The following is a 44,503-nucleotide window of genomic DNA, read 5'->3' as shown; positions in this document are numbered from 1 at the left end:
CCAACCAGCCCGTCCAGCGCCCCAACACCGCGTCCCCGCCGTGTCGGTGAAGGCGGGTTTACGGATACTCGCAAAGAGTCGCAAGTGGTTTTTTCGCCCTTCGTCATGTTTTTTACACAAATCCCGATTTTATCGAGAAATGAACGGGTTAAGGGATGGATCGACAAGTTTTATGCCCGCTATACGCAACTTTATTTCCCGCACCGACACACGGGCGCGAGCGGCGCGAGACTTATCCACAGGCGAGGTCTGGGAACGCGGTTTTCTCTCCGTCGTGACCTGTCGCCACGGCCGTCAATCACCCTCCTCCGCGAGTCGCCTGGCCAGGAACACGAGCAGCTTGCGGTTCGAGCAATAGGCGGGCGGCAGGTCTTGCGCCTCTGGCCGTCCCAGCCTCTTGCGGCAATCCTCGGCTTCCGAACAGGCGGCACAGCGCTGCATCAGCCGCGTTATATCCTGCTGCGACAATCCAATGGCCGCCCGGTCGGGGATGATCTCGAGCCCAAGCTCGCGCGCCATCCGCTCCATCAGCCCGTCATAGCCCGGTGGCCTCTTCATCTCGGCCCTCCTCTCGAGGATGAGCCTAGCGCGCGCGCCTTGCCAAACCTTTAATATCCGGCAGGCGCAGCGCCAGCAGCACCACAATCACCGCCAGATAGGCCAGCGGTTCGATCTGAAACCCCTTGGAGAGCCAGATGAAATGCACCGCCCCCAGCACCGCCACCGCATAGGCCAGCCGGTGCAGCCGCCGCCAGCGCGCCCCAAGCCACCGCACCGCACGATCATTCGAGGTCAGCGCCAGCGGGATCATCAGCGCGAACGCCGTCATGCCGACCGTCACATAGGGCCGCTTGACGATATCGGCCCAGATGCGCCCCGCGTCCTGCACATCGAGAAACAGCCATACCGCCAGATGCAGGCTGACATAGCAAAACGCCAGCAGCCCGATCGCGCGGCGAAACCGCAGCAGGTTCACGCCAAGATATCGGCGCAGCGGCGTCAGGCACAGCCCGATGATCAGCAGTTGCAGCGCAATCTCGCCCAACTCCCGCTCCAGCGTCTTGATCGGCTCTGCACCCAACCCGCCGGTCGCGCCCAGATACACCAGCCAGGGCGCGGCCCAGCCATAGCCAAGCCAGACGGCCCAAACCGGCACCCGCCGCGCCAGCGCGTTGATCCGGTCGCGCATCCTCAGAAATACGTCTTGAGGTCCATGCCCGCGTAAAGCCCCGCCACCTCATCGGCATAGCCGTTGAACATCAGCGTCGGCTCGCGGCCCGCGAAGAGGCCGCCGCCGATGCGCCGCTCGGTGGCCTGTGACCAGCGGGGATGATCCACCTCGGGATTGACGTTGCTGTAAAAGCCGTATTCGCGCGGGTTGGCCTTGTTCCAGCTTGTCGCCGGCTCGGCCTCGGTCAGCGTGATCCGCACCACCGATTTGATCGACTTGAAGCCGTATTTCCACGGAACCACCAGCCGCAGCGGCGCGCCATTCTGGTTGGGAATGTCACGGCCATAAATACCCGTGGCCATGATCGTCAGCGGGTGCCGCGCCTCATCAAGCCGTAGCCCCTCGACATAGGGCCAATCCAGCACCGGGTAGCGCACACCGGGCATCTCCTCAGGCCGTAGCACGGTCTCGAACGCCACGTATTTCGCCCCCGCCTGCACCCCCGCCATATCGAGCAGGTCGGCAAGCTCGAACCCGTTCCACGGCACCACCATCGACCAGGCCTCGACACAGCGGAAGCGGTAAATCCGCTCTTCGATGGTCATGCGCGCCATGATGTCGGCGAAATCATACGCGCCGGGCCGGTCCACCAGCCCGTCGATACGCACAGTCCAAGGCTGCACGGTCAGCCGATGGGCATGGCGCGCCGGATCGCCCTTGTCGGTGCCGAACTCGTAGTAGTTGTTATAGGAGGTTATATCCTCCCAGGCATTCGGCTCGGGCACCTCGGCCCGCGCCGCGCGCCCTGCCCCGACAAGGCCCAGCCCCGCCGCGCCCGCCATCCACTGACGGCGAGTCATGTAGACCGCCTCGGGGGTCACATCGCGGTCGCCGAGATCATTCTTCCAGCGGTTGGCCATAGCGTCCTCCTGATCCGTTGCTCGATATATAGCGGTCGAAGCACTCCAGACCAGCCGCCAGCGTCCAGCGCCCCGCTTACACGCCTGCGTCGGCGTTGTAACTCGGGCGAATCTCGTTGAAGCGGATCGAGGTGCCATCGGCCTGCACCAGCCGCACGTGCCGCCGCCGCATCTGGCGCGGCTCAGCCACGCCAACGGAATGGGCGATGGTCTCCACCTCCTTGATGATGGATTTGGCGTAATTGGCGACCTTCATGTATTTGTCTTCCACCACCAGCCCGCGTTGCAGATAGGCATCATGGGTGGTGATGCCCGTCGGGCAGGTATTCTTGTTGCATTTCAGCGCCTGGATACAGCCCAAAGAGAACATGAAGCCGCGCGCCGAGGTGACGAAATCGGCACCGGCACAGATCGCCCAGGCGACATCGCCGGGATTGACCAGCTTGCCGCTTGCGATCATGCGGATACGATCTTTCAGGCCGTAGCGGTCGCGCAGGTCGACGATGCGCGGCAGCGCGTCGCGCAGCGGCATGCCCACCAGATCCATCAGCGGCATGGGCGCGGCCCCCGTGCCGCCCTCGCCGCCGTCAATGGTGATGAAATCGGGCGCACAGTCTGGGCCGCGCGCGACGATCCGCTCGAAAAGCGGCTCCCACGCCTCGGACGAGCCAATCACCGTCTTGAAACCCACGGGCCGCCCCGTCACCTCGCGGATATGACAGATCATGTCGAGCAGGTCATCGAACCCGTCCACCTCGGCGTGACGGTTGGGCGAGATGCTGTCCTCGCCCACGGCAATGCCGCGAATCCGAGCCACCTCGGCATCGACCTTGGCACCGGGCAGGATCCCGCCCTTGCCGGGCTTGGCCCCCTGCGCCAGCTTGATCTCGAACATCCTGACGCACGGGTTATCCGACATCTTGCGCAGCTTCTCGTCGCTCAGATGCCCCTCGGCATCACGCACGCCATATTTTGCCGTGCCGATCTGATAGACGATGTCGCAATTGCCGGTGAGGTGATAGGGGCTCAAGCCCCCCTCGCCGGTATTGAGCCAGATCCCCGCCGTCGCCGCCCCCCGGCTCAGCGCCTCGACCGCCGGGCGCGAGATCGCGCCATAGCTCATGCCGGAGACGTTGAAGATGGATTTCGCCTTGTAGGGGATCGCCGCCCCCGGCCCGATCTCCATCGGCGCGGTCGCCGCAAATTGACCGTCGAGCGGCGGAAACACCGCCGGCACGAAAATAGGCGTGCCCGGCACATTCAGGTTGCGGGTGGAGCCAAAGGCGATGGTATTGCCCTTGCCGCTGGTCGCGTGCGCCACCCAGTCGCGCTGCGCGCGGTTGAACGGCATTTCCTCGCGGTCCATCGCAAAGAAATACTGGCGAAAGAATTCGCCCAGCTTGGTGAACAGCCCGCGAAAGCGCCCGATCACCGGATAGTTGCGGCGAATCGCGTCGCCCGGCTGCACCCTGTCGATGACATAGAACAGCAGCACCCCAAGCATCGCTGTGCCCAGAAAGACCACGAACAAAAGCGCCAGAATTTCGAGAATCTGCGTCACATACCCCATAATGGTCCCTTCCGATCCACCTTGCCCGGCGTGCCCGGCCCCGGCTGCGGGCAGCACCGCCTTGATGTAGGCCGGGGCGGGCGGGTTTGTCCACGCTGCTGCGCGCGGGACGGCGACACAAACCCGGCATTCGCCAAGCCCCCGCCGCCCCTGCGCATCCGGCCAACACTATCCGCTCTGGACCAGCACGGTATGTCGTGCCAAACCGGATCGTGTATTCGAGAGAAGGCAGGTTCATGCCGAAAATCTACGTTGCAGGCCATCGCGGCATGGTTGGGGGCGCGATCTTGCGTCAACTTGAGGCGCGGCGCGCGCAGGGCGAAGAAATTGATCTTGTCACCGCCACCCATGCCGAGCTGGACCTGACGGATCAGGCGGCGGTCGCAGGGTTCATGCACGATCACCGCCCCGATATGGTGATCCTCGCGGCGGCCAAGGTGGGTGGCATCCATGCCAACAACACCTACCCGGCGGATTTCATCTATGAAAACCTGATGATCGAATGCAACGTGATCCATCAGGCCTACCGCGCGGGCGTGCGGCGGTTGTTGCAGCTTGGCTCAAGCTGCATCTATCCTCGCGAGGCCCCGCAGCCGATGCGCGAGGATGCGCTGCTGACCGGCACGCTGGAACCCACCAACGAGCCCTACGCCATCGCCAAGATCGCAGGCATCAAGCTTTGCGAGAGCTATAACCGCCAGCATGGCACCGATTACCGCTCGGTCATGCCGACCAACCTCTATGGCCCCGGCGACAATTTCCACCCCGAGAATTCCCACGTCCTGCCCGCGCTCATCCGCCGCTTTCACGAGGCGGTGCAAGAGGGCCGCGATGAGGTGATGATCTGGGGATCGGGGACGCCACGACGCGAGTTCCTGCATGTCGATGACATGGCCCGCGCGTCGCTTTTCGTGCTCGACCTTGACCGCGCCACATATGACGCCAACACGCAGCCGATGCTGAGCCATATCAACTTGGGCACCGGTGAGGATATCACCATTCGCGACCTCGCACAGATGGTGGCGCAGGTGACGGGCTATCAAGGCCGGATCGCCACCGACCCCACCAAGCCCGACGGCACCATGCGCAAGCTGATGGATGTGGGCCGCCTCGCGGATATGGGCTGGCGGGCGCGGATCGGGCTGGAAGACGGGATCGCCGAGACCTATCGCTGGTTTCTCGACAATCAGGACAGGTTTCGCGGCTGAGCCGGACCGAGGGAGGGCGTAACGATGGCACAGGATATTCACCCGCTTCTGCTCTGCGGTGGCTCGGGCACGCGGCTCTGGCCCTTGTCGCGCAAAAGCTACCCCAAGCAGTTCACCCGGCTCACCGGCACTGAGAGCCTGTTTCAGGCCTCGGCCCGGCGGCTATCGGGGCCGGGCTTTGCCGCGCCCACGATCATCACCGCATCGGATTACCGCTTTGTCGTGACCGAACAACTGGCCGCCATCGAGATCGCCGCCGCCGCCACGCTGATCGAGCCGGAGGGGCGCAACACCGCCCCCGCGATCCTCGCCGCCGCGCTGGAATTGCACGCCCGCGCGCCCGGCGCGCTGATGCTGGTGGCACCCTCCGATCACGTCATCCCAGATGGGGCCGCATTCCGCGCGGCGGTCATGGCGGCGGTGCCCGCAGCAGAGGCGGGGCGGATCGTCACCTTCGGCATCCGCCCCGACCGGCCCGAGACGGGCTATGGCTGGCTCGCCCTGAGTGCCGCCCCGCAAGACGGGTTCGCCCCGGTGCCGCAACCGCTCGATGGCTTTGTCGAAAAGCCCGATACCGCGACGGCGGAGGCGCTGCTCGCGGGCGGGATGCACCTGTGGAACGCGGGCATTTTCCTCTTTTCCACCGAGGCGATCATCGCCGCGTTCGAGACCCATCAGCCCGCGATGCTGGCCGCTATGCGCCGCGCCGTCGAGGGGGCCGCGCGCGATCTGCATTTCCTGCGCCTCGCGCCGGGGCCGTGGGCCGAATGCGACGAGATTTCCGTGGATTACGCGGTGATGGAGAAGGCCGACAACCTCACCGTGGTCCCCTATGGCGGCGCGTGGTCGGACCTTGGCGGCTGGGATGCCGTGTGGCGCGAGAGCGGCCCCGATGCGGGCGGCACCGTCACCTCCGGCCCCGCCACCGCGATTGATTGCGCGGGCACGCTCCTGCGCGCCGAGGACAGCCAACAGGTGCTGGTGGGGATCGGCCTTGAGGATGTGATCGCCGTGGCCATGCCCGACGCGGTGCTGGTCGCGCACAAGGACCGCGCGCAGGATGTGAAACAGGCGGTCGCGGCGCTCAAGACCCAGGGCGCGAAACAGGCCGAGACGCTGCCGCGCGATTACCGCCCCTGGGGCTGGTTCGAGAGCCTCGCCACGGGCGGGCGCTTTCAGGTCAAGCGCATCCATGTCAATCCCGGCGCGGCGCTGTCATTGCAAAGCCACCACCACCGCTCCGAGCACTGGATCGTCGTCGAGGGCACCGCCAAGGTAACCATCGACGACACGGTGACATTGGTGACCGAGAACCAGTCGGTCTATATCCCGCTGGGCGCGGTGCACCGGATGGAAAACCCCGGCAAGGTGGCGATGGTCCTCATCGAGGTGCAGACCGGAACCTATCTGGGCGAGGATGACATCATCCGCTACGAGGATATCTATGCCCGAGGCGAGGGTGCCAAGGGCTGATCACGCCCAGCGCCCGATCGCCGTTACCGTGACATCGGGCGCGGTTGCCCCGCTCACCGCCGCCATCGCGCGCAGGTGCCCCGTGAGCGCATCGCCCGCCCGCGTGGCGATCCACAGACCGGTGGCCGTGGTCGCACTCGCCATCAGCGTCGGGCGCGTGCCGGGGGCAAAGGCGGCGGGATAGCTCCAGGCGGTCTCGGTCGCCCCGGCAAAAAGCGCGCCAAGCGCGGTGCCGGGGGCGTCAAGGGTGAGCGTGTGGCGGCAGACCTGCGTGCCGTCGGGGCTGCGCAGCACCTCGCCATCGGGTGTGCTCACGCGGGTGGTGTTGTGGCTGCCCTGCACCGCCTGCCACGCGCCCCACACCCCGCCCGAGCGCGCGCGAAAGGCAAGCACCGCGCCATCCGCGCCGATGAAAATCTGCGCCAGATCACCGGCCCCGAGCCGCATCGACAGGCACAGCCCGGTGTCGGCCCCGGCGGGGCGGGGGCCGAGCGTTGCGGCCTCAACCGCATAACTGCCCGCAGCCTGCGCCGGATCGTCGAGATCGGCCAGCACCACCCCGGCCCCGCTTTGCCCCCAGCCAAAGGCCCCGGCGGTCAAAAGCCGCCCCGGCGTAGCATCCGTGGCGCTTTGCTGGATCGCCGCACCGCTGGCCTGCCCAGTGGCAGCGTCAAGGCTCAGCGCCGTCACCCAACCGGCCCCATCGGCGCTCACCTTGACGGTGAAATCGTCGCTGCCGCCGGTGCCCATCTCGGCGCGCCCGCCAAAGCCGGTCTGGAACAGCAGGCTTGCGGTATCGCCCGCCGTGGCCTTGTTGATCTTGAGCTGGTGGCCCGCGCCCTCGTGGTTCAGGAGCGTGGCAGGGGCCGAGAGCGCGAGGCGGTTGGTGGCATCATGGCTTGCGTTGATCCCCACCCCGTCGAGATTATCGAGCAATGGCGGCGCAAGCGGCACCCAGCCCGTGCCCGCGCGGCGATAGAGCCGCCCATCGCTCTTGTCGAGCGCAAGCCAGCCCTCGCCGGGAGCGATGAACAGCCAGCTTTCGTTGACAAAGGCAGCAAGCATGTCGGCCTGCCCGGCCCAGGCCCCGATGGGGGCCGCGCCCAGCGCCCAGACCTGCCCCGCCTCGGGCAGGGCCGGGGGGCTGCTGGCCGCGATCCCCTCGACGGCCAGTTGCACGGCGATATCAAGCCGGGTCAGCGCCTCGTTATGGGTGACGTGTTTCTGGGCCTGCGAGGGCAGGATGAACGGCAGCGACAGGCGCGGAGAGTGGTCTTGCATCGCGTGAACTCCGGGGATTGAGGGCATCAAGAGGGACGCGCCCAATCTTGGAGCGGGGTGTTGTCAAAGGGTAAAGGCGGCGGGCGGTGCCTAGCCGGGGCCGGGAGCAGCCGTTTCCCCGCCGCACCGGGCACGCCTTTGGCGCGGGTCTTGGATGGCTTGGAGGAAGACTTGGCTCAACGGCCGATGAGCCGCGCGAGTGCCCGACCGCCGGGTGGGCGCTGCAACGGTTGTTGAAAGCGCTTTATGGCGCAAAATACTTGAACGGTTGTGAGGGTTGCGCCGTTGCAAAAGCGCCCGCCCGAGGGGGCGGTCGGGCGCTCGCGCGGCGGCGCGCCAAGGCGCGCCTTGACTCCGCGCGGGGGACAGGAGGCTAATGGCGGCTCAATACCGTCCACAGCCCCGCCGCACCGCCCCCCTGTTCACCCCGCTCAGCCGGTAAGCCGCGCCACCATCGCGCTACCGGGGTCCGCGAGCGCCTCGATCACGTCGAAATGGTGCTTGCCGCGCGCCACGTCCAACGGCGCGGCCCAGGCCGCAGACAACCACCGCGCCTGATCGAGAAAGGCGGGCAATTCGCTGCCGCCCACCCAGACCGAGACCGGCACCGGCAGCGGGCGCATGAGCACCGGGCTCTCGGCCTCTGCCGAGGCCATGTCGAGACCGAAGTCGTCGTTCATCGAGGTCTGCAACAGCGGCCGCAGGTCCGACACCGGCGAGATCGGCAGCACATGGCACAACCGCGCCGCCACCTCGCCGGGCAGCACCCCCGGCACCGCCATGCGCGCCACCAGATGCCCACCCGCCGAATGGCCCGCCAAGGCCACCGGCCCCTCAACCCGCTCCGCCGCCACCGTCACCGCCTGCGCGATCTGCCGGGTGATGTCCCTGATGTGCACATCGGGGCACAGATCATAGGAGGGCATCGCCACCGCCCAGCCCCGCGCCAGCGGCCCGGCGGCAAGATGCGACCAGAACGAGCGGTCGAACCGCAGCCAATAGCCGCCATGCACAAAGACACACACCCCCCGCGCCGTGCCCTCGGGGTGAAACAGGTCCATCGCCTGCCGGGGGCTGTCGCCATAGGGCAAGGCAAGCTCCGCGCGGGCGCGCGCGCGGAACGCCTGCGCCGCCACGGTCCAGCGTGCGGGATATTGCGCACCGCCGGGGATATTGGGGACATTGGCATAGGCCGCGTCCAGATCGGTCATCGGGTCTCCCTCCTCTGGGCCTAGACATTCCTAGCCCAAGCTGCTTTGCCTTTGCGAGAGCAATCGACATCGCGAGAGGACCGCATCATGACCACGACCAATCTGAAATCCATGCTGAAGGATCCAGGCCTGCTGGCGGAAAAGGCCTATATCGGCGGTCAATGGGTGGATGGCGATAACGGCACGTTCGAGGTAACGAACCCCGCCCGTGGCGACGTGATCGCCAACGTGGCCGACCTCTCCCGCGCGCAGGTGGCCCATGCCATCGCCGTGGCTGAGGCCGCGCAAAAAGAATGGGCCAAATGGACCGGCAAGGAACGCGCAAACGTGCTGCGCCGGTTCTTTGACCTGATGATGGAGCATCAGCACGATCTCGGCGTGATCCTGACCGCCGAACAGGGCAAGCCGCTAGCCGAGGCCAAGGGCGAGATCGCCTATGGCGCATCCTTCATCGAATTCTTCGGCGAAGAGGCCAAGCGCATCTATGGCGAGACCATCCCCGGCCACCAGCGCGACAAGCGCATCACCGTCATCAGGCAGCCCATCGGCGTCGCCGCCTCGATCACGCCGTGGAATTTCCCCAACGCCATGATCACCCGCAAGGCCGCGCCCGCGCTGGCCGCAGGCTGCGCCTTTGTCGGACGGCCCGCCACGGAAACGCCGCTCTCGGCCACGGCGATGGGCGTGCTGGCAGAGCGGGCAGGTATCCCGGCGGGGGTGTTCAACATCCTGCCATCGTCCAGCGCGTCCGAGGTGGGCAAGGAGTTCTGCGAAAACCCCGGCGTGCGCAAGCTCACCTTCACCGGCTCCACCGAGGTGGGTCGCATCCTGTTGCGCCAGGCCGCCGACAGCGTGATGAAATGCTCGATGGAGTTGGGCGGCAACGCGCCGTTCATCGTGTTCGACGATGCCGATCTCGATGCCGCCGTCGAGGGCGCGATCCTGTGCAAGTTCCGCAACAACGGCCAGACCTGCGTCTGCGCCAACCGCATCTACGTGCAGGCGGGCGTTTATGACGCCTTCGCCGCCAAGCTCAAGACAGCGGTGGAAAAGCTCAAGATGGGCGACGGTTTCGACGACGGCACCACGCTTGGGCCGCTCATCAACGCGGACGCCATCACCAAAGTGCAGGAGCACGTCGCCGACGCCACCGCCAAGGGGGCCAAGGTGGTGATGGGCGGCGGCGAGCCGGTGCAGGGGCCGGGTTATTTCCTGCCCCCCACGATCCTGTCGGATGTCACGCAGGACATGCTGATTGCCACCGACGAGACTTTCGGCCCGCTGGCCCCTCTGTTCCGGTTCAACGACGAGGATGACGTGATCGCGATGGCCAATGACACGATTTTCGGGCTGGCCAGCTATTTCTACGCCCGCGACCTGAGCCGCGTGACCAAGGTGGCCGAAGCGCTGGAATACGGGATCGTCGGCGTCAATACCGGCATCATCTCGACCGAGGTCGCGCCCTTCGGCGGGGTCAAGCAATCCGGCCTCGGCCGCGAGGGCAGCCATCACGGCATCGAGGAATTCATGGAGATGAAGTATATCTGCATGAGTGTTTAGGAAATCGTCGCTTTGGTCTGGCCCGCGCGGGCGCTACGCTATGGCCATGGCATCGGGATGAAGGACACGGTCATGATTCGATTTCCTGCACTTGCCCTCGGGCTCGTGGTCGCATCGGGCGTGCCGTCATCCGGTCAGGCGGGCGAGACGCGGGCCGTGACCGGCGCCCTCACCTACACGCAAAAGATTGCTCTGCCGCCCGATGCGCGGGCGATCGTGCAGGCACAGGGCCGGTTCGGCGTGACGCTTGGCGAGGTCGGGACCGAGGCCGACAGGCACCAGATGCCGCGCGGTTTTGCGCTCGATGTGCCGTCCGGCCTGTCCGGGACGGTGCGCGCGCTGATCGAGGTAAACGGTGCCCCGCGATGGATCGTCGAGGGGGTCGGCTTTGACGCCGGGGCCGCGCCGGTTGACCTGGGTGAACTGGACCTTGCGCCGGTGACGCCGCTTGCCTTTGCCACAGACTTCCTTTGCGGCGACACGGCTGTTTCGGTCGGGATGCTGGGCGACGAGGTCATGCTGCGCGCCGAAGGGCGCGATATTGCGATGACGCAGGTTCGGGCCGCCTCGGGCGCGCGTTACGAGGCGATGGACACTCCGGACACGAGCGTATGGAACAAGGGCGATGCTGCCATGATCCGCCTGAACGGGCAGGATCTGCCCGAATGTCGCGAAATCCCGCCCCCCGCCGAACGCCCCTATCGCGCGCGCGGCAACGAGCCGGGCTGGCAGGTCTCGCTTGCAGCCGGGATCGCCATGATCGAGGCCGATTACGGTGTCCTCTCGCACGAGGTGCCACGCCCCGACGCGCAGGCGGTGCCGGGGGCCTATGAATTTGCCATGCCCGAGGCCAGGGCGCGGCTGCGGATCGAGGAACGCCTGTGCCACGACGACATGACCGGGATGCCCTATCCCGACACCGCGCAGCTTGCGCTTGACGGACGCGTGTTGCGCGGCTGTGGCGGCGATCCGGCCGATCTGCTGACCGGGGCCACATGGCAGGTGACGGCGCTTGGCGGTGCCACGCTGATCGAGCCGGAACGCCTGTCGCTCAATTTCCTCGATGCCGGTCGGGTGGCGGGCAGCAGCGGCTGCAACCGCATCATCGGCGGCTTCACCCTGACCGGCGAGGGCCTGCAATTCGGGCCGATGGCCAGCACCATGATGGCCTGCCCCGACCCGCTGATGGAGCAGGAACGGCGCATGCTCGATGCGCTGGAACAGGTCGCGGCCTTTGACGTGGACGAAGGCGGCACGCTGCGCCTTCTGGGCGATGATCACCGCACCGCCCTGATCGAGGCCACGCGGCCCTGAGCACGAAAACGCCCGGCAAGCGCGCACCTGCCGGGCCGAACGGCCAGAGGGCCGTGCCTCAGTTCACCTTTTCGGCGTCGATCACATCCTGTTCACGCACGGTGTCGGCGCTCTGGATCGCGATGCGCCGCGGCTTCAGCGCCTCGGGCACCTCGCGCACGAGATCGACATGCAGCATCCCGTCGGCATGGCTCGCGCCAGTCACGCGCACATGATCGGCAAGCTGGAAGCGCCGCTCGAAGGCGCGGGTGGCGATGCCGCGATGCAGATAACTGCGCGTGTTCTCACCCTCTTCGCTTTTGCGCGCCGAGATCACCAGCGCCCCGTCCTTGACCTCGACCGACAGATCATCGGCAGCAAAGCCGGCAACGGCGATCGAGATGCGGTAGGCATCGTCATCGGTCTTTTCGATATTGTAGGGCGGATAGGTGGGCTGGCTCATGTCGCTGGCCATCACCCGATCCAGAAGATCGGCGATCTGGTCATAACCGACAGTGGCCCGGTAGAGCGGTGCAAGATCGAAATTACGCATGGGTCATCCTCCTGTGAGCGATAACAGTGTCAATGGCCCTCCCCGGAGAGACAGGCCGCTTGCGCCCCGGTCCGCCTACCGGCACCGGGACAGCGCTGATTTGGGAAGCCACCACGCGCCTGTCAAGAGGCGCACACCCGGCTCAGGGCCGGGCAAAGCGGGCACCGATGCCGCGCCGCTCCTCGCCCACGCGCGCGCGCCTCAAGCCCGGATTGGCGGTAGCCTGCCCGGCGGTGGCGCTGCGCAAATCGCGCTTGAGCCGGGCCACGATCTCGGGCAGGTCCATGCCATAGGCGCGCCGCTCGCCGCCCTCGCGGCTGCCGCCGCTGATCAGCGACAGGATGCGCGCGCGGCGTCCCTCAAGGGTAAAGACCGGTGCCCCCGAAGAGCCAAAGATCACGTCGCAATCAAACGCCATGATCCCCTCGGTGCGCCACAGCATGTTGCAACGGCGTTGCCATGACGGCGCGCGGTCGCGATCGCGCCCGTAAGAGACGACGCTCACCGCCGTGCCATCGCGGGGGCGGTCGTGGATCGCGAACGGGGCGGCCACCGCGCTGTTGATCGGGCTTGCCAGACGCAGGAGCGCGGCATCGTGGCGAATATTCTCCGCCCGCATCCCGCCGCGCGGATCATAGCCCGGCGCGGTGACATAGCCCGCCACCCCCGATTCGGCGATCACCACCCCGTCGCGCAGCCCCGCGCGAAACCGGATCGTGTCCGCCGCCACCGCCTGCCCGGCGCGGTCGAACACGCAATGCGCCGCCGTCAGCACCTGATCGGGCGCGATAAGCACCCCGGTGCAATAGCCGGAAGTGCCGATATCGACCCGGCCCACGGCCTCCCAGCCCAACAGGTCGTCGCGGTCGGTGAGCCGCGAAAGCCCGCTCGACTGCGCCAGCGCCCCGCCGGATGCGAGGCACAAGGCGGCGACGAGGCCGAGGAGGTGGCGCGCCCGGCTCATGGCTTGGCGAATTTCGCGCCGGTGTCGCGGCGCTCGCCAAAGGTAAACACCTTGGGCGCGGCATCCTGGAACACCCCCTGCCCGGCATCGAGCGCCGCGCGCAGATCGTCGAGCGGCGCGATGAGCTGCGTGCCCAGCGCCACCTTGCGCCCCTCCACCTCGGCCATCGCCGAGACCACCGACACGATCCGCGCGCGCGCGCCCTCAAAGCTGAAGACCGGCGCGCCCGAAGAGCCAAAATCCACGTCGCAGGACATCACCAGAACGCCGTCCTGTCGCGCCAGCACGTTGCATTCCTGCTGAAGCGACGGGGCCTCGGCGCGGCCCTTGGCATAGCTCACCACGCCAATGCGCTGCCCCTTGCGCGGGCGGCGGTCGGTCTCGAACGGGGTGATGCGGGTGTTGCGGATCGGGTGGTGCAATTCGAGCAGCGCCACATCGTTGCGCACCCGCTCCGCCGTCACCTCGCCATCGAACCGGTAATCGGGATGCGATACCGCCCGGCGCACCGTGCGATAGGCCGCCGCGCGCCCGTTGCGCCACCCGGCCATGAACTCGATCCGCGCGGGATCAATCCGCGCGCCGGTCGTGCGGTCATGCAGGCAATGCGCCGCCGTCAGCACCAGATCGGGGGCCACCAGCGCGCCGGTGCAAAACCCGCGCCCGCCCAACTCCAGCCTTCCCACCGCCTCCCAGGCGCGGGCGGCGTCGCCCGCATCCAGCCGCTCAAGCGGGCTATCCTGCGCAGATACGGGCGCGGCAAATGGCGTGACAAGGCAGGCAACAAGGGCAAGCGCGCGCAGCATGGTTTCTCCGGTCCCGAAATACACCTACCGCCTAGCAAGCGTTTCGGGCCAGAATATGGCCGCGATCAGCGCAGAATGGGAACCGCGCCACGCCCCTCGGTGGCGCGCGTCAGGGCGGGCGGTTGCGGCCCGCCGGTGGCCCAGTCGAGCAACTCGACCGTGTGAACCACCGGCACCGGGGTGCCCGAGCCGATCTGCATCATGCAGCCGATATTGCCGGCGGCGATCACGTCCGGTTTGACCGCCTCCAGCGTGCGCAGCTTGCGATCCTTCAACTGTTTTGAGATCGCGGGCTGCATCAGGTTATACGTCCCCGCCGAGCCGCAGCACAGATGGCTGTCGGCGGGCTCGGCCACGGTGAAACCAACGCGTTTGAGCAGGTCCTTGGGATAGGTCTTGATCTGCTGGCCATGTTGCAGCGAACAGGCGGCGTGATAGGCGACCGTCAGCCCCTTGTCGCCGCCCTCGGGCAGGTCGAGCCGCATCAGCACCTCGCTTATATCCATCGCAATGCCGCTCACCCGCGCGGCCTCCGTAGCCAGTGGATCGAGGCGGAACATGTGGCCGTAATCCTTCACGGTCGTGCCGCATCCGCTCGTGTTGATTACGATGGCATCGAGACCTTCGCCGTCCATCTCGCGCACCCACGCGTGGATGTTCTTCGCCGCCGTGGCATGGCTTTCAGCGGTCTTGCCCATGTGATGCGTCAGCGCCCCGCAGCAGCCCGCGCCCTCTGCCACCACCACCTCGCAGCCGAGCCGGGTGAGCAGCCGGATCGTCGCGTCGTTGATATCGGTGTTGAGCGCACGCTGCGCGCAGCCGGTCATCAGCGCCACGCGCATCTTGCGCGCGCCCTTGGGGGCGAATGTCTGCGGGTCGTCGTTGCGGCTGACGGGGGGGATGTGTTTCGGGGCCATTTCCAGCATGGCGCGCAGGCGGGCATCCGGCATCAGCCGCGCAAAAGGCCGTCCGATCTTGGCCCCGAGCAGAGCGACACGAAACCGCATCGGATAGGGCAGGATGCGCGCGAGGATCCAGCGCAGGACACGCTCGCCCAAGGGCCGCTTGTAGCGGTCCTCGATATATTCGCGCGCCTGATCCACCAGATGCATGTAATGCACCCCCGAGGGGCAGGTGGTCATGCAGGCCAGGCACGACAGGCAGCGGTCGATATGTTTGACGGTCTTCTCGTCCGGCACACGGTCGTTTTCCAGCATGTCCTTGATGAGGTAGATGCGGCCCCTCGGGCTGTCCAGCTCATCGCCCAGAACCTGATAGGTCGGGCAGGTCGCGGTGCAAAAGCCGCAATGCACGCAAGATCGCAGGATCTGGTTGGCGCGGGCGATCTTGGGATCGGCGAGTTGTGCTTGGGTAAACTCGGTTTTCATGGTCTTGCCCTCATGCCCCGGCCATCAAGCCGGGATTGAGAAGGCCGCGCGGGTCAAACCGCTGCCGCAGCCTGGCCTGAAGCGCCGCGACCGGCGCGGGCAGCGGATGAAAGGCGTCGCCGCCCTCGCCGCGCAGGCGCGTGGCATGGCCACCCTTGGCCGCTACCGCTTTACGGATCGCCTGCCCGCGTCCCGGCGGGGCCAGCAGCCAGACAAGCCCGCCGCCCCAGTCATAGATCGCCTCGACATCATTCAGCGCGGCCACGATGCCGGGCGCGTCCGAGGGCTTGACCGAGAGCCGCCAGACATCGCCCTCGCGCCCGTGAAAGGCGGCCACGTCGCGGATGCCCTGCCAAGTGGCGGCGACCACGCCTTCGTCCTGCTCTACCTCTGCCGCGCCGAAACCCGCCAGCAGATCGCGCAGCCGTCCGGCGCGATAGGCGACCGAATCGGCAAAGCCCTCGATACGCAGAAGCGTCACCTTGCCCGGCAGATGCGCCGCGCCCGAAATCTCGAAGGGCGAGCCGAGCGCCTGCGACAGCGCCCGCACCGCCTGCGCATCGTCAAGCCCGCGCAAGGCAATCGTCGCAGCGCTTGGCGGCGCAGGCAGCACCTTGAGCGCCACCTCGGTCAGCACGCCCAGGGTGCCGTAGCTGCCCGCCATCAGCTTCACGAGATCATAGCCGGTGACGTTCTTCATCACCCGTCCGCCATTCTTGACGATCCGCCCCGCGCCATCGACGAACCGCACGCCCAGCAGGAAATCGCGACAGGCCCCCACCTGAACGCGGCGCGGGCCGCTGACATTGGCAGCCACCACGCCGCCGATGGTGGGCGTGCCTTCGGTGCCCAGCAATCCGCGATGGTCCATCGGCTCAAACGCCAGCCGCTGTCCTTCGCGGGCCAGCGCGTCCTCGACCTCTTCCAGCGGCGTGCCCGCGCGCACGACCAGCGTCAGCGCGCCCGGCTCGTAAAGCTCGATCCCGCGCAGCGTCGAGGTGGACAGTATCGCACCATTCGAGGCCCCGCCGATCGGGCGGGTGCCGCCGCCGATGACGCGCAGGGGCGCATCCGCCCCTCGAATGGTCTCGGCCAGCTCGGCCTCTGTCTTGGGTGTCATTTCACTGTTCCAAAAATACTCGAATAATCCAGCTCAGGCCGCGCGCCGCGCCTGCGAGGCGTCGAGCGGAAAGACCTTGGCGGGGTTGAGAAGCCAACTGGGGTCGAACACGTCCTTGACATCCATCTGCGCGGCCAGATCGTCGGGGGCGTATTGATGCGCCATCAGGTCGCGCTTCTCGATCCCCACGCCATGCTCGCCGGTGAGGCACCCGCCCACCTCGACGCAGAGCTTGAGGATTTCGGCGCCGAACGCCTCGCAGGTCTCCAGATCACCCGGCTTGTTGGCGTCAAAGAGGATGAGCGGGTGCATGTTGCCGTCGCCCGCGTGGAACACATTAGCGACATCAAGGCCGAATTCCTTCGACATTTCGCCGATGCGGCGCAGCACCAGCGGCAGCGCGCTCACCGGGATGGTGCCGTCAAGGCACATGTAATCGTTGATCTGCCCCATCGCGCCAAAGGCCGATTTGCGCCCCAGCCAGATTTTCGCGCTCTCCTCGGCGGATTTGCTCTGGCGCAGTTCCACCGGCTTGTGGCGGCGGGCGATCTCTTCGATCAGCGCGAGTTGCGCGTCGATCTCCGTATCTGATCCCTCGACCTCGACGATCAGCAGCGCCTCGCAATCGGGGTATCCGGCATGGGCGAAATCCTCGGTGGCGCGGATGCAGGGGCGGTCCATGAACTCGATCGCCACCGGCAGCACGCCCGCCTTGATGATATCCGAGACACAGGCCCCCGCCACCTCGTTATTGTCGAACCCGATCAGCACGGGGCGCGCGCCCTCGGGCTTGCGCAGGATGCGCAAGGTGGCCTCGGTCACCACGCCCAATTGGCCCTCCGAGCCGCATATGAGGCCCAGAAGGTCATAGCCCGCCGCGTCGAGATGCGCGCCGCCAAGCTCCATCACCGTGCCGTCCATCAGCACCATGGTCACACCCATCAGGTTGTTGGTGGTGACGCCGTATTTGAGGCAATGCGCGCCGCCCGAGTTCATCGCGATATTGCCCGCAATGGCGCAGGCAAGCTGGCTTGACGGATCGGGCGCGTAGAAAAAGCCGTGCTCTTCCACCGCACCCGTGACCGACAGGTTGGTGCGCCCGGTCTGCACGCGGATGAAGCGGTTGTCGTAGTCCGTCTCCAGCACCGCGTTCATGCGCGCGACGCCAAGGATCACGCTGTCCGCCGTGGGCAGCGCGCCGCCCGCAAGCGAGGTGCCAGAGCCGCGCGGCACCACCGGCACGCCCATCTCATGACAGATCGCCAGCGCGTCCGAGACCTCTTGCGTCGAGCCGGGCAGGATGGCAGCCAGCGGCGGGCATTTATAGGCGGTGAGCGCGTCGCATTCATAGGCGCGCGTTTCTGCCGGGTCCGAGATCACCGCGTCAGCGGGCAGGACCTTGCGCAGGCGCGCGACAAGCTCGGCCTTGCGGGCGAGGACCTCGGGGTTTGGCTCGGGCATTTGCATAGGCAACCTCCTCCAATTGGTAAATTAATATAACCAATTCCGCCTTTAGGCTAGTCTTTTTTCCCGCCGTGCACGCCAAGCCTTGCATGGCGTCGCGCGCTCGGGCAGTCATCGCATATGGACTGGGTCAAGATCATCCATATTCTTTGCGTCATGGGGTGGATGACCTCCATTTTCGCCGTGCCGCGCGCGTTGATCTACTGGCATCGCGAATGGGACCGGCTGGGCGAGTTTGGCCCCTTGGGCGATCTCACGATCCGGCTTTACCGCTTTTCGCTGGGCCTTGGCGTGATCGCCATCGGCACCGGGCTTTATCTCGCGCATTGGCTGGGCTGGCCGGGCTGGACCCATCTCAAGATCGCGCTCGTTCTGGCACTGGCGCTGCATTACGCTTGGACCGGGCGGCTGGTGCTGCGCGCGCGCAAAGGCACCTTTACCGAAAGCGATCGCTTTCTGCGCATCTTCAACGAAATCAGCGTCCTGGGCGCGATTGCGGTGCTTTGGGCCGTGGTCGCACGCCCCTTCTAAGGGACGCACCCGACATGCCCAACGACGGGCTGGGGCATTTCACACCGCTCGACATGGCGGCGGTGCTGGTGCTGATCCTTGCATGGTCGGGGGTGACCGTGCTGATCGAGCACGCGCCACGCCGCTTTCCATCGACCTCGAACCTCATGGCGCAGTATCGCCGCGAATGGATGGTGCAATTCGTCAGCCGCGATCCGCGCATCTTCGATTCGCAGGTCATCGGACAGTTGCGGCAGGGCACCTCGTTCTTTGCCTCGGCCACGCTCATCGCCATCGGCGGCGCGCTGGCGCTTCTGGGCGATGTCGAGCGTCTCATCGGGATCGCGGACGATCTGACCACCGGCACCGACCCGGTGGTCGTCTGGGAGGCAAAGATCCTCCTGATCGTGGCTTTCCTCACCAATGCCTTCCTGAAATTCGTCTGGGCAAACCGGCTTTTCGGCTATTGCGCCGTGGTCATGGCCGCAGTGCCCAACGACCCCGGCGACCCGGCAGCAACGCCGCGCGCTCAAAAGGCGGGCGAAATCAACATCACCGCCGCGCGCGGCTTCAACCGGGGGCTGCGGTCGCTCTATTTCGCGCTTGCGGCGGCGGCGTGGCTCCTTGGCGCGTCGGCTCTTTTGGTGGCGGTAGCAATCACGCTCGCCGTGCTGCTACGGCGCGAATTTGCCTCGACCTCGCGCACCGTTCTGATGCGCCCCGAGGATGACAGGCCGGACACGCGGTCGTGAGTGCACGCGCGGCGAAAAAAGGATATGATACGCGCATGAGACAGATTGCCCTTGCCCTCGCCGCCGCGCTCATCTCATCTGTTGCCGCGCCCGCGCGCGCGACAGAGCCCACGATCCTCGATGTGATCGCGACAAAATCCGGCATATCCTGGCGGATTGATGTCACGATGGAACATCCCGATATCGGCTGGGATCACTACGCCGACGGGTGGGAAATTCTGAATGAGGACGGCGAGAGGATCGGCTACCGCCTGCTGCATCATCCGCATGTCAACGAGCAGCCCTTCACCCGCTCGCTTACCAATCTCGACCTGCCCGACGGCACGCGCACGATCTATATCCGCGCGCATTGCTCGGTCGATGGCTGGGGCAGCGAAAAGATCCGCATCGACCTGGAGCCGTGATCGGCACCAATGCGGCGGCCTGCCTCAGCGCCGACCCTCGCGCAGCCAGCCTGCGGTGAGAAACCCCGCGACCAGAAGCAGCACGAGCCACGGCGGCAAAATCTCCATCTGCCGCACGCTCAGCGTCTCATAGGCCCCGCGCGGGGTGATCCCGATCCAGCCGCGCCCGGCAGCGGGACGGCCAGCGCGCACCTCGCGGATCGCGGGCAGCCCGTCCTCGAGCGCGCGCACACCGCCGCCCGTGGCGTCGATCACCGGCTCCAGCACCGCGCCGGTGGCAAGCGTGCGCTCGAATTCCACCGGGGCGGCAGGACCAAGCCCGATCACCGCCGTCTCATCGCCGTTTTCCAGCCGGTAAAGCCCGATCTCGGCCCCCTCATACACCGCCTCGAACCGCCCCGGTGCGACCTGTTCCAGCGGCATGACCACCGTGTCACCCGAGGGCGTGGTGATGGTGACATCCGGCACCGTCTCGGAAAGGGTGCGCCGGGTGATCCGCATGGTCTGGCCGGTGGCCTCGGCGCGCAGCGCCTCTTCCTCCAACTCGGGCTCTTTCATCATCCAGTGGGCCAGCCGTCGCAGCAGGTCGAGCTGCGGCCCGCCGCCCTCGAAGCCCCGCCCCCAGAGCCATGCCTGATCGGAGGCGAGCAGCGCCACGCGCCCCTCGCCCACCCGGTCGAGTATCAGAAGCGGGCGACCATCCGCGCCGGTCATCACCACCTCGCCGCTTGCATCGGGCTCTACCTCGATCTGGCGCAGCCAGCGGCCCCAGTCGCCATCCCAGCCCTCGCCAAGGCCCGCCGTCACCGGATGCCGCTGCCCCAAGTCGCTGATCTCGGGGCGAAATCCCTGCTCGACCACGCGCGCGGTGGGGCGGGCGGGCACCATTTGCTCGAACGGGCCGCGATAGATGCTCTCGGCCCCGGCGAAATCCGGCCCCGCCGCCAGCAGCACCGCGCCGCCACGCTCGACATATTGGCGCACGTTTTCAAGATAGACCGATGGCAGGATGCCGCGCCGCCGGTAGCGGTCGAATATGATAAGGTCGAACTCATCCACCTTGTCGAGAAACAGCTCGCGGGTGGGAAAGGCGATGAGCGACAGCTCGCGCACCGGCACACCGTCCTGCTTTTCGGGCGGGCGCAGGATGGTGAAATGCACCAGATCAACGGAACTGTCCGATTTCAGCAGGTTGCGCCATGTCCGCGTGCCCGCGTGCGGCTGTCCCGACACGAGCAGCACGCGCAACCGGTCGCGCACGCCGTTGATCTGCACCAGCGCGGTGTTGTTGCGGTCGGTCAGCTCTCCCTCGGCCACCGGAGTCGAGAATTGCAGCACATTGCGCCCCCCCCGCGGCAGCGTCAGCGGCAGCGTCACCGCGCGCCCGAGCGGCACATCAAAGCGCTGCGGCGGCGCGCCATCCACGGCGATATCCACCGGCACGGTGGTCACGCCCTCGGGGGCTGCCCCCTCGTCGGCGATGGTCAGGCGGAGCGTGACCTCCTCGCCGAGGATGGCAAAGGCCGGGGCGTTGTCGATGCGCAACCGCCGGTCCCAGTCGCCCGCGCGGCCCGTATGCAAAAGGTGCAGCGGCGCAGGCAGGTCGGGGGCGGCTTCGATGTCGTGCACCTGCCCGTCCGACAGAAGGATCGCCCCGGCAATGCGCCCGCGCGGCAATTCGGCCAGCGCCTCGGCCAGTGCCCCCATCACCAGCGAGCCGCGATTGTCCGCGCCATCCGCCACCGTCACGCGCCGCAATTCGGTGTTGTCACGCGCCTCGATCCGGGCAGCCAGCGCCTCGGCGGCACGGTCGGTGGCCGCAGACCTATCGGCCAGCCGCTGGCTGGCGCTGCGATCCTCGACCAGCAGCACGATATCACTCAGCGGCGCGCGCTCTTCCTGCCGGTAGGACGGCCCCGACAGCGCGGCGAGCAGCACCAGCGCCCCCAGCCCCCGAAGCGCCCAACCCGCCAATCCCCGCCGCGCCGCAAACACCACCCCCGCCACGGCCATCGCTGTCAGAGTGGCAATCAGCCAGACCGGCACCAGCGGATCAAGGATCACTGTGCCGGTCATTGCCCCAGCCTTTCCAGCAGCGCGGGCACATGCACCTGATCGGATTTGTAATTGCCGGTCAGCACATGCATCACCAGATTGACGCCAAAGCGATAGGCCATCTCGCGCTGCCGCTCGCCGGTATAGCCGCGCCCGACCGGGAACATCGGATCGCCCGCATCGGTCACCGCCCAGGCGGCGGCCCAGTCATTGCCGCCGATCACCACCGGCGTCACCCCGTCATTGAGATCACGAAACGGCATCCCCTCGACTTGCTCGGCATCCGGCGGCGCCGCCTCGATCCAGACGGCGCGCCCCGCATGGCGACCGGGAAAATCGCTGAGCAGGTAGAAGGTGCGCGTGAGAACGTGATCCTCGGGCACCGGCTCCAGCGGCGGAATATCGAGCGGTGCCGCCAGCCGTTGCAGCCGCGCGCCATTGGGCGAGGCCGCGCCATAGCCCGCGATATCGGCGTCGCGGGTATCAAACAGGATCAACCCGCCCGAGCGAAGGTAATCGTTGAGCCTGGCATAGGCCTCGGCCGAGGGGATCGGCTGCGCCTGCGTCACCGGCCAGTAAAGCATCGGGTAAAAGGCAAGCTCGTCGCGTTCGAGATCGACGCCGATCGGGGCGGCAGGCTCGACCGAGGTGCGAAAACTCAGCACCCGCCCCAACCCGCGCAGCCCGGCGCGCGCGGCATCGTCCACCGCGCGATCACCCGTCAGCACATGGGCCAGAACCGTCTCGGATGTCGCCTCGATGGCGCGGGCATCATCGGGTGCCTGCGCCCGCGCGGCATGGGGCGCGAGCGCCGCCAGCGCCACCAGCACCACCGCCGTGGCCCCACCGCGCCAGAGCCGCCCCGACACCGCCAGCGCGGCGAGGATATCGGCAAGCATCAGCACCAGTGCCGCCGCCAGAAGCCAGCCACCCAGCGGCGTCTCCGGCACCCGCGCCAGCCCCTCAATCGGCACGCGCGCGGGCCAGGTGGCAACGGCAAGCCCCGTGTCGGCGTCAATCACGTTGCGGGCCAAGCGCCGCTCGGGGCCTTGGTAAATGCCCGGCAGAAGGTCTGCGCCAAGGGGGCCGTCAAGCAGCCGCTCGCCGGCCACCCCGGCCCGCGTGCCCGCCTCGATCAGCCGCCCGAACCCGTCAAGCACCTGCACCGGCTGCCATACCGTCCCGGCCAGCTCTGCCTCGGCGGGCGCGGCCTGCACCGAGGACAGGGCCAGCCGGTCAAGCATCTGCACGAAGAGGCCCGACAGCGGCAGCGAGGACCATTCGGCATTGGCGGTGACATGAAACAGCACCACCTGCCCCGCCCCCAGCCGCTTGCGCGTGACCAGCGGCGTGCCATCCCCCAACTGCGCGATCACCCGTTCCGCGAGCGTCGGATCGGGCTGCGCCAGAACCTGCGCCGTCACCGCCACATCCTCGGGGATGGCGAGGCCGCGAAACGGGCTGTCATCGGGGAAAGGTGCCAGCGTCTTGGGCGCCCCCCAACTCATCGCGCCGCCCACCGTGCGCCCGCCCGCGCGCAGGCGCACCGGCATGAGCGCTGCCTCCTGCCCGCGCGACACGTCGCTTGCCGCAAGCCGCGGTCCGGCAAAGCGCACCAGCACGCCGCCCGCCTCGACCCACTCGCGCAGCGCGCTGTCCTCGGCCTCGGAGAGCGTTGCAACATCAGCCAGCACCACGGCATCGGGATTGGCGGGCAAAAGGTCGAGCAGCGCGCCCTCGATCAGGTCGGCATTGGGCGCAAGCGCCTTGCGCAGGTAGTAAAGCGGCGACAGAAGCTCCAGCCCCTCGCGATCCTCGCGCCCCGCGACCAGCGCCACCTCGCGCCGCCGCAACCCGTCCCCCGACAGGCTCACGGCACCGGCATGGCGCGCGCCCTCGATCTCGAACCGGTCGATCCGCGCGCGCAATTCGGGCGGCAGCGACAGGCGGCCCGTGGCCTCGGCCTCCGCCCCCGCAAAGCCGAGCGGCAGACGCGCCAGCACCCGCGCGGCCCCGGCAGGATCGCGACCATGCGCGGCGATGGTTATATCGCGCGCGCCGCCCGCCCCGGCACGGATAGCGCGCAGCGCCACCATGCCATCCTCGAGCACGGGCGGGGTTAGCGCCAGAACGGGCCGCGCGCTTTCATGCACCACCACCGGGCCACGCGCCTCCAGCGCGGCAAGCAGCGCCTCGCGCCCCTCGCCCGCCAGCCCGTCCGAAAACCAGCGCGTCTCGATCCCGCCTTCGGGCAGCAGTTCTGCGGCCTCGGCATAGGTCTCGGGGCGCGCGCGCCACGGCTCTGGCATCAACCCCGGCAGGCGGCTGCGCAGATCATCGGCGGCGCGAAACACCGGGCGCTCGGGCGCGCTCAGCCGCAGGATCGCGGCGGTGCGCCCGTCGCGCGCGGCCTCGGATAGCACGCCGTCGATCGCCGTACGCAGCGCGGGCCAGTCGCGCGCGGCGGCCCAGCTATCCTCGACCACGATCAGCAGCGGCACGTTCCGTGTCGCGCCATCCGCATCGCGAGGGTTGAGCACCGGCCCCGCCAGCCCGACAATCGCCGCCGCCACCGCCAGCATCCGCAACAATAGCAGCCACCACGGCGTGCGGTCGCTCACGCTATCCTCGTCGCGCAAGCCCAAAAGCAGCGCCACGCCGGGAAAGCGGCGGCGCACCGGCGCGGGCGGCACCGCGCGCAAGAGAAGCCACAGCACCGGCAGCGCAAGAAGCGCCCACAAGAGCCACGGCGTGGCAAATCCGATGGCCGAGAGGGTCATGCGCCGCCCCTCCCCTCGGAGATGGCGCGATAGAGCCACAGCAGGGCCGCTTGCGCGCCAGCATCGGTGTGGTGGCAGCCATATTGCCAGCCGGTCGCCGCCGCCAGCGATGCCAGCGCATCCTTGCGCGCGGCCAGCCGGTCAAGATAGCGCCCGCGCAGGTCATCGGCCCGGAGCGTCTCGTGGCTGAGCGTTCCGGCCATGCTCTGGAAAATGGTGCGCCCGCGATAGGGAAAGGCCTCTTCCGCCGGGTCGAGCACTTGGCACAGCACCCCGCGCACGCCGCGATCTGCCGCCGCCACCAGCGCCGCGCGCAACGGGTCGGGATCGCCGAGGAAATCCGAGATCAGCAGCGCACGCCCATGCGGCACAAGGCCGGTCATGTCGGGGGCGGCGTGCTCCTCACCGCTCTCGGCCCCAAGCGCCTCGGCGATCCGCGCGATCTGTGCCGCGCCGCGCCGGGGCGGCAGGGCGGTGCCGGTCATCCCCACCCGCTCGCCGCCACGCTCCAGCAGTAGCGTCACCGCCAGCGCCAGAAGCCGCGCGCGGTCGGCCTTGTCGGGCAGGGCCGACTGAGAGGCAAAGCGCATCGAGGCCGCGGGATCGACCCAGAGCATCACGCTCTGCGCGAGCTTCCATTCGCGTTGGCGCACGAATTGCGCATCCGAGCGCGCCGAGCGCCGCCAGTCGATGGCCCCTCGGGCATCACCCGGCTGCACCGGGCGGTATTGCCAGAAATCATCGCCCGTGCCCGCGCGCCTGCGCCCGTGCTCGCCCATCATCACCGTGCGCGCCAGCCGGTCGGCGCGCGCCAGAAGCGGCGGCAGGCGCGCGGTCTCGGCCTCGGCACGGGCGCGCAGGGGGGCGGCGTTTTGGGTCATGTCAGGCCGCCGCCTCGGTCCGCGTCACCGCTTCGACAAGGTCCGATATCAGCGCGGGCAGGCTCTCGCCCCGCGCGCGCGCCGCGAAATTGAGCGCCATGCGGTGGCCAAGCACGGGCTGCGCCATCGCCGCCACGTCGGTGGCATCCGGCGCAAGGCGGCCCTGCAACATCGCCCGCGCGCGCACCGTCAGCATCAGCGCCTGCGCCGCGCGCGGCCCCGGCCCCCAGGCAACCCCCTCGCGCACCGCGGCCCCTGCGCCCGGCTCTTCGGGGCGGCCGCTGCGCACCAGATCGAGAATCAGCTCCATCACGCTGTCACCCACCGGCATCCGCCGCAGCATCCGCTGCGCGGCGATCAGCTCTGCGGGGGTGAACACGGCGTGCGCCTCTTCCTCCTCGGCCCCGGTGGTGGCCAGGAGGATCGCGCGCTCGGTGTCGCGGTCGGGGTATGGCACCTCGATCTGCACCAGGAACCGGTCAAGCTGTGCCTCGGGCAGGGGATAGGTGCCCTCCTGCTCGATCGGGTTTTGCGTGGCGAGCACATGGAAGGGTGCCGCGAGCGGTCGCGTCTCTCCGGCCACGGTCACCTGCCGCTCCTGCATCGCCTGCAACAGCGCCGATTGCGTGCGCGGGCTGGCGCGGTTGATCTCGTCGGCCATCAGAAGCTGGCAGAAAATCGGCCCCTCGATGAACTTGAACGCGCGGCGGCCATCATCGGCGGTTTCCAGCACTTCCGATCCAAGGATATCGGCAGGCATCAGGTCGGGGGTGAACTGCACCCGATTCGTATCAAGCCCCATCACCGTGCCCAGCGTCTCCACCAGCCGCGTCTTGCCCAGACCCGGTAGCCCGATCAACAGGCCATGCCCGCCGCACAAAAGCGCCGCAAGCGACAGGTCAACGACGCGCTCCTGCCCGATGAAACGCCGGGTGATCGAGGCGCGCGCCTGCGCCAGCTTGACCTCCAGCGCCTCCAGCCCGGCAACGAGATCGGTCTCTTCGGTCATGGCAAAACTCCGGTTGGAACTATATCCTATTGTGGAATGTATCGTTTGACATGGAAATGGCAAAAGCAATGAGCGCAAAGACCGTCACAACCCCGTCAGCCGAAAGCCTCGCCGCCTCGGCGCGCGCCGCGAAAGCCGACAAGCGCGGCCTGCCGCCCGTCCACCTGTGGAACCCGCCCTTTTGCGGCGATCTCGATATCCGCATCGCCCGCGACGGGACGTGGTTCTATCTCGGTACGCCCATCGGGCGGCCCGAACTGGTGCGGCTGTTTTCCACCATCCTGCGCAAGGATGGCGAGGAGTATTTCCTCGTGACCCCCGTGGAAAAGGTGGGAATCACCGTCGATGACGCGCCCTTCGTGGCCGTGGATTTCGAGGCAGAGGGCGATGGCACGGCGCAGACCCTGCGATTCGAGACCAATGTGGGCGATCATGTCACCGCCGGTCCCGATCACCCGATCCGGGTAGAGCGCGACCCGCAGACCGGCGAGCCGTCACCTTATGTGCATGTGCGCGCGGGGCTTGAGGCGCTGATCGACCGCAAGAGCTTTTACCGCCTCGTCGAGATCGGCGCGCGCCGCGACGGGTGGTTCGGCCTGTGGTCGGGAGGCACCTTCTTTGCCATCATCCCCGAGGCGGAATTGCCGCAATAAAGCAATTTCAGAAAAAGTTGATAGACTTTTTCGGTTCGAAATTGCGACAACTCAATCATTTAGAGTGTTTTGGTGTTTCAACGAAAAACCGAAACACTCTAGCCCCGCGCTTTGCACTTGCGGCCTGCGCCGGTTCTGCGTAATCAGGATGCGCTGCGGGTGTAGCTCAATGGTAGAGCGAGAGCTTCCCAAGCTCCAGACGAGGGTTCGATTCCCTTCACCCGCTCCAATCCCCTGCCAGTCACCGAGACGCGCGTGCCTTGCCGACATACCCCCTCAGCCGATCCTGCATGAACCGATAAAAGAACCGGTCGCCGCCCGTCTCCATATAGGCGCGGTTGAGCTGCGCCTTGGCCTCGAACGCGGCGCAGGCGGCGGGGTGGTGCTCCGGGGCGATGCGCGTCTCGCCCGCCTCGATGGCGCGGATATGCGCGCCATAGGCGGCCTCGACGCGCGCGGCAAAGGCGGTTTGCGCGGTCGTGCTTTGCGGATCGAGCGAGAGGATATAGGTGGCCTCGCCAACCGGCGCATGCCCGCCGACGCGCGACAGAACCTCCATCGCGTGCAGCACGTCCTGCGAGGGACGGTCCTGAAACGGACCAGCCAGATCGCGCCGGGTAACGGGGTGAAAACTCGCCCCCGTGCGCCCGAAATCGGCGAAACCGAGGGTGGATTGCCCAGCCTCCGGCAAAAGCAGGAGCGACTCGTCACCGCAGCGGATGTGCGTCCGGCCAAAGGCCGCCCCGGCCCGCTCGGCCAGCGGCACAAGCGCCGCAAGATAGCCCGCCTGCCAGCGATCATCGGCATCGAGGAAGGCGATGAGCGCGCCCCGCGCCGCGGCGATGGCCCGGTTGCGGGCAGGCCCCGCCCCGGTGGCCACATGGTGATGCGCGCAGCGGGTCAGGCGCAGCCCGTGATCGGGCAGATCGTCATAGCGGTCGCCGTCATCGGGGGCGAGCACCACCTCGACCTCCTGAAGCGGCAGGCCGCAGGCCGCCACCGATTCGAGCGCCGCAGGCAGCGTGGCCCGCGCGCGATAGGCCGGGATGACGACCGAGACGCGCGGGCCACCCGTCACGCGTGAATGGCCCCGTCGCCGCAGGCCAGGGCCGCCTCGCGCACCGCCTCGGAATAGGTCGGGTGCGCGTGGCAGGTGAGCGCCAGATCCTCGGCGGAGGCACCGAATTCCATCGCGACGCAGATCTCGTGGATGAGATCGCCTGCCGCGGGGCCGATGATATGGGCGCCAAGGATACGGTCGGTTTCCTTGTCGGCGAGGATTTTCACGAACCCGTCGCCCGCGAAATTGGCCTTGGCGCGACCGTTGCCCATGAAGGAAAACTTGCCGACCTTGTAGGCGCGGCCCTGCTCTTTCAGGGTTTCCTCGGTCTCGCCCACATTGGCGACCTCGGGGTGGGTATAGATCACGCCGGGGATGACGCCGTAATTGACGTGGCCGTGCTTGCCCGCCAGCACCTCGGCCACGGCCATGCCCTCATCCTCGGCCTTGTGCGCCAGCATCGGCCCTTCGATCACGTCACCGATGGCATAAAGACCCTTGATATTGGTCTGCCAGTCCTTGCCCACGGCGATCTGGCCTCGTTTCGTCATCTCGACGCCGAGCGCATCAAGGCCGAGGCCCTCGGTGTAGGGTTTGCGGCCCGTGGCGACGAGGACCACATCGGCGTCGATCTGGTGCTCGCTGTCATCCTTGCGCAGCTTGTAGGCGACCTTGGCCTTGGTTTTCAGCGTCTCGACGGTGTGGACACCGGCGCCCATGACGAAATCAAGCCCTTGTTTTTTCAGAATTCTCTGGAAGGTCTTTTGCACCTCGCCGTCCATACCGGGGGTGATCGCATCCATGAATTCCACCACCGTGACCGAGGTGCCGAGGCGCGCATAGACCGAACCAAGCTCCAGCCCGATCACGCCGCCGCCGATCACCACCATGGTCTTGGGGATCTTGGGCAATTCCAGCGCGCCGGTGGAGGTGACGACGATTTTCTCGTCGATGGTCACGTCGGCACCGGGCACGCTGGCCGATTCAGAGCCCGAGGCGATGACGATATGTTTTGCCTCATGGGTGTCGTCGCCAACCTTGACCTTTCCGGCCTCGGGGATCGAGCCCCAGCCCTTGAGCCAGTCCACCTTGTTCTTCTTGAACAGGAATTCGATGCCCTTGGTGTTCTGGCCGATGACATCATCCTTGTAGGCCAGCATCTCTTTCCAGTCGACCGAGGGGGATTTGCCCTTCAGCCCCATCTTGGCGAAATTATGCTCGGCCTCGTGCAGCATGTGCGAGGCGTGCAGGAGGGCCTTGGAGGGGATGCAGCCCACGTTGAGGCAGGTGCCGCCCAGTGTCTCGCGGCCCTCGACCACGGCGGTCTTGAGGCCCAGTTGCGCGCAGCGGATGGCGCAGACATAGCCGCCGGGGCCAGCACCGATGATGATCACGTCATAAGAGGCCATGGGTCAGTTCCTTTCGTTTGGGTCAGGGCGGGGGCGCTGCCCCCGTCGCCCATTGGGCGACTCCCCCGGAATATTTCTGGCAAGATGAAGCATCAGACGAGCGCCGCCAAGAGCATGAGGAGCGTGGCCGCAAAGCCCACGGCCCAGATGAGCGAGCGGCCCGGTCTGAGGCCGAAATAGTAGGCGGGGATGTAGAGCACGCGCGCGCCGAGGTAGATGAAGGCGCAGGCGGCGGTGAATTGGGTGGACCCGTCGCTGAGCGTGACGGTCACGACGGCGATGGTGAAGAGGATGAGCCCCTCGAAATGGTTGGTGAGCGCGCGGCCAAGGCGGGCGGTTTTGGGCGAGAGTTGGCGGGAGGGTTCACGGTCGCGCGCGGACATGGTGTAGCCGGGGCCAAGCTCCAGATTCGCCGGGATGGCGTAGAGGAGGAACTGGACCGCTTGCAGGAGGGCGGCGAGGGTGAGGGCGGTGAGTTCGGGGGTCATGGGACGTTTACCACCCACTCTTGGGGTCAGGTCTCTTGCTTAACTCTTCCATTTGTAATTTTCTTTTTTCTTCGGCAATCATGCGGTTTCTACATTCCTCAGGTGTTACCGGAAAACAAAGTGACATAGTAAATTTTACGCGGCTAGCAATTTCGTTGCGATTACCTTTAGTAGCTCCTCCACCGACTTCGCTAGAAAACACTTTTAGTCCTGCTTTGCCCTCTTTCTGCGTCTCTTCCTCAACTGTAACCGCAACGTCGAATTCGATACTTTCTACCCTCCTGTAGATATATTCAGCCCCGCCTTCCTCATAAACGGTTGACCTAATTCTATCTGTTGGCGGATTAAGTATCGCGCCATAAAGCCCCTCATCTTCCAGCTCGGAGGAAGCATTACAAATACCGGAAACCGTCTCTTTTATAAACTCTTTCAAATCCATTTTTTAACCTTGCTTCAGAAATTGTAGTGGGTTGATGCCCGCAATTTCCGGTTTTCCAACGCGCTCAATCTGCCCTCAGCAAAGTCTCGCGCGCCTTGTTGATCGCCTCGTCCAGAGACCGCCCCGCCTCATGCGCCTTCACGATACGCTCCAGAGCCGCGCGCAGGCGGGCGGCTTCGCCGGGGGTGGCGGGGCGGGCGCGGGCGAAGAAATCCGCGTCGACGGGTGGGTTTTCGTCGAAATCTTCGGGCGGTTTGGGGCGGATGCTCATGGGATTTCCCTCCGGTTGGCCTTGCGCAGCGAGATTACGCGGATGCGGTCGTTACGCCAAGCATAGACCAATACGTGGTATCGCCCGTCGATCTTGCCAAGGGCCTGCATCCGGGTCTCGCCGTAGTCATAGCGTGTATCCTCGGCCTCTATCGCGCTGCTCCAGTCGAAACCCTGCACCGCCGTGAAGGGGACGCCGTGTTTGGCCATGTTGTTTTCGGCCTTGGCGGCGTCCCATTCATAAAGCGGGTCTGTCACGCGGTGCTCACAAATCCATCAACAGCCGCCGGGGATCTTCGAGCGCCTCTTTCACCCGCACGAGGAAGGTCACCGCCCCCTTGCCGTCGACCACGCGGTGATCGTAGCTGAGCGCGAGATACATCATCGGGCGGGCCTTGATTTCGCCGTTCACGATCATGGGCCGGTCCTGGATCTTGTGCATGCCGAGGATGCCCGATTGCGGGGGGTTGAGGATGGGCGAGGACATGAGCGAGCCGTAGACGCCGCCGTTGGAGATGGTGAAGGTGCCGCCCTGCATCTCGGCCATGGAGAGCTTGCCGTCGCGGGCGCGGGCGCCTTTCTCGGCGATGGCCTTCTCGATGGCGGCGAAGGACATGGAATCCACGTCGCGGATCACCGGCACGACAAGGCCGGTGGGCGTGCCCGCGGCGATGCCCATATGGACGAAGTTCTTGTAGACGATGTCGGTGCCGTCGATCTCGGCATTGACCTCGGGCACCTCTTTCAGGGCGTGCACGCAGGCCTTGGTGAAAAACGACATGAAGCCGAGGCGCACGCCGTGCTTCTTGAAGAACTCGTCCTTGTACTGGTTGCGCAGCGCCATCACCTCGGTCATGTCCACCTCGTTATAGGTGGTCAGCATCGCGGCGGTGTTCTGCGCGTCCTTGAGGCGGCGGGCGATGGTCTGGCGGAGCCTCGTCATCTTGACGCGTTCCTCGCGGGCGGCATCCTCGGCGGGACTGGGGGCGCGGGGGGCCTGTGCGGGGGCGGCGGCGGGCGCGGGTTTCGCGGCTTGCCCGGCCTTGGCGACATCCTCTTTCATGACGCGGCCATCGCGGCCCGAGCCGGTGACCTGATCGCGCGAGACGCCCGCCTCGGCCATCGCCTTCTTGGCCGAAGGCGCATCCTCGACATCCTTGCCGGTGGATTTGGCGGGGGCGGCATCGCTGTCGCTTTCCTCGGCTTTGGTCGGGGCGGCACCCTCACCCGAGGACAGGATCGCCAGCTTGCCACCGGCCTGCACCGTCTCGCCCTCGCCCGCGAGGATTTCGGTGAGCGTGCCAGAGGCGGGCGCGGGCACCTCGACCGAGACCTTGTCGGTTTCCAACTCGCAGAGCATTTCATCGGCGGAGACCTGATCGCCCACCTTCTTGAACCAGGTAGAGACGGTCGCTTCGGTCACGCTCTCGCCCAAGGTCGGCACCATGACATCGACGGCCTCGCCGCCTTTGTCGGCGTTCTCCTTCGGAGCCGGGGCCTCAGCCTTTTTCTCGGGTTTGGCGGGGGCGGCCTTGCCCTCGCCTGCGGTGATGGTGGCCAGAAGCGCATCGACGCCCACGGTCTCGCCCTCCTGCGCCACGATTTCGCCCAGGGTGCCCGCCGTCGGGCTTGGCACCTCGACCGTCACCTTGTCGGTTTCAAGCTCGCACAACATTTCATCGGCGGCCACAGCGTCACCCGGTTTCTTGAACCAGGTGGCAACGGTGGCCTCGGAGACGGATTCGCCCAAGGTGGGGACGCGGACTTCGGTGCTCATCACTTATTTCCCTTCGATGGTCAGCGCGGCATCCACCAGCGCCTCTTGTTGTGCTTTGTGCTGCTTGGCCAGGCCCGTGGCGGGCGAGGCGGCGGCGGGGCGACCGGCATAGATGGGCCGCTGGTGCTTGGCCTTGATGCGGGTGAGAACCCATTCGATATTCGGCTCGATGAAGTTCCACGCGCCCTGGTTCTTGGGCTCTTCCTGGCACCAGACCATTTCCGCGCCCTTGAAGCGTTCCAACTCCTTGACCAGCGACATGGCCGGGAACGGGTAGAACTGTTCGATGCGGAGCAGGTAGACATCGTCGATGCCGCGGCGGTCGCGCTCTTCCAGCAGGTCGTAATAGACCTTGCCCGAGCACATCACCACGCGTTTGATCTTCTTGTCGGCGACGAGCTTAGTATCCGACAGCCCGTATTGCGCATCGTCCCACAGCACGCGGTGGAACGACGATCCGGTGGTGAAATCGGCGGCTTTCGACACCGCCATCTTGTGCCGCAAAAGCGATTTCGGCGTCATCAGGATAAGCGGCTTGCGGAAGGTGCGATACATCTGGCGGCGCAGGATGTGGAAATAGTTCGCAGGCGTCGTGCAATTGGCCACGATCCAGTTGTCGCCGCCGCACATGGTCAAGAACCGCTCCAGCCGGGCCGAGGAATGTTCCGGCCCCTGCCCCTCATAGCCATGCGGCAAGAGGCAGACGAGGCCCGACATGCGCAGCCATTTACTCTCGCCCGAGGAGATGAACTGATCGAACATGATCTGCGCGCCGTTGGCGAAATCGCCGAACTGCGCCTCCCAGAGGGTGAGCGCCTTGGGCTCGGCGAGGCTATAGCCATATTCGAACCCAAGCACGGCATATTCCGAGAGCATCGAATCGATGACCTCGTATTGCGCCTGCCCCTCGCGGATATTGTTGAGCGGGTAATACCGCGCTTCGGTGTCCTGATCTATCAGGCCGGAATGGCGCTGGCTAAAGGTGCCGCGGGTGCTGTCCTGACCCGAGAGACGCACGCGGTAGCCCTCGGTCAGCAGCGAGCCGAAGGCGATCGCCTCGGCGGTGGCCCAGTCAAAGCCCTCGCCTGTCTCGAACATCTGGCGCTTGGCCTCGAGCAGGCGATCAACGGTCTTGTGAAGGGTAAACCCGTCGGGCGCGGTCGAGAGCGCGGCCCCCACCTGCTTGAAGGCCTCGGGCGTGATCGCGGTCTCGCCGCGCTCGTATTGGCCCTTGTGCGGGTTGAGGTCTGCCCACTTGCCGTCGAGCCAGTCAGCCTTGTTGGGGCGATACTCCTTGCCGGCCTCGAACTCGTCGGCAAGGTGCGCCTGGAACGCGGCCTTCATATCCTCGACCTCGCCCTCGGGGATGAGGCCATCCTTGACCAGCCGGTCGGTATAAAGCGCAAGCGTCGTCTTCTGCTGCTTGATCTTCTTATACATCAGGGGGTTGGTGAACATCGGCTCATCCCCCTCGTTATGGCCGAAGCGGCGGTAGCAGATGATGTCGATCACCACGTCCTTGTGGAATTTCTGGCGGAATTCCGTGGCGACGCGCGCGGCGTGCACCACCGCCTCGGGGTCGTCGCCGTTGACGTGGAAAATCGGTGCCTCGACCATCAGCGCAATATCCGTGGGATAGGGCGACGAGCGCGAGAAATGCGGCGCGGTGGTAAAGCCGATCTGGTTATTCACCACGATATGCATGGTGCCGCCGGTGCGGTGCCCCTTGAGGCCCGAGAGGCCGAAGCCCTCGGCCACAACCCCCTGACCGGCAAAGGCCGCGTCGCCGTGCAAGAGGATCGGCAGAACCTTGATGCGGTCAGCATCGTTCAACTGATCCTGCTTGGCGCGGACCTTGCCCAGCACCACAGGGTTTACCGCTTCGAGATGGCTTGGATTGGCGGTCAGCGACAGGTGGACGGTGTTGCCGTCGAACTCTCGGTCATGACTGGCCCCGAGGTGATATTTCACATCGCCCGACCCGTCGACATCCTCGGGCTTGGAGGAGCCGCCTTGGAACTCGTGGAACAGCGCGCGGTAGGGTTTGCCCATGACATTGGCCAGCACGTTGAGCCGCCCGCGATGCGGCATCCCGATGACGATATCGCGCACGCCCAATTGACCGCCGCGCTTGATGATCTGCTCCATCGCCGGAATCAGGCTCTCGCCGCCGTCAAGGCCGAACCGCTTGGTGCCCATGTATTTGACATGGAGGTATTTCTCGAAACCCTCGGCCTCGACCAGCTTGTTGAGGATCGCCTTACGACCCCTGCGGGTGAAGGTGATTTCCTTGTCGTAGCCCTCGATCCGCTCCTTGAGCCAACCGGCCTCCTCGGGATCGGAAATATGCATGTATTGCAGCGCGAAGGTGCCGCAATAGGTGCGCTTGACGATGGCCAGTATCTCGCGGAGGCTTGCAACCTGCAGCCCCAGCACATTGTCGATGAAGATCGGCCGGTCCATATCGGCCTCGGTGAAGCCGTAGGATTTCGGGTCAAGCTCGGGGCGGTGGCCGTGATCGCGCAGGCCCAGCGGGTCAAGCTCTGCGATCAGGTGGCCGCGAATGCGGTAGGCACGAATGAGCATGAGCGCGCGCACGCTGTCGAGCACCGCACGCTGGATCGCCTCGTTACTGACCTCGACGCCGGTCTCGGCGGCCTTGGCGGCAATCTTCTTGCCCGCGTCCTTCATTTCCGGCTCGGCAGGCCATTCGCCGGTCAGCGCGGCGGTGAGGTCATCGGACGGCATCGGCGGCCAGTCCGCCCGCGCCCAGGATGCCCCCTGCGCCTCGCGGCGCACATCGTCGTGACCATCTCCCAACTGATCGAAAAAGGCGCGCCACGCCTCGTCTACTGCGCCCGGATCATGGGCGTAGCGGGCGTAAAGCTGCTCCAGATATTCCGCGTTTGCGCCCTGCATGAAGGACGAGGCGTGGAAGGTGTCGTTGGGGGATTGGTCGGTCATTTTGGCACCTCGGAGGAGCTGAGAACCCTGTTGGTTATTATGGCGGGCCGAGGGTGATCCCCGGCCCGCCCGATATGTTAGCCGATAGCCTCGAGCACGGCCTCGCCAAGGCCTGCAGGGCTTTCGGCCACCACGATCCCGGCGGATTTCATCGCCTCGATCTTGTCATCGGCACCGCCCTTGCCGCCCGCGACGATGGCACCTGCATGGCCCATGCGGCGGCCCGGAGGCGCGGTGCGCCCGGCGATGAACCCGGCGGTCGGCTTCCAGCGGCCCTTTTTCTTCTCGTCCTTGAGGAATTGCGCGGCCTCTTCCTCGGCGGCCCCGCCGATTTCGCCGATCATGATGATGCTCTGCGTCTCGTCATCGGCGAGGAACCATTCCAGCACGTCGATATGCTCGGTCCCCTTGATCGGGTCGCCGCCGATACCGATGCAGGTGGATTGGCCAAGCCCCGCATCCGTCGTCTGCTTGACCGCCTCATAGGTGAGCGTGCCAGAGCGCGAGACCACACCACAAGAGCCGCGCTTGTGGATATGGCCGGGCATGATGCCGATCTTGCAGGCGTCGGGCGTGATGATGCCGGGGCAGTTGGGGCCGATGAGCTTGGAGGTGGACCCCTCCAGCGCGCGCTTGACGCGCATCATGTCCAGGACCGGGATGCCTTCGGTGATGCAGACGATCAGTTCCATTTCGGCGTCGATCGCCTCGAGGATCGAATCGGCGGCAAAGGGGGGCGGCACGTAGATGACGGAGGCGTTGGCCTGCGTCTCATGCCTGGCCTCGTGCACCGAGTTGAACACCGGCAGGTCAAGATGCGTGGTGCCGCCCTTGCCCGGCGTCACGCCGCCGACCATCTGCGTGCCATAGGCAATCGCCTGCTCGGAATGAAACGTGCCCTGAGAGCCGGTAAGGCCCTGACAGATCACGCGGGTGGTTTCGTCTACGAGGACTGCCATGTCGCTGGCTCCTTCCTTTGGTGTTGCTGTTCGTTGTCGGGCGCGCCGCTGGCGGCGCTCCGGGGATGGGATGTCAGGGCACGGTCTCCTCGGCTGCGTGGCGCTCCAGCGCCTCGACCACCTGCGCTCGCGACCAGACGCCCATAAGGCGCTGACGGCGGCCGCGCGCGGTGGCGAGGAACGCGGGATCAAGGTTGATCTCGCCCGATTCGGAAATCGTCTCGACCGGGTCGGCAAGGTTGAACGGGGCGGCGCAGGGGTTGAACGGGGCAAAGCCGCCATTATTCGCCAGCCGCCTGTTCACCGGGGTGGGATGCATACTCGTGAGCAGCCACGGAATGCCGCTTTCCACGAAATTCTCGAAGAACCGCCAGCGCAGCCACCATTTGAGGTGAAACAGGCAATCGCGGCACATCATCATGTCGGCCTGCGGCAGCGGATCGGCGGTAATGTCGAGATGCCGGAATTCTCGGCCCGCGCCCGCGTGCTGCTCTGCCACCGCCTCGATCACATCGCCGGAAATATCCCCGCCGATATAGGCGACGCCCGACAGATCGACATGCTGCATCCAGAACCAATCCCCACAGGGCGCATCGAGAAACCGCTTCACCCCGTAGCGCGCAAGCAGCCCCGGAAGCGCGGCGCGAAGCGCGGCGGTGGCCTCGAGCGTCGAGCCCGCGCCGGAGCGCGAGCCGACCTTGCGGCCAGACCAATCCTTGGTCTCGAATTCCGCTCTCAACACGTCGCGCATGGCAATCCGCTCCTCACACCCGGCACCGGGGCCAGGCCCCGGCACGCCCCGCCGGTGGCAATGCCACCGGGGCGGCGCTCACCCTTTCACCGCTTGCACGATCTTCTGCGCGCCGTCCTTGAGATCGTCAGCGGCGATCACGTCGAGGCCGGAATTGTTGATGATCTCCTTGCCCTTCTCGACATTGGTGCCCTCAAGCCGGACCACCAGCGGCACCTTGAGGCCCACTTCCTTGACCGCGGCCACCACGCCCTCGGCGATCACATCGCAGCGCATGATGCCGCCGAAGATGTTGACGAGGATGCCCTTTACCTGCGGATCAGACGTGATGATCTTGAACGCCTCGGTGACCTTTTCCTTGGTCGCGCCGCCGCCCACATCGAGGAAGTTGGCAGGCTCTGCCCCGTAGAGCTTGATGATGTCCATCGTCGCCATCGCCAGCCCCGCGCCGTTGACCATGCAGCCGATCTCGCCATCGAGCGCGATATAGTTGAGGTCGTATTTCGAGGCTTCCAGCTCCTTGGAATCCTCCTCGGTCGTGTCGCGCAACTCGGCGATATCCGAATGCCGGTAGATCGCGTTGGAATCAAAGCCCATCTTGGCGTCGAGACATTTCAGGTCGCCCTTGTCGGTGACGATCAGCGGGTTGATCTCCAGCATCTCCATGTCTTTTTCGACAAAGAGCCGGTAAAGCGTGCCCATCAGCGCGACGCATTGCTTGACCTGCGCACCGGTGAGGCCAAGCGCAAAGGCGATGCGGCGGCCGTGGAACGGCTGATAGCCGGTGGCGGGATCGACGCTGAACGAGAGGATCTTCTCGGGGGTCTTTTCAGCCACCTCCTCGATATCCATGCCGCCCTCGGTCGAGGCAACAAAGCTGATGCGCGAGGTGCCGCGATCCACCAGCAGCGCGAGATACATTTCGGTCTCGATGCCCGATCCGTCCTCGATATAGATGCGGTTGACCTGCTTGCCCGCCGGGCCGGTCTGCTTGGTGACCAGCGTGCGGCCCAGCATCCGGCGCGCCTCTTCGGCGGCCTCCTCGACGGATTTGGCAAGACGCACACCGCCCGCCTCGCCGGCCCCGGCTTCCTTGAACTTGCCCTTGCCGCGCCCGCCTGCGTGAATCTGCGCCTTGACGACCCAGAGCGGCCCATCGAGCGCGCCTGCGGCGGTCTTGGCCTCTTCACCGCGCAGAACCACGCGACCATCCGACACCGGCGCGCCATAAGAGCGCAGGAGCGCCTTGGCCTGATACTCGTGGATATTCATGAAACCGTCCCGTTTTGCTGCGATTGGGACAGGTATAGACATAGAATCACGCGCAGCTTAAACGATTTTTTGCGGTTTCAGTTTATTTTGGGTGAAATTCCGCCTTTTGTGATCACACCGGGAAATCGTGTGATCACAAACACGGATGCAATACGAATCGCCCGGCCAAAAAAACAGGGGCTGGAAAATATCCAGCCCCGGCTCATGTATAGATGATTGGCCAACTCAGGCGAGAGAGCCATCGATCCCCTTGCAGGCGTCGACAAGGCCCTTGACCGCGTCAACCGACTTGTCGAACATCACCTGCTCGTCCTTGTTGAGCTTGATCTCGACGATGCGCTCGATGCCGCCCGCGCCGATCACGGTGGGCACGCCCACATACATGCCCTTCACGCCCAGCTCGCCATTGCACCACGCGGCGCAGGGCAGGACGCGTTTCTGATCCTTGAGATAGGCCTCGGCCATCTCGATCGCGGCGGTGGCGGGCGCGTAGAAGGCCGAGCCGGTCTTCAGCAGGCCCACGATCTCGGCGCCGCCGTCGCGGGTGCGTTGCAGGATCGCGTCAAGCTTGTCTTGCGTGGTCCAGCCCATTTCGATCAGGTCCGGCAGCGGGATGCCCGCCACTGTGGAATAGCGCACAGAGGGCACCATCGTATCGCCATGCCCGCCGAGGACAAAGGCGGTCACATCCTTCATCGACACGCCGAATTCAAGGCTGAGGAAGTGGCGGAAGCGCGCGGAATCGAGCACACCGGCCATGCCGCAGACCTTGTTCGCGGGCAGGCCCGAAAACTGCTGAAGCGCCCAGACCATCGCATCGAGCGGGTTGGTGATGCAGATCACGAAGGCGTCGGGCGCATTGGCCTTGATGCCCTCGCCCACGGCCTTCATCACCTTGAGGTTGATGCCCAGCAGATCGTCGCGGCTCATCCCCGGCTTGCGCGGGACACCGGCGGTGACGATGCAGACATCCGCACCGGCGATATCGGCATAGTCCTGCGTGCCCCGGAGATGGGCGTCAAAGCCCTCCGACGGGCCGGATTCGGCAATGTCGAGCGCCTTGCCTTCGGGGGTGCCTTCGGCAATGTCGAAAAGCACGACATCGCCGAGTTCCTTGAGCGCCGCGAGATGGGCGAGCGTGCCGCCGATCTGTCCGGCGCCGATCAGCGCGATCTTGGGTCTGGCCATTGGATTTGTCTCCGTGGGTTGCAAAGTTGCGGCTTGCCGTAGTCTGAATTGCGCGTTCATGCAAGCCCGCCGCGCTTCGGCGGATCGCGATGGGGTATTTGTGTATGCGGTTGTATGCCGATTTATCGACGCAAGGCCGGGGGCTTAGAGGATGGCAATGACATGGGAACTGTTCGCAGCCGGGGCGTTTGCCGCGCTGTTCGCGGGGGTGTCCAAGGGCGGATTCGGCTCTGGCGCGGCCTTTGCCGGGGCGGCGATTCTGGCGCTGGTGGTGCCGCCGGGGATGGCGCTGGGGATCATGCTGCCGCTTCTGATGCTGATCGACCTCGCCACCTTGCGTCCCTACTGGCGGCAATGGGGCGCGGTCGAGACGGCGGTGCTGATCCTCGGCGGGCTGCCCGGCGTGGCGCTGGGGGCCGCGTTCTACCGCGTGGCCGATGCCGATCTGCTGCGGCTCTTGATCGGGGCGATCGCGCTCGGGTTTGTCGGCTGGCAGGTGGCGTTGCGCGCGGGCGTGATCCGGCGCGCGGCGCGGCCTCTACCCGGCTGGGCGGGGGTGATCGCGGGGGCGGTCGCGGGGTTCACCAGCTTTGTCAGCCACGCGGGCGGGCCGCCGGCGGCGGTCTACCTGCTGTCGCGGGGCCTCGGTAAGACCGGCTATCAGGCCAGCACGGTGGCGCTCTTCTTCGTGATCAACATCGCCAAGGCGGTGCCTTACGGCTTTCTCGGCCTGTTCACGGTCGAGACCCTGCGCATCGACGTAATACTGGCCCCGCTGGCGCTCTTGGGAGCATGGATCGGCGTGCGCGCGCACCGCAGGGTGCCGGAGCGCGCGTTCTTTGCGATCACCTATGTATTGCTCACCGTGACCGGCGCGAAACTGGTGATCGACGGGATATAGGGCGCGACATCTGACACAAACTGCCCGATGCGGCACGGGGGGCGTTTATGGGCCTGAAGGGGACGTTCAAGGCAAAGCCCCCTTGCGCGGAATCGAGGCGCGCCTTGGCGCGCCGCCGCGCATCGCCGGGCCGCTCCCTCGGCACGGCGATTTGGCTGCAACCTGCGCCATCCTCCGAGGTTTTTCGGATTCGGCGCGATAAAGAGCCACCAAACTCACGTTGGATCGCCGCGCCGCGGCCCGTCGATGCGCGGCTCACGGCAATGACCGCTCAAGGCCCCCTTCAGGCGTCGTTGCCCGGCGCGGGCAGTCTGTCGGCCATCGCCTCGAACGCCTGCCCGGCCGCGATCAGGCAGGTGAGGCCCGACGGCCCCGTGACGGTGATGGTCCAACTGCCCGATGTGCCGGAGGCAAACACCTCGATCACCGCGTTATTGGCCCCCAGCCCCATCGCCTGCCGGGTTTCGCCATAGGCCTCGGCAAGGCGTTCTACCACCACCTCGCGCGGGGCGCATTGCGCCGATTGGGCCGCTGCCGGACCGGTCGCGAGACAGGCAAGGGCCGCAATCAGGCCCAGAGATTTTTTCGTCATCGTCACACCCTTTCCCATGTTGGTCCCTGCCGTCACACCAAAGGATGCCGGGCAAACGCTGAAGACTTGGTTAACGAGGGGTAACGAAGCCGCGATTGCTGCATCGCGGCGGGAAAGGGCTTGAACTTTTATGCCAAAGAGTGGCAGGTCTGCGCAGGATTATATCCCAAACCCGCGAGTGCAGATCATGGCCAGCCTCTCTCATCCCTATCGCTCGGTGCTCTATATCCCCGGCTCCAAGGAGCGCGCGCTGGAAAAGGCGCGAGACCTGCCCGCCGACGCGATCATCTTTGATCTGGAGGATGCCGTTGCCCCCGATGCCAAGGCAGAGGCCCGCACCACGCTGGCCGCAGCGCTGCGGCAGGGCGGCTATGGCAAGCGCGCCAAGATCGTGCGGATCAATGCGCTGAGCACGGAATGGGGGCTGGCGGATGCGCGCGCCTTCGCGGCTGCCGGGGCCGATGCGATCCTGCTGCCCAAGGTCAACGCCGCGAGCGATATCGACACGCTTTCGGACATCATCGGCCCCGATCTGCCGATCTGGGCGATGATGGAAACGCCGCTCTCGATCCTCGGCGCGCGCGAGATTGCGGCGCATGCGCGCGTGGCGGGCCTCGTCGCGGGCACCAACGATCTGGCCAAGGATCTGCGCACGCGGGCGCAGCCCGACCGGCTGCCGCTGATGCTGGCGCTGCAGAGCATCGTTCTGGCGGCGCGGGCGGCGCGGATCGTGGCGGTAGACGGGGTCTATAACCGCTTCAAGGACGAGGACGGGCTGCGCGTGGAATGCGAGCAGGGCCGCGATCTGGGCTTTGACGGCAAGACGCTGATCCATCCCGCGCAGATCGAGACCGCCAACACCGCCTTTGCCCCCACCGAGGCCGAAATCGAACTGGCCGAACGCCAGATTGCCGCGTATGAAGAAAGCCGAGCCTCGGGTCAGGGGATCGCGGTCGTGGACGGGCAGATCGTCGAGAATCTGCACGTGGTGACGGCGGAGCGCATCCTTGCGCAGGCCCGCGCGATACGTGACCTTGCAGCGGAGTAGCGACCAATGGCCTATCTCATCCTCGGACTGATCCTGTGGACGGCGGCGCATCTTTTCAAGCGCGTGGCCCCGGACCTGCGCGAAAGAATGGGCAAGGCGGGCAAGGCGCTGGCGGCGGTAGGCATCCTCGCCGGCCTGGTGCTCATGGTGATCGGCTACCGGCAGGCGGAATTCGTCAATATCTGGGTCCCGCCCACATGGACGGTGCATCTCAACAACCTGATGATGCTGGGCGCGGTGTTCCTCTATGGCATGAGCGCCACCAAGGGGCGGCTGCGCGGTGCGATCCGCCATCCGCAACTGACCGCCGTCAAGGTCTGGGCGGTGGCGCATCTGCTGGTCAACGGCGATCTGGCCTCGCTGATCCTCTTTGGCGGGATGCTGGCCTGGGCGGTGCTGGAGGTGGTGGTCATCAACCTGTCGCAAGACTGGGACCGCCCCGCACCGGGCGAGGCGAAACGCGATATCATCCTCGTGGTCATCACCCTCGTGCTGTTCTTCGCCATGACCTTTATCCACAACTGGCTGGGCGTCTGGCCATTTCCGGGGTGAGGCGATGAAACTCTACCGCTTTCTATCCGCCGACGACACATCGGCGTTTTGCCACAAGGTGACGGCCGCGCTCAGCGCGGGCTGGGAGCTTTATGGCGATCCCACCTATGCCTTTGACGCCGCCAATGGCGTGATGCGCTGCGGGCAGGCGGTGGTAAAGGAAAAAGAGGGTGCGTATTCGCCCGACATGAAGCTTGGAGAGCAGTAGCGATGAAAACCAATCCGGGCCGGTTCTTCGAGGATTACACCCTCGGCGAGGTGATCCGCCACGCGGTGCCGCGCACAGTCTCGGGGGCTGAGCGGGCGCTCTATCATGCGCTTTATCCGGCGCGCCACGCGCTCTATTCCTCGGACGAATTTGCCCGCGCCTGTGGCCTGCCTGCAAGCCCGCTCGACGATCTGGCCGCGTTTCACATCGTATTCGGCAAATCGGTGCCCGATATCTCGCTCAATGCCGTGGCCAATCTTGGCTATGCCGAGGCGCGCTGGCTGCGACCGGTCTGGCCCGACGACACGCTGCGCAGCCAATCCGAGGTGATCGGGCTGAAGCAGAATTCCTCGGGCAAGACCGGGGTGGTCTATGTGCGCACCTCAGGGACCAACCAGCACGGCGAAACGGTGATGGAATTCACCCGCTGGGTGATGGTGCGCAAGCGCGACGCTGACGCCCCCGCGCCCGCGCCCGTGGTGCCGGATACGGCGGCGGTGGTGAACCCTGGCGATCTCGTGATCCCTTCGGGGCTCGATTTCACCGATTACGATTTCACGCTCGCCGGAGAGCCGCATCGCTGGGGCGATTACGAAGTGGGTGAGCGGATCGACCATGTCGATGGCGTGACCATCGAGGAGGCCGAGCACATGCTCGCCACGCGGCTCTGGCAGAACACCGCCAAGACCCATTTCGACGCCAGCCTGCGCGCCGATGGCAAGCGGCTGATCTATGGCGGGCATGTGATCTCGATGGCCCGCGCGCTGTCGTTCAATGGGCTGGCCAATGCGCAGATGATCGCCGCGATCAACGCAGGCAGCCACGCCAACCCGTGTTTCGCGGGCGATACGATCCGCGCCTGGTCCGAGGTGCTCGACCGCGCCGAGACAACCGCGCCCGGTGTCGGTGCCCTGCGCCTGCGGCTGGTGGCGACCAAGGGGGGGGAGCCGTTCACGCTCCGGGGCGAGGACGGCAAATATCTGCCCCATGTGCTGCTCGATCTGGATTACTGGGCGCTGATGCCGGTCTGAAGCATGTTGCTCAAAAGTGGGAACCGGTTTTGAGCTTCTCGAACATGCGGGATCAACACGTCAGAGTGTATCGCGTGAATGAAAATGAACGCGATACACTCTGAACAGGCGCTCAGAGGCTGCGCAGGATTTTACTCAGCTCCGGCTCCTGCACCATCTTGGCGGCCTTTTTCGCAGGCACCCAGACGCGTTTGCGCTGGCCCGCCTCGGGATACTGCGCCGCAAGATCACCGTCCCGCAGCCGCACCTTGTAGAGATGCGCGACGATGGGGATGACGCTGCCATCCTCCAGCGCCTTGTCGTAAAAGAACTGCCCGGCGGGGCGCGCATGATCGGCCTCGGCGCGCACGCCCGCCTCTTCCCACGCCTCGCGCAGGGCGGATTGCACATCGCTCAGCCTCTTGATGGGCCAGCCCTTGGGCACGATCCAGCGCCCGGTATCGCGGCTGGTGATGAGCAGCACCTCCTTGCGCCCCTTTTCCTTGCGCCAGCACAGCGCCGCCACCTGCCGCTCGGGCGGATAGGCGGTGCGCGCGCCGGGGCGCTCGGTCAAGGTCTGCATTTTTAC

Annotated in this window: 43 protein-coding genes and 1 tRNA gene (1 of these 44 only partly in view); 14 read left to right on the top strand and 30 right to left on the bottom strand. The window is 66.1% G+C overall.

Annotated features, from left to right (window positions below; all coding sequences use genetic code 11):
* Positions 1 to 294: 294 nt before the first annotated feature.
* The 4 genes from ABIE58_RS09795 to ABIE58_RS09780 form a co-directional block, all read right to left on the bottom strand.
* On the bottom strand, positions 295 to 558 hold the full coding sequence (locus tag ABIE58_RS09795) for a DUF6455 family protein (protein WP_354544531.1): 264 nt from the start codon (positions 556 to 558) through the stop codon (positions 295 to 297).
* A gap of 25 nt (positions 559 to 583) precedes the next feature.
* On the bottom strand, positions 584 to 1,189 hold the full coding sequence (gene msrQ / locus ABIE58_RS09790) for a protein-methionine-sulfoxide reductase heme-binding subunit MsrQ (RefSeq protein ID WP_354544530.1): 606 nt from the start codon (positions 1,187 to 1,189) through the stop codon (positions 584 to 586).
* 2 nt (positions 1,190 to 1,191) lie between these two features.
* Positions 1,192 to 2,091, bottom strand: a complete 900-nt coding sequence (gene msrP, locus ABIE58_RS09785; RefSeq protein ID WP_354544529.1) for a protein-methionine-sulfoxide reductase catalytic subunit MsrP — start codon at positions 2,089 to 2,091, stop codon at positions 1,192 to 1,194.
* Between the two features lie 76 nt (positions 2,092 to 2,167).
* Entirely contained in the window at positions 2,168 to 3,661 is a 1,494-nt protein-coding gene (locus tag ABIE58_RS09780; RefSeq protein WP_354544528.1) for an FMN-binding glutamate synthase family protein, read from the bottom strand.
* 236 nt (positions 3,662 to 3,897) lie between these two features.
* Between ABIE58_RS09780 and fcl the strand changes: the two genes are divergently transcribed.
* Positions 3,898 to 4,869 (top strand): GDP-L-fucose synthase, encoded by a 972-nt coding sequence (gene fcl, locus ABIE58_RS09775; RefSeq protein WP_354544527.1) that lies wholly within the window; start codon positions 3,898 to 3,900, stop codon positions 4,867 to 4,869.
* A gap of 24 nt (positions 4,870 to 4,893) precedes the next feature.
* Positions 4,894 to 6,342 (top strand): mannose-1-phosphate guanylyltransferase/mannose-6-phosphate isomerase, encoded by a 1,449-nt coding sequence (locus tag ABIE58_RS09770; protein ID WP_354544526.1) that lies wholly within the window; start codon positions 4,894 to 4,896, stop codon positions 6,340 to 6,342.
* Here ABIE58_RS09770 and ABIE58_RS09765 read toward each other — a convergent pair whose 3' ends face one another.
* Positions 6,343 to 7,623 (bottom strand): DUF2793 domain-containing protein, encoded by a 1,281-nt coding sequence (locus ABIE58_RS09765; RefSeq protein WP_354544525.1) that lies wholly within the window; start codon positions 7,621 to 7,623, stop codon positions 6,343 to 6,345.
* A 431-nt stretch (positions 7,624 to 8,054) separates the two neighbouring features.
* Complete coding sequence (locus ABIE58_RS09760) at positions 8,055 to 8,834, bottom strand: hormone-sensitive lipase (RefSeq protein WP_354544524.1); 780 nt, start codon at positions 8,832 to 8,834, stop codon at positions 8,055 to 8,057.
* Between the two features lie 87 nt (positions 8,835 to 8,921).
* Between ABIE58_RS09760 and ABIE58_RS09755 the strand changes: the two genes are divergently transcribed.
* Both ABIE58_RS09755 and ABIE58_RS09750 read left to right on the top strand, forming a co-directional pair.
* Positions 8,922 to 10,394 (top strand): NAD-dependent succinate-semialdehyde dehydrogenase, encoded by a 1,473-nt coding sequence (locus ABIE58_RS09755; RefSeq protein WP_354544523.1) that lies wholly within the window; start codon positions 8,922 to 8,924, stop codon positions 10,392 to 10,394.
* Between the two features lie 72 nt (positions 10,395 to 10,466).
* Positions 10,467 to 11,708, top strand: coding sequence for an META domain-containing protein (locus tag ABIE58_RS09750; protein WP_354544522.1), 1,242 nt, complete (start codon positions 10,467 to 10,469; stop codon positions 11,706 to 11,708).
* 58 nt (positions 11,709 to 11,766) lie between these two features.
* Here ABIE58_RS09750 and ABIE58_RS09745 read toward each other — a convergent pair whose 3' ends face one another.
* The 6 genes from ABIE58_RS09745 to ABIE58_RS09720 all read right to left on the bottom strand — a co-directional run bounded on the left by ABIE58_RS09745 (position 11,767) and on the right by ABIE58_RS09720 (position 17,985).
* Positions 11,767 to 12,240 (bottom strand): Hsp20 family protein, encoded by a 474-nt coding sequence (locus ABIE58_RS09745; protein WP_354544521.1) that lies wholly within the window; start codon positions 12,238 to 12,240, stop codon positions 11,767 to 11,769.
* Positions 12,241 to 12,382: 142 nt separating this feature from the next.
* A complete protein-coding gene (locus ABIE58_RS09740; protein WP_354544520.1) occupies positions 12,383 to 13,204 on the bottom strand; it encodes a trypsin-like serine peptidase in 822 nt (273 codons plus the stop codon).
* Positions 13,201 to 14,010, bottom strand: coding sequence for a trypsin-like serine peptidase (locus tag ABIE58_RS09735; protein ID WP_354544519.1), 810 nt, complete (start codon positions 14,008 to 14,010; stop codon positions 13,201 to 13,203). The genes ABIE58_RS09740 and ABIE58_RS09735 overlap by 4 nt, the downstream gene beginning before the upstream one ends.
* A 65-nt stretch (positions 14,011 to 14,075) precedes the next feature.
* Entirely contained in the window at positions 14,076 to 15,398 is a 1,323-nt protein-coding gene (glcF, locus tag ABIE58_RS09730; protein WP_354544518.1) for a glycolate oxidase subunit GlcF, read from the bottom strand.
* 10 nt (positions 15,399 to 15,408) lie between these two features.
* Positions 15,409 to 16,518: a glycolate oxidase subunit GlcE gene (glcE, locus tag ABIE58_RS09725; RefSeq protein WP_354544517.1), complete on the bottom strand. Its 1,110-nt coding sequence runs from the start codon at positions 16,516 to 16,518 to the stop codon at positions 15,409 to 15,411.
* A 33-nt stretch (positions 16,519 to 16,551) separates the two neighbouring features.
* Positions 16,552 to 17,985 (bottom strand): FAD-linked oxidase C-terminal domain-containing protein, encoded by a 1,434-nt coding sequence (locus ABIE58_RS09720; protein WP_354544516.1) that lies wholly within the window; start codon positions 17,983 to 17,985, stop codon positions 16,552 to 16,554.
* A gap of 117 nt (positions 17,986 to 18,102) precedes the next feature.
* On the opposite strand from ABIE58_RS09720, the gene ABIE58_RS09715 reads away from it, so the two are divergent.
* Genes ABIE58_RS09715 through ABIE58_RS09705 form a run of 3 tightly spaced genes read left to right on the top strand, consistent with a single transcriptional unit; the run spans position 18,103 to position 19,648 of the window.
* Positions 18,103 to 18,513 (top strand): CopD family protein, encoded by a 411-nt coding sequence (locus ABIE58_RS09715; RefSeq protein ID WP_354544515.1) that lies wholly within the window; start codon positions 18,103 to 18,105, stop codon positions 18,511 to 18,513.
* A 14-nt stretch (positions 18,514 to 18,527) separates the two neighbouring features.
* On the top strand, positions 18,528 to 19,244 hold the full coding sequence (locus tag ABIE58_RS09710) for a DUF599 domain-containing protein (protein WP_354544514.1): 717 nt from the start codon (positions 18,528 to 18,530) through the stop codon (positions 19,242 to 19,244).
* Between the two features lie 35 nt (positions 19,245 to 19,279).
* On the top strand, positions 19,280 to 19,648 hold the full coding sequence (locus ABIE58_RS09705) for a hypothetical protein (protein WP_354544513.1): 369 nt from the start codon (positions 19,280 to 19,282) through the stop codon (positions 19,646 to 19,648).
* A 24-nt stretch (positions 19,649 to 19,672) separates the two neighbouring features.
* Here ABIE58_RS09705 and ABIE58_RS09700 read toward each other — a convergent pair whose 3' ends face one another.
* The 4 genes from ABIE58_RS09700 to ABIE58_RS09685 are packed head-to-tail and all read right to left on the bottom strand — an operon-like array spanning position 19,673 to position 26,373.
* A complete protein-coding gene (locus ABIE58_RS09700) occupies positions 19,673 to 21,724 on the bottom strand; it encodes a glutamine amidotransferase (RefSeq protein WP_354544512.1) in 2,052 nt (683 codons plus the stop codon).
* The gene (locus ABIE58_RS09695; protein ID WP_354544511.1) at positions 21,721 to 24,483 is read right to left on the bottom strand and encodes a DUF4159 domain-containing protein; all 2,763 of its coding nucleotides are present in this window, start codon (positions 24,481 to 24,483) and stop codon (positions 21,721 to 21,723) included. The genes ABIE58_RS09700 and ABIE58_RS09695 overlap by 4 nt, the downstream gene beginning before the upstream one ends.
* Positions 24,480 to 25,364 carry a DUF58 domain-containing protein gene (locus ABIE58_RS09690; RefSeq protein ID WP_354544510.1) on the bottom strand — a complete coding sequence of 295 codons (885 nt, stop codon included), beginning with the start codon at positions 25,362 to 25,364 and terminating at the stop codon, positions 24,480 to 24,482. Before ABIE58_RS09690 ends, ABIE58_RS09695 begins: the two co-directional genes overlap by 4 nt.
* 1 nt (position 25,365) lies before the next feature.
* Positions 25,366 to 26,373 carry an AAA family ATPase gene (locus ABIE58_RS09685; RefSeq protein WP_354544509.1) on the bottom strand — a complete coding sequence of 336 codons (1,008 nt, stop codon included), beginning with the start codon at positions 26,371 to 26,373 and terminating at the stop codon, positions 25,366 to 25,368.
* A 68-nt stretch (positions 26,374 to 26,441) separates the two neighbouring features.
* Here ABIE58_RS09685 and ABIE58_RS09680 point away from each other — a divergent pair, with 68 nt between their 5' ends.
* Positions 26,442 to 27,026, top strand: a complete 585-nt coding sequence (locus ABIE58_RS09680; RefSeq protein WP_354544508.1) for a DUF1285 domain-containing protein — start codon at positions 26,442 to 26,444, stop codon at positions 27,024 to 27,026.
* A gap of 155 nt (positions 27,027 to 27,181) precedes the next feature.
* Positions 27,182 to 27,255, top strand: a tRNA-Gly gene (locus tag ABIE58_RS09675).
* Between the two features lie 12 nt (positions 27,256 to 27,267).
* Here ABIE58_RS09675 and ABIE58_RS09670 read toward each other — a convergent pair.
* The 12 genes from ABIE58_RS09670 to mdh all read right to left on the bottom strand — a co-directional run bounded on the left by ABIE58_RS09670 (position 27,268) and on the right by mdh (position 39,603).
* A complete protein-coding gene (locus ABIE58_RS09670) occupies positions 27,268 to 28,104 on the bottom strand; it encodes a glycosyltransferase (RefSeq protein WP_354544507.1) in 837 nt (278 codons plus the stop codon).
* Positions 28,101 to 29,495 (bottom strand): dihydrolipoyl dehydrogenase, encoded by a 1,395-nt coding sequence (gene lpdA / locus ABIE58_RS09665; RefSeq protein ID WP_354544506.1) that lies wholly within the window; start codon positions 29,493 to 29,495, stop codon positions 28,101 to 28,103. Before lpdA ends, ABIE58_RS09670 begins: the two co-directional genes overlap by 4 nt.
* Before the next feature lie 92 nt (positions 29,496 to 29,587).
* Complete coding sequence (locus ABIE58_RS09660) at positions 29,588 to 29,983, bottom strand: MAPEG family protein (protein WP_354544505.1); 396 nt, start codon at positions 29,981 to 29,983, stop codon at positions 29,588 to 29,590.
* A 7-nt stretch (positions 29,984 to 29,990) separates the two neighbouring features.
* Complete coding sequence (locus ABIE58_RS09655; protein ID WP_354544504.1) at positions 29,991 to 30,422, bottom strand: hypothetical protein; 432 nt, start codon at positions 30,420 to 30,422, stop codon at positions 29,991 to 29,993.
* A 64-nt stretch (positions 30,423 to 30,486) separates the two neighbouring features.
* Positions 30,487 to 30,693 (bottom strand): hypothetical protein, encoded by a 207-nt coding sequence (locus ABIE58_RS09650; RefSeq protein ID WP_354544503.1) that lies wholly within the window; start codon positions 30,691 to 30,693, stop codon positions 30,487 to 30,489.
* Positions 30,690 to 30,950 (bottom strand): BrnT family toxin, encoded by a 261-nt coding sequence (locus ABIE58_RS09645; protein WP_354544502.1) that lies wholly within the window; start codon positions 30,948 to 30,950, stop codon positions 30,690 to 30,692. Before ABIE58_RS09645 ends, ABIE58_RS09650 begins: the two co-directional genes overlap by 4 nt.
* Positions 30,951 to 30,957: 7 nt before the next feature.
* On the bottom strand, positions 30,958 to 32,469 hold the full coding sequence (gene odhB / locus ABIE58_RS09640) for a 2-oxoglutarate dehydrogenase complex dihydrolipoyllysine-residue succinyltransferase (protein ID WP_354544501.1): 1,512 nt from the start codon (positions 32,467 to 32,469) through the stop codon (positions 30,958 to 30,960).
* Positions 32,470 to 32,472: 3 nt separating this feature from the next.
* A complete protein-coding gene (locus ABIE58_RS09635; protein ID WP_354544500.1) occupies positions 32,473 to 35,433 on the bottom strand; it encodes a 2-oxoglutarate dehydrogenase E1 component in 2,961 nt (986 codons plus the stop codon).
* Positions 35,434 to 35,510: 77 nt separating this feature from the next.
* Complete coding sequence (gene sucD / locus ABIE58_RS09630; protein WP_354544499.1) at positions 35,511 to 36,392, bottom strand: succinate--CoA ligase subunit alpha; 882 nt, start codon at positions 36,390 to 36,392, stop codon at positions 35,511 to 35,513.
* A 73-nt stretch (positions 36,393 to 36,465) separates the two neighbouring features.
* Complete coding sequence (locus ABIE58_RS09625; RefSeq protein ID WP_354544498.1) at positions 36,466 to 37,143, bottom strand: class I SAM-dependent methyltransferase; 678 nt, start codon at positions 37,141 to 37,143, stop codon at positions 36,466 to 36,468.
* 78 nt (positions 37,144 to 37,221) lie between these two features.
* Positions 37,222 to 38,415: an ADP-forming succinate--CoA ligase subunit beta gene (gene sucC, locus ABIE58_RS09620; RefSeq protein ID WP_354544497.1), complete on the bottom strand. Its 1,194-nt coding sequence runs from the start codon at positions 38,413 to 38,415 to the stop codon at positions 37,222 to 37,224.
* A gap of 225 nt (positions 38,416 to 38,640) precedes the next feature.
* A complete protein-coding gene (mdh, locus tag ABIE58_RS09615; RefSeq protein ID WP_354544496.1) occupies positions 38,641 to 39,603 on the bottom strand; it encodes a malate dehydrogenase in 963 nt (320 codons plus the stop codon).
* Positions 39,604 to 39,754: 151 nt separating this feature from the next.
* On the opposite strand from mdh, the gene ABIE58_RS09610 reads away from it, so the two are divergent.
* Entirely contained in the window at positions 39,755 to 40,504 is a 750-nt protein-coding gene (locus ABIE58_RS09610; protein WP_502950082.1) for a sulfite exporter TauE/SafE family protein, read from the top strand.
* A 283-nt stretch (positions 40,505 to 40,787) separates the two neighbouring features.
* Here the strand turns inward: ABIE58_RS09610 and ABIE58_RS09605 are convergent, their stop codons facing one another.
* Positions 40,788 to 41,096, bottom strand: a complete 309-nt coding sequence (locus ABIE58_RS09605) for a hypothetical protein (RefSeq protein ID WP_354544494.1) — start codon at positions 41,094 to 41,096, stop codon at positions 40,788 to 40,790.
* Positions 41,097 to 41,283: 187 nt separating this feature from the next.
* Between ABIE58_RS09605 and ABIE58_RS09600 the strand changes: the two genes are divergently transcribed.
* The 4 genes from ABIE58_RS09600 to ABIE58_RS09585 are packed head-to-tail and all read left to right on the top strand — an operon-like array spanning position 41,284 to position 43,935.
* Positions 41,284 to 42,144: an HpcH/HpaI aldolase/citrate lyase family protein gene (locus ABIE58_RS09600; protein ID WP_354544493.1), complete on the top strand. Its 861-nt coding sequence runs from the start codon at positions 41,284 to 41,286 to the stop codon at positions 42,142 to 42,144.
* Positions 42,145 to 42,150: 6 nt separating this feature from the next.
* Positions 42,151 to 42,696: an NnrU family protein gene (locus ABIE58_RS09595; RefSeq protein WP_354544492.1), complete on the top strand. Its 546-nt coding sequence runs from the start codon at positions 42,151 to 42,153 to the stop codon at positions 42,694 to 42,696.
* A 4-nt stretch (positions 42,697 to 42,700) separates the two neighbouring features.
* Entirely contained in the window at positions 42,701 to 42,904 is a 204-nt protein-coding gene (locus tag ABIE58_RS09590; RefSeq protein ID WP_354544491.1) for a DUF1737 domain-containing protein, read from the top strand.
* A gap of 2 nt (positions 42,905 to 42,906) precedes the next feature.
* A complete protein-coding gene (locus ABIE58_RS09585) occupies positions 42,907 to 43,935 on the top strand; it encodes a MaoC family dehydratase (RefSeq protein WP_354544490.1) in 1,029 nt (342 codons plus the stop codon).
* 112 nt (positions 43,936 to 44,047) lie between these two features.
* On the opposite strand, the gene ABIE58_RS09580 is transcribed toward ABIE58_RS09585, so the two are convergent.
* On the bottom strand, positions 44,048 to 44,503 hold the 3' portion of the coding sequence (locus ABIE58_RS09580; protein WP_354544489.1) for an NUDIX hydrolase. 3 nt of this gene lie beyond the right edge of the window; 456 of the gene's 459 nt are visible here — the last part of the coding sequence; its start codon lies beyond the right edge, outside the window — the gene reads right to left on this strand; the stop codon is at positions 44,048 to 44,050.

The organism is Roseovarius sp. MBR-78 (assembly GCF_040547535.1).
GTDB lineage: Bacteria > Pseudomonadota > Alphaproteobacteria > Rhodobacterales > Rhodobacteraceae > Roseovarius.
The sequence above is the reverse complement of the archived record's forward strand: the minus strand, read 5'-3'. Positions and strand labels throughout refer to the sequence as shown.

Excerpts from the sequence above, each read along its gene's own strand:
- ABIE58_RS09635 (WP_354544500.1), bottom strand. The coding sequence starts at position 35,433 with ATGACCGACCAATCCCCCAACGACACCTTCCACGCCTCGTCCTTCATG.
- ABIE58_RS09710 (WP_354544514.1), top strand. The coding sequence starts at position 18,528 with ATGCCCAACGACGGGCTGGGGCATTTCACACCGCTCGACATGGCGGCG.
- ABIE58_RS09750 (WP_354544522.1), top strand. The coding sequence starts at position 10,467 with ATGATTCGATTTCCTGCACTTGCCCTCGGGCTCGTGGTCGCATCGGGC.
- ABIE58_RS09700 (WP_354544512.1), bottom strand. The coding sequence starts at position 21,724 with ATGACCGGCACAGTGATCCTTGATCCGCTGGTGCCGGTCTGGCTGATT.
- mdh (WP_354544496.1), bottom strand. The coding sequence starts at position 39,603 with ATGGCCAGACCCAAGATCGCGCTGATCGGCGCCGGACAGATCGGCGGC.
- fcl (WP_354544527.1), top strand. The coding sequence starts at position 3,898 with ATGCCGAAAATCTACGTTGCAGGCCATCGCGGCATGGTTGGGGGCGCG.
- ABIE58_RS09760 (WP_354544524.1), bottom strand. The coding sequence starts at position 8,834 with ATGACCGATCTGGACGCGGCCTATGCCAATGTCCCCAATATCCCCGGC.
- ABIE58_RS09625 (WP_354544498.1), bottom strand. The coding sequence starts at position 37,143 with ATGCGCGACGTGTTGAGAGCGGAATTCGAGACCAAGGATTGGTCTGGC.
- ABIE58_RS09765 (WP_354544525.1), bottom strand. The coding sequence starts at position 7,623 with ATGCAAGACCACTCTCCGCGCCTGTCGCTGCCGTTCATCCTGCCCTCG.
- ABIE58_RS09740 (WP_354544520.1), bottom strand. The coding sequence starts at position 13,204 with ATGAGCCGGGCGCGCCACCTCCTCGGCCTCGTCGCCGCCTTGTGCCTC.
- ABIE58_RS09590 (WP_354544491.1), top strand. The coding sequence starts at position 42,701 with ATGAAACTCTACCGCTTTCTATCCGCCGACGACACATCGGCGTTTTGC.
- ABIE58_RS09755 (WP_354544523.1), top strand. The coding sequence starts at position 8,922 with ATGACCACGACCAATCTGAAATCCATGCTGAAGGATCCAGGCCTGCTG.
- ABIE58_RS09770 (WP_354544526.1), top strand. The coding sequence starts at position 4,894 with ATGGCACAGGATATTCACCCGCTTCTGCTCTGCGGTGGCTCGGGCACG.
- lpdA (WP_354544506.1), bottom strand. The coding sequence starts at position 29,495 with ATGGCCTCTTATGACGTGATCATCATCGGTGCTGGCCCCGGCGGCTAT.
- ABIE58_RS09685 (WP_354544509.1), bottom strand. The coding sequence starts at position 26,373 with ATGACCGAAGAGACCGATCTCGTTGCCGGGCTGGAGGCGCTGGAGGTC.
- ABIE58_RS09720 (WP_354544516.1), bottom strand. The coding sequence starts at position 17,985 with ATGCAAATGCCCGAGCCAAACCCCGAGGTCCTCGCCCGCAAGGCCGAG.
- ABIE58_RS09795 (WP_354544531.1), bottom strand. The coding sequence starts at position 558 with ATGAAGAGGCCACCGGGCTATGACGGGCTGATGGAGCGGATGGCGCGC.
- glcE (WP_354544517.1), bottom strand. The coding sequence starts at position 16,518 with ATGACACCCAAGACAGAGGCCGAGCTGGCCGAGACCATTCGAGGGGCG.
- ABIE58_RS09715 (WP_354544515.1), top strand. The coding sequence starts at position 18,103 with ATGGACTGGGTCAAGATCATCCATATTCTTTGCGTCATGGGGTGGATG.
- glcF (WP_354544518.1), bottom strand. The coding sequence starts at position 15,398 with ATGAAAACCGAGTTTACCCAAGCACAACTCGCCGATCCCAAGATCGCC.
- ABIE58_RS09610 (WP_502950082.1), top strand. The coding sequence starts at position 39,755 with ATGGCAATGACATGGGAACTGTTCGCAGCCGGGGCGTTTGCCGCGCTG.
- ABIE58_RS09745 (WP_354544521.1), bottom strand. The coding sequence starts at position 12,240 with ATGCGTAATTTCGATCTTGCACCGCTCTACCGGGCCACTGTCGGTTAT.
- ABIE58_RS09600 (WP_354544493.1), top strand. The coding sequence starts at position 41,284 with ATGGCCAGCCTCTCTCATCCCTATCGCTCGGTGCTCTATATCCCCGGC.
- msrP (WP_354544529.1), bottom strand. The coding sequence starts at position 2,091 with ATGGCCAACCGCTGGAAGAATGATCTCGGCGACCGCGATGTGACCCCC.
- ABIE58_RS09705 (WP_354544513.1), top strand. The coding sequence starts at position 19,280 with ATGAGACAGATTGCCCTTGCCCTCGCCGCCGCGCTCATCTCATCTGTT.
- ABIE58_RS09605 (WP_354544494.1), bottom strand. The coding sequence starts at position 41,096 with ATGACGAAAAAATCTCTGGGCCTGATTGCGGCCCTTGCCTGTCTCGCG.
- ABIE58_RS09695 (WP_354544511.1), bottom strand. The coding sequence starts at position 24,483 with ATGACCCTCTCGGCCATCGGATTTGCCACGCCGTGGCTCTTGTGGGCG.
- ABIE58_RS09650 (WP_354544503.1), bottom strand. The coding sequence starts at position 30,693 with ATGAGCATCCGCCCCAAACCGCCCGAAGATTTCGACGAAAACCCACCC.
- sucD (WP_354544499.1), bottom strand. The coding sequence starts at position 36,392 with ATGGCAGTCCTCGTAGACGAAACCACCCGCGTGATCTGTCAGGGCCTT.
- ABIE58_RS09780 (WP_354544528.1), bottom strand. The coding sequence starts at position 3,661 with ATGGGGTATGTGACGCAGATTCTCGAAATTCTGGCGCTTTTGTTCGTG.
- ABIE58_RS09690 (WP_354544510.1), bottom strand. The coding sequence starts at position 25,364 with ATGACCCAAAACGCCGCCCCCCTGCGCGCCCGTGCCGAGGCCGAGACC.
- ABIE58_RS09680 (WP_354544508.1), top strand. The coding sequence starts at position 26,442 with ATGAGCGCAAAGACCGTCACAACCCCGTCAGCCGAAAGCCTCGCCGCC.
- msrQ (WP_354544530.1), bottom strand. The coding sequence starts at position 1,189 with ATGCGCGACCGGATCAACGCGCTGGCGCGGCGGGTGCCGGTTTGGGCC.
- ABIE58_RS09595 (WP_354544492.1), top strand. The coding sequence starts at position 42,151 with ATGGCCTATCTCATCCTCGGACTGATCCTGTGGACGGCGGCGCATCTT.
- sucC (WP_354544497.1), bottom strand. The coding sequence starts at position 38,415 with ATGAATATCCACGAGTATCAGGCCAAGGCGCTCCTGCGCTCTTATGGC.
- ABIE58_RS09660 (WP_354544505.1), bottom strand. The coding sequence starts at position 29,983 with ATGACCCCCGAACTCACCGCCCTCACCCTCGCCGCCCTCCTGCAAGCG.
- ABIE58_RS09655 (WP_354544504.1), bottom strand. The coding sequence starts at position 30,422 with ATGGATTTGAAAGAGTTTATAAAAGAGACGGTTTCCGGTATTTGTAAT.
- ABIE58_RS09585 (WP_354544490.1), top strand. The coding sequence starts at position 42,907 with ATGAAAACCAATCCGGGCCGGTTCTTCGAGGATTACACCCTCGGCGAG.
- odhB (WP_354544501.1), bottom strand. The coding sequence starts at position 32,469 with ATGAGCACCGAAGTCCGCGTCCCCACCTTGGGCGAATCCGTCTCCGAG.
- ABIE58_RS09735 (WP_354544519.1), bottom strand. The coding sequence starts at position 14,010 with ATGCTGCGCGCGCTTGCCCTTGTTGCCTGCCTTGTCACGCCATTTGCC.